The sequence below is a fragment of the Rhodococcus sp. 1168 genome, from assembly GCF_002091955.1.
In the GTDB taxonomy this organism is placed as follows: Bacteria; Actinomycetota; Actinomycetes; order Mycobacteriales; family Mycobacteriaceae; genus Rhodococcoides.
Genome location: NZ_MKKY01000042.1, coordinates 230686 through 288132 on the forward strand (window position 1 = coordinate 230686; position 57447 = coordinate 288132).

Consider the following 57447-nt stretch of genomic DNA (forward strand, 5'->3'; position numbering starts at 1 on the left):
CTTCGCGAGTGAAACAGTGACCAACACTCTGGTGTTCACCAACTTCAACGGATTCGTTCTGTTGGGTGAGGTTGCCTTCATCTACTGGCTGCTCCAGCGAAAAGACTTGTCCGCCGGCGTGGCAATGGGGCTGACACTTGCCATCAAACCGATCCTCGCGCCGCTTCTGATCATTCCGTTGATGACCAAGCAGTGGAAAGTTTTCATCACCGCTGTTGCGATTCCTGTCGTGTTGCTTCTGATCGCATGGCCGCTGTCGGCGGACCCGATGGAATTCATCGACCGCACCCTCCCCTACCTTCTCGAGTCGCGCGATTACTTCAACAGCGCGATTGTCGGCAACGGCCGCTACTACGGATTGCCGGAGTTGCTGATCTACGCAATCCGTGGTGTTCTCGGGGTGATGGTTCTGGTGTCGCTGTGGTTGCTCTATCGCTACTGCCGCGAGGACCGTCTGTTCTTCATAGCGACAACGTCGGGTCTTGTCCTGACGGCACATTGGCTACTCGGGTCACTCGGCCAGATGTACTATTCGATGCTGCTGTTCCCGCTGTTGATGACGGTCGTGCTCAAGAACTCGGTTCTCCGAAACTGGCCGGCGTGGCTCGCAATCTATGGATTCATGAGCTACGACCGCTGGTTGTCGGGCCGATTCCCGACGGGAGGCCGGGCCATGGACTACATGCGTACTACCTTCGGCTGGAGCCTGCTGATCATCGTGATCTTCTCGGTTCTGATCGGACGGTACTTCGCTGCCCGCAGTGACGGACGGCTCGACGACGGAATCGAACCCGAGTACCTCCTCCCGGAGATCTCACCTGCGCAAACAACGAAGCAGCTCGAGAAGTATTAGCGTGGTGTCATGAGTTCAGCGACCGACAAAAATTCTGTTCCCGCCGTTCAGCTCACCGACGCACAATGGCGCGAGAAGCTCACCCCCGAGGAGTACGCAGTCCTGCGGCAGGCGGGCACCGAGCGTCCGTTCGTCGGGGAGTACACCGACACCAAGACCGATGGTGTGTACAGCTGCCGCGCATGCGGGGCCGAACTGTTTCGCAGTACCGAAAAGTTCGAGTCACACTGCGGTTGGCCGTCCTTCTTCGACCCCGCAGACAGTGACGCAGTCATCCTCAACGAGGACACCACGCTCGGGATGCGACGCGTGGAGGTCATCTGCAAGAACTGCCACAGCCACCTCGGCCACGTCTTCGAGGGCGAGGGCTACCCGACGCCCACAGATCAGCGGTATTGCATCAACTCGATTTCTCTCGTTCTCGACCCCTCCTGACCCCGACCGGCCGAGTGCGCAGCGCATAATGTGACGATGCGCACTTTCACCTCAGCACAGCAGATCACTGCGGCCGTCGGCGAGGACCTCGGCACGAGTGACTGGATGCAGATCACCCAAGACCGGGTCAACACATTCGCCGACGCCACTGGTGATCAGCAGTGGATTCATGTCGACGTCGAACGAGCAAAGAAGGAAAGCCCGTTCGGCGGCCCGATTGCGCACGGCTATCTGAGCTTGTCCTTGATCCCGGTACTCACTTGGCAGATCTACACCATCGAGAATGCCAAGCTCGGAATCAACTACGGGTCCAACAAGGTTCGCTTCATCAACCCCGTCGAGGTCGGATCTCACGTCCGGTTGCAGACCACACTGACCTCGGCCGAAGAAGTGTCCGGTGGCGCACTCCAGATCGTGGCCACCAACACACTTCACATCGAGGGCGAAGACAAGCCCGCGTTGATTGCAGAAACGATCAGCCGAGTTCTCTTCTGACCCTCTCTCGTTCTACGAACTGTGGCGGATCGAACGCGGTGATCGGTGGCACTACGCCGTCGAAGCGTTCGATCTGCACCAGCACATGCTGGCCCGTGCACCCGTGTGACAGCGAAGAGGCGCCGACGTCGGCTGTCAGTACATTCGGGTTGCCATGCACGCACATCGATCCGACATCCGCGGGGTCCTCGGGGTCGTACCAGGCACCCGTCGCCAACTGCACCACGGCGGGCATCATGTCCTCGTCCACCACGACACCGGCGAGACAAGCACCACGATCGTTGAAGACCCTGACTACGTCGCCGTCGTGTAGCCCTCGGTCGGTCGCAGCCTTGGGGTGCATCCGGATCGGCTCACGGCCGTGCACCTTCGAAGCCTGACTTCTCGCTCCATGATCGAGTTGACTGTGCAGCCGTGTTCGTGGTTGATTCGCAATCAGATGCAGCGGAAATTGTTGCGCGCGTTCTCCTTTGAGCCACTCCACCGGTTCGTACCATGCTGGGTGCCCAATGCAGTCCTCGTAACCGAACTTCTCGATCACCTCGGAGAATATTTCTATGCGCCCACTCGGGGTTCGAAGCGGGTACTTCTCGGGATCGCCGCGGTAGTCCTCGAGCAGGGTCAGCCCGTCCTCGGTCGTCATCGGCCATGAACCGAGCTGCCAAAATTCTTCGAAATCTGGAGTGTCCACATTCATTCCGCGCAGGTAACCGCGCCACTGATCGTAGAGATGCACCACCCACTCCTCCGTGGTGCGTCCCTCGGTGAATTGCGCACCGACTCCGAGTCTTTCGGCCACCGCGGAGAACGTATCGTAGTCGTCTCGCGCGTCGGCAAATCGGGGCACGGCAGGGTGCATGGCGACCAGCAATGGATCGTTGCGTGTGCAGCTGATGTCACTGCGCTCGAGCGACGTAGTCGACGGTACGACGATGTCGGCGTGCTTGGCCATGGGCGTCCAGTACGGGTCGTGCACCACAACCGTGTCGGGCCGTGCCAGCGCCCGGCGAAGTCGTCCGAGATCCTGATGGTGGTGGAAGGGATTTCCGCCCGCCCAGTGCACCAGCCGAATATCGGGATACGTCAGTCGCAGTCCGTCGAAATCGAATTCCTCGCCGGGGTGGAGCAGCATGTCCGACACGGCAGCCACCGGGATGAAAGCCTGCACCGGATTCGAGCCCTGGGGCAAGGTGGGAAGGGGGTACGGTACCGGCGCCAGCCCGGGCTCGTTCATCGACCCGTAGCCGTGCCCGAATCCCCCACCGGGGATACCGATCTGCCCGAGCATCGACGCCAGTGTCACGCCCATCCACGGTGCTTGCTCGCCCGATTTCGTCCGCTGCAGAGACCACGTGACGGTGATCAAAGTGCGCCGCCTCGCCATCTCGCGCGCGAGGTCGGTGATCTCGGAGGTGGAGACGCCGCAGATGTTCGACGCCCACTCTGCGGTCTTGGGTGTGCCGTCCGCGACTCCGAGCAGATACTCCTCGAAGCGCGCGTATCCGGTACAAAATCGGTCGAGAAATGCTGTGTCGTGCAAGTTTTCGGAAACCAGAACATAGGCGAGTCCGAGCATCATCGCGACATCGGTGCCGGGAATCGGCGTCATCCAGCGAGCCGCACCGTCGAGATCGTTTCGAAGCGGACTGATGGTGACGATCTTTCCGCCACGGGCGCGGAGCGCATCCAGAGCCGACGCCATGGGATGGTCGGAGGTTCCTCCGTGGTTGATGCCGGTATTCTTCAGCGGAATTCCGCCGAACGCGACGATCAGTTCCGTCTTCCGGGCGATCACATCCCAGGAGGTGGAGCGAGAGAACATCTTCCAGTGGGCTCCCAGAACGTGCGGCATGACGACGCCCGTGGCTCCGAGCGAGTAGCTGTGCACCGAGCGCGTATAGCCGCCGATGCAATTGAGGAATCGGTGAACCTGGCTCTGCGCGTGATGGAATCGTCCGGCACTGGCCCACCCGTAGGAGCCGCCGTAGATCGCTTGGTTGCCATGCCTGTCGATCACGCGAGAAAGCTCGGCAGCCAGCAATTCGGTGAGTTCGTCCCAGGAGACCGACACGAACTCGTCGCTGCCGCGCCGATCCGTCGGACCTGGGCCGCGCTCGAGCCAGCCGCGTCGAACGGCAGGGCCTTGCACCCGAGACCGGTGTGTCACCGAGCCGACGAGATTGCCCAGCACGGGCGAGGGATTACGGTCGGTCTCCTGGGGATGCACGGCGGTTACCTCGCCGTCGGCACTTTCGGCTCGAAACATTCCCCAGTGACCCATGTGCTGAGACGTTTCCGGGTACAGCGGTTTCATCGAATCCCGTTGCTCGCCAGTACATCCAACAAGGCGGTGGGACGCTCTCCCGTAGCGATCGGATCGACGAGGGCGAAAGAGCACCCTATTGCCCGTGCGGCCCCGTCGGCCTCTTCACTGTCACCGACCATCAATGTCCGCGCCGGATCCACCCCGAGCGAACGCACCGCAGAAAGGAATATTTCCGGCTGAGGTTTGACGTAACCGACCTCGTACGACAAGACGAACTCGCTGACGTAGTCGCTCACTCCGAGCGTGTCGAATGCCGGGCGGATGTCGAAGGCAATATTGCTCAGCACCGCAACTGGTATCGCTCTGCCGGCGAGCATCGCCAGCACGTGCGCCGTATCCGGGTACGGAGTCCAGCACGATGGGTCGATCACTCGGTCGTACACTGACTCGGACTGAGCGCGGTCGATGACGCCGGATTCACGAAGAACATGCAAATATGCCTGACGGTGCAGCGCCGGATCGAGATCGCGGTTGCGCCAGGCGTGTCTGCTCACTTCGTCGAACTCGACGACCTCCCCCACCGGCGCAGTCATCCGTCGCATCAATTCCGCCGCACGGTGACCGTCGACCGGTGTTCCGTCCGAGTGCGTGACGGTCTCGAACCAACTCTCGTCCTCCTCCAAACGGAACAGCGTTCCGGAGAAGTCGAACACCACTGCCTCGATCGGAGACGCGACGGACTGGTGACGCACAATGCCTGCCCCCAACGCGTGCGTCTCCGACCCCGAGGTCACGGCAGTGACGTGACGAGCGCTTCGACGTCGACGCGTGGCCCGGTGAAGAATGGAGTCTCTTCGCGAACGTGCCTACGTGCCTCGGTTGCGCGTAGATCCCGCATCAGGTCGACGATGCGATCGAGTTCGGGAGCTTCGAAGGCGAGGATCCACTCGTAGTCACCCAACGCGAACGCCGGGACCGTGTTGGCGCGCACGTCCTTGTATCCGCGCGCGGCCTTGCCATGGTCGGAGAGCATCGTGCGTCGCTCTTCGTCGGGGAGCAAGTACCAATCGATGGAACGCACGAACGGGTAGACACAGATGTAGGCACCGGGTTCTTCACCAGCGATGAACGCTGGGACGTGGGACTTGTTGAACTCGGCAGGACGATGCAGCGCGGTGTTGCTCCACACCGGGGTACTGGCCTTGCCGAGCACGGTGGTACGACGAAAATCCGAGTACGTAGCCTGCAGGTCTTCGATCCGCTCCGCGTGTGTCCACACCATGAAGTCGGCGTCGGCTCGCATGCCTGCGATGTCGTACACACCACGTACTGCGACGCCTTTTTCTTCCTGACTCTCGAAGAACACTCGCGCTTGTTCGGCGGCTTCGGCTCGGTCCTCGCCCAGGACGCCGGGTGTGACCTTGAAGACCGAGAACATCAGGTAGCGGAGGGTCGAATTGAGGGTTGTGTAGTCCAAACGTGGCATGGCTCTATCGTGCCACTTCCGCAATGCGTGTGGCTGCTCTGGTGGCCGAAGCGACACAAGCAGGCACTCCGACACCGTGACTCCACGCACCCGCCACGGCCAACCCGTCGACATCGCGCACAGCTGCCTCGATTGCGGCAACTCGGTCCACGTGGCCAGGCGCGTACTGCGCTAGGCCCCCGTGCCATCGCTGCACGAACGAGGACGACGGCGCAGAATCCACGCCGGTCACCCGGTATAGGTCTCGTACGGCCGCTTCGACCAACTTCTCGTCGGACCAGTCGAGCGGGCCTGCGTCACCGAATCGTGCAAGCGACGCACGGACCAGTGAAATACCGCGTTCCGCGAGATGCGACCACTTTTTGCTGGACAACGTGAACGCCTTGACGGCGAGTCCGGCGTCGGTGGCCACGAGTACACCGGAGTTGTCGGGCAGGTCGACGGCGGTGTCGAACGCCATAGCCACCACGACCGACGACGCAAGCTCGATTTCGGCTGCGGCTGCGGCTGCATCCGGAACGACAGAGCCCAGTATCGACGCCAGTGCCGGCGCGGGAACTGCCAGCACCACCGCATCGAACTGCCCGATCGAATCCACCACCCAACCGCTGTTCTCGCGGCGAACGGACGTCACGGCATTGCCAAACAGGGTGCGCGGTGCTGCGGCCGCAACCAGCGCGTCGATCAAGGTGCGATATCCATCACGCAGTGCACCGAAAACCGGCACCGAACTCGGAGCCGGAAGCACGGACGCCACGGCCGCCGACAGACTGGAAGCTCCGGCGTCCAGGGCCGCTGCCAGAGTAGGCAGTGCTGCGCGAACCCCGATCGAATCGGAAAGCCCTGAGTAGACGCCGCCCAGCAACGGGTCGACCGATCGCGCGAGAACCTGTTCACCGAATCGCGAACTGACCAACTCGGCGACGCTGAGGTCGCTGGATCGGTCCCAGGACAACTCGGTATCGCCCTCACCGGCGATTGCGGCCAGCGACCGTGCATCCACGAGGCCCTCCACGGAGGCCGCGTCTGCCGGGATACCCATCAAAGTCCCGGCCGGAAGTGGATGAAGCCTCTCGCCCGAGAAGATGAGAGGACGCAATCCGGCCGGATGGACGAGTTGGGCGCTCAATCCGAGCTCATCCATCAGGGCAGGCACTTCGGGTCTACGGCCGATGAAAGCCTCGGCACCGACATCGAACGGGCCGCCTGCCAACGTGACCGTGCGCAACGTGCCGCCGAGGCGCATCGATTCTTCGACGATGGTGATATCGGCTTCGGGACCCCACCTCTGCCGCAGTCTGAAGGCCGCGACAAGACCGGTTACCCCGCCACCCACCACCACAACGCGAGGCGGCCTCCCGGTCACAGCGAGTGCACCAACTCCACAACCCGGGTCAGCACATCCGGATCGGTATCGGGCAGGACCCCGTGACCGAGGTTGAATACATGCCCCACAGCGCCTCCTTCGACGGCGCGATCGCCCTCCGCGACGATGCGTCGAACCTCACTCTCGACGGCATCCCAACCAGCGAAAAGCACCGCAGGGTCCAGGTTTCCCTGCAACGCCTTGCCCGGGCCGACGCGTCGGGCTGCGACATCGAGGGGAATTCTCCAGTCGACACCGACCATGTCGGCACCGGCCTCTCCCATGGCACCGAGGAGTTCGCCGGTCCCGACACCGAAATGAATCTTCGGTACGCCGGCCGGGGACATTGCATCGAGCACCTTCGTCGAGTGAGGCAGCACGAACTCACGGTAGTCCGCCAGTGAGAGCGCACCTGCCCAGGAGTCGAAGAGCTGGACCGCGTCGACACCAGCCGCCAGCTGCGCCCGCAGGAACGTGATCGTCGTGTCGGCGAGAGTGTCGAGAAGGGTGTGCCACGTGGCCGGATCCGAGCGCATCAGCGCTTTGGTCTTCTCGTGGTTCTTACTCGGTCCACCTTCGACCAGGTAGGAGGCGAGCGTGAACGGTGCCCCAGCGAATCCGATGAGCGGGGTGTCGCCCAGTTCGCGGGTGAGCGTTGTCACCGCATCGGTGACCTGCTCGACCTGCTCGGCGCGCAACTGAGGCAACGCTGCGACGTCAGCTGCCGTACGTACCGGCGACGCCACCACCGGCCCGGTTCCGGCAACGATGTCGAGATCGATACCCGCGGCCTTCAGCGGAACCACGATGTCCGAGAAAAGGATGGCTGCGTCGACGTCATGGCGTCGAACCGGCTGCAGCGTGATCTCGACCACCAGATCGGCAGTGAAGCACGACTCGAGCATGCCGGTACCGACTCTGAGCTTGCGGTACTCGGGCAGCGATCGTCCGGCCTGCCGCATGAACCACACCGGACGACGTGATGTCGCCCGTCCCGCGATGGTGGCCAACAAAGGCGCGTCGGGCAGCTGACGGCGAGGGTACGGCGCGTTTGTGTTCATTGCCATCCATGCTGCCACGAGAACAGAATATTGCCGCCATGCAGGCCTGAGCGCGCCTCATGGCCCCGACGATTCTGCGTCGGTTGTCCTGCAGTCGGTCGCACGTGCGGCGCGCCTCCACCGAACCGAAAGGTGACGAGTCTAACGTCCGGAGGTGTGACCAATCCCGGATCCACTGCCGAACCTGCGCCGTTTCGATCGGCGATCGAGGCGATGCACCGGGCCGTCGTGCACCCATCCATCGAACTCGGACCGATCCGGCCACCTCAACGCCTAGCCCCGTTCAGCTACGCGATGGGCGGTGAAGTCGAACATTCGGCATCCGAAGGTATCGCGGAACAATCCGAAGGCGATGCGTTCGGTCGGTTGATTCTGCTCTACGACCCAGACGGTGACGAAGCCTGGAACGGAACAATGCGTCTGGTCGCCTATATCCAGGCCGACGTAGATGAATCGCTTGCCTCCGACCCCATGTTGCCCGAGGTGGCATGGAGTTGGTTGGTCGATGCCTTGGAGACTCGGTCGGAGCCGCTGAACGCCCTCGGCGGGACGGTGACCTCGACGAGTTCGGTGCGCTATGGCGATATCGCCGGTCCACCGCGAGCCCATCAGCTCGAACTGCGCGCGTCGTGGACCCCCACCACCGGCCAGTTGGCTCCGCATGTCGAGGCCTTCTGCGAGGTGCTTGCCTATGCTGCTGGACTGCCACCCGCCGGAATCACCGAACTTCGCGCACACGGCGGTAGCCGGACCTGAGTTCGTACCGCGTCGCGGGATGAGGCCTTAGAGTCTGCTCTCATGTCAGCGATGAGTTCCAACGATGCCTCGGACGTAACGAACGACGGTGACAACGTCGATGCGCACGCTCCGACACCCCTGTTGGCGCCTGCCGACGGCGTTCCCGCAGTTGTCGACACCGCCGAGGGCGTGGTCGCGGCAGCCGAAATGCTCGCGGGTGGTCACGGCCCGCTTGCGGTAGATGCCGAGCGTGCGTCGGGCTTCCGCTATTCGCAGCGCGCCTACCTACTGCAGTTTCGACGACGCGGGGCAGGCACCATCCTGCTCGACCCGATCCCGGTCACCGGCGCACTCGAACCGCTGGCTTCGGTGATCAATCCTCTCGAATGGGTTTTGCACTCGGCCGACCAGGATTTGCCCGGGCTCGCTGAACTCGGGCTCGTGCCCGCGGCCTTGTACGACACCGAACTGGCCGGACGACTCGCCGGTTTCGAACGAGTCGGGCTCGGCCCGATCGTCGAACGCACGCTCGGCTTGTCGCTTCAGAAGGGACACGGAGCGGCAGATTGGTCGACACGTCCACTCCCCGACAGCTGGCTGAACTACGCCGCGCTCGACGTCGAAGTGCTGCTCGAACTGCATGATGCGATGACCGAGGAACTCGCAGCGAAGAACAAAACCGAGTGGGCACGACAAGAGTTCGCGCACATCCTTGCGCTCGGTCCAGCAAAGCCCAAGCCCGACCGCTGGCGAAAAACGTCGGGAATCCACGCCGTCAAATCGGCGAGGGTATTGGCCTCCGTTCGTGAATTGTGGCGCTCACGCGACGAGATTGCGGCGCACAGAGACATTGCGCCGAGCCGTATTCTGCCCGACTCGGCGATTGTCGCCGCAGCGACGGCAGATCCGAAGACCGAGGGCGAACTACGTGCACTGCCGGTATTCGGTGGTCCGCGTCAGCGACGCTCGACCAAGGTGTGGCTGTCTGCCCTCGAGCGCGCACGACGCTTGCCGACCGAGGAGCTTCCGCCCAAGTCGGCTCCCTTCGACGGCCCTCCTCCGGTGAATCGGTGGGCGCGCCGTGAGCCCGAGGCCGCGGAAAGACTGACGACCGTACGTACGGCGATGACAGCACTGAGCGAAGAGGTCGAGGTGCCGGTGGAGAACCTACTCATGCCGGATTTGCTGCGCCGGCTGGTGTGGGATTGGACACCCGTCGAACGTGATGTCGCGGAGGACATCATCGACAAGAAGCTCACCGAGGGGCGGGCGCGGCCGTGGCAGCGGGACCTGGTCGTACCAGTTCTCGCCGACGCACTGATCTCCGGGCAACAGACTGGGATCCCTGAGCAAACGAGTGGGAACCCTGCTCAAGAGAGTGGCACCCCTGAGCAAGTTACCGGCGGGTAATACCGGCTAGAGTGGATGGCGGTCCGGCGTCAGCCGGGCCGCAATTCCGCATCTTCCCGGGAGGATCGAAGCGTGTCTGTACCCGCGTCCACAAGCTCACAGCGCAATGTCGTGTTCGTAGACGGCATCCGCACACCGTTCGGCAAAGCAGGCCCCAAGGGCATCTACGCCGACACTCGCGCCGACGACCTCGTCGTCAAAGCGATCCGCGAACTACTGCGGAAAAACCCGGCACTGCCCCCCGAGCGCATCGACGAAGTCGCCATTGCGGCGACGACGCAAACCGGTGATCAGGGGCTGACCATCGGACGCACGTCCGCTCTCCTCGCCGGACTCCCCCACAGCGTCCCCGGATTCGCCATCGACCGCATGTGCGCGGGCGCGATGACGTCCGTGACGACGACAGGTTCCGGCATCGGATTCGGTCAGTACGACGTCGTCATCGCCGGTGGCGTCGAGCACATGGGCCGTCACCCGATGGGCGAAGGCGTAGACCCCAATCCGCGCTTCCTCACCGATCGGCTCGTCGACCCGAGCGCACTCGTCATGGGCAACACGGCCGAGAATTTGCACGATCGGTTTCCGAGTATCACCAAGGACCGCACGGACGCCTACGCCGTCGCGAGCCAGAACAAGTACGAGGCCGCCAAGAAGGCCGGTTTCATCGCCGACACTCTCGTACCGGTAGCCACCAAGTCCGCAGCTGGTTGGGGCCTGGCCACCGAGGACGAGCCGCCACGTCCCGGAACAACCATCGACGACCTCGCGAAGCTCAAGACTCCGTTCCGCCCAGCGGGCCGGGTCACAGCAGGAAATGCTGCCGGTCTCAACGACGGTGCCACCGCTGCGATCCTCGCCGGCGAGGACACCGCGCACGAGCTCGGTCTGAACATCGGTATGCGCATGGTCGGCTTCTCGTTTGCAGGCGTCGACCCTGCCGTCATGGGCATCGGACCGGTCCCCGCCACCGAGAAGTTGCTCGGCCGCACCGGTTTGAGCATCTCCGACATCGGATTGTTCGAAATCAACGAGGCGTTCGCAGTGCAGGTTCTCGCGTTCCTCGAGCACTACGGCATCGCCGACGACGATCCCCGTGTCAACCAGTGGGGTGGCGCCATCGCCTGCGGGCACCCACTCGCGTCCTCTGGGGTGCGTCTGATGACTCAGTTGAGCCGCCAGTTCGCTCAGCGCCCCGACGTTCGCTACGGCCTGACGACCATGTGCATCGGTCTCGGCATGGGCGGAACCGTCATTTGGGAAAACCCGATCCACTCCGATTACTCAGGAGCGAAGGCATGAGCGACATCACCACAGCGTTCACGGACGAGGTAGTCACGAACGCGTTCACCAAGATCATCTCCGTACCCGGGCTCGAAGGCAGCATTGCCCTCGTCACCCTGGACAATGGCTACGACCACACCAAGCCGTCGACGTTCGGCCCGGCCGGACTCGCGCGGTTCGATGCCGCGCTCGACGAGGCGTTCGCAGCTGATCCCGTTGCTATCGCGGTGACCGGCAAGCCGTTCATCTTCGCGGTCGGTGCCGACCTCAACGGCGTACCCAACATCAAGACCAAGGACGAGGCGCTCCAGATCGGGCAGCTCGGCCACAAGGTGTTCCGCCGCCTGCGCGAGTCACCCATCCCGACGTTCGCCTTCATCAACGGCGCTGCGCTAGGCGGTGGACTCGAAGTCGGATTGCACTCCCACTACCGCACTGTCGCTGACAACGCCGCAGCGCTCGGGCTCCCCGAGGCATTTCTCGGACTCGTCCCCGGTTGGGGCGGCACTCAGTTGCTGCCCAACATCGTCGGCGCTTCCACCGCAGTGACCGTCATCATCGAGAACTCGCTCAACCAGAACCGCACACTGAAGCCGCAGCAAGCTGTGGACCTCGGCGTCGTCGACGCCATCTTCGGCGGCGCCGACTTCATCGAGCAGTCTCTTGCATGGGCTGTCCGGGTGTTGAACGGCGACGTCGTTCCGAATCGGCCCGAGATCGACCGCGGCCAGGCATGGGACGATGCCATCGCGCGTGCGAAGGGCATCGTGGCCGGCAAGACGGGCAACTTCGCACCTGGCCCAGTAGCTGCGGTAGAACTGCTCGAACTTGCCAGGAACACCGACGTCACCGATTCTGCTTCGCTGGACAAGGCCTTCGCCGCAGAAGACGATGCACTGTCGACGTTGCTGGTCAAGGACGAACTTCGCGCCGGGTTGTACGCGTTCGACCTCACGCAGAAACGCGCGAAGCGTCCCGCCGGCGCACCCGACAAGTCGCTGGCACGCAAGATCACAGGCGTTGGCATCGTCGGTGCCGGGTTGATGGCGAGTCAGCTTGCCTTGCTGTTCGTGCGTCAACTGAAGGTGCCCGTCATCCTGACCGACATCGACCAGGAGCGCATCGACAAGGGCGTCGGTTACGTCCACGGTGAAATCGACAAGCTGCTCGGCAAGAAGCGCCTCTCCCCCGACGCCGCGAACCGACTGAAGGCGCTGGTGTCCGGATCGATCGACAAGGCCGCATTCGCCAAGACCGATTTCGTCATCGAGGCCGTGTTCGAAAACCTCGATGTGAAGAAGAAGGTATTCGCCGAGGTCGAAGAATTCGTCTCCGCTGAAACGATTCTCGCGACGAACACCTCCTCGCTGTCGATCACCAAAATGGCTGCAGATCTGAAGCACCCGGAACGCGTTGTGGGGTTCCACTTCTTCAACCCCGTAGCCGTCCTTCCGCTTCTCGAGGTAGTCAAGGGCGAGAAGACCGACGATGCCACGCTGGCAACAGCATTCGCGACTGCGAAGACACTCAAGAAGTCCGCGGTTCTGTCCGCAGACCTTCCGGGGTTCGTGTTCAACCGCTTGGTGACCCGCGCATCCAACGAGATCATCGGGGCGATCGACGAGGGCACCCCCTTCGACGTCGCCGACGGTGCCGTAGGCGAACTCGGTATGCCGATGAGCCCGTTGACTCTCCTCGCGCTGGTCGGGCCTGCCGTCGCATTGCATACGGCCGAGACGCTTGCAGAGGCCTACCCGGATCGGTTCAAGGACTCCCCCGGATTCCGTGCCCTGGTCGAGGCGAAGAAGCCCGGCGTGTGGACGTACGGACCCGAAGGCCAGGTCGTCGACCCCGAGGTTGCTGCCCTTTGGCCGCAGGGTGACTCACCATCGACTGCAGAGCAGGTGCTCGATCGCACCCGCAATGCAATCGCCGACGAGATCCGAATCATGCTCGACGAAGGCGTCGTTGCAGCACCCGAGGACATCGACCTCTGCCTGCTGCTCGGCGGTGGGTTCGGATTTTGGAACGGCGGTATCACGCCTTACCTCGATCGTAGTGGCGCATCGGAGGCGGCCACCGGACAGCGGTTCCTCGCTCCCGGCGTTGCCAGCGTCTGAGTCGAACCACAGAATCGTCTGATTCGAACACTGGGAGGACGGCCCGCACTTTCGATGTGCGGGTCGTCTTTCGTTTCGACACCCGTCGCCGCCTCTACCACGCACTGTGGTGCCCGATGCATGTGTCAGCTACGGCTGTATGTGGCGGATTCCCAGTGAATTTGGCGGCGTGGCGGCGTGGTGGCGGGGCGGTTGCTGTGTGCGGCGGCGAAAATGTGTCGGTGCTGGGTCAGAGTGAGCAAATTAGTTGCGTCGACGACGATGTCGAGGCGGTGTTTGTCACCAAGAGTGGTGTGGAAAAGCGGGTTTCGCGGGGGCAGCTTCCGAACGTGGTCAATGAGCTCGGGCGGCCGGCGCGATCGTTCTCCTCATATCGAGGGCAGCGAAACTATCCGGGCTGGTACTGGCCTTCGACGTTGGGTCGCAGGAGCGGGGTTCTAGCCCTGGGTGGAGCGGGATCACCTGGTGGCGTTGAATTTCGACGCCTCTGTGGTCGGGGTCGTTTCACAACCGTTTTGGTTGTCTTGGACGCCGGAGAGTGGAAAGCGGCGACGGTAAGCCCTATTCGAAGGGACCACGGGAAGGTAGTCTCTCGCTAAATGGCAAGCAACTTCTCGTGCGGCGTAGACGCACGGAAGTCAGGAGTCCCAATCATGGTCAGCGTGCAGGGTTCCACACCTGAAGGCAATGACGACCATCTCGTGTTTATCGACGACCTACCAGGCCTACGCATCGAGGACGCCCCCAATGTGGTGTGGACCGAAGCCAAAACCTTTTACGGCGAGCGTGCGTTCGGGCTCATGGGTGCGTTCGATGGTACTGGCGGATCTGGGTACAGATTCTCAGCCTCACCTGCGGATAGCTGAGGTTTGGGGGTACCGCCCGCGCAGAAACACGGCCTCCGGTTTCCGATCAGGATTCACCCGCGTGTCAGGCCGGTTTGAGGGCAGCCACCGTACGGTCCTCGGTCGCGGAGCCGTGCGCGCTTCGAACCGCGACATAGCGGGCGATCCCGACAGTCATTCCCAACGCCAGGACTACCGCTGTGATCACGACGGCGAAGACTGTCGAGCTTGTGTTGAAGTTTCTCCACCATGCGATAGCGATACCGGTCCCACTGCACACGATGGCCCCTAGCGGCAGCAGTACGGCTAGCCAGCGGATCGTCGACGAAGCGTGGGGATCGCGGCGAAGCACCACCCACACGGAGAGCAGCGCACACAGGTAAGCAAAAAGACCTGCTGATGCGTACATCGGGAGAACGAACGGCCCGAAATCGATTGTCGGACGGTCGGAGAACGCAGCGAACACTGCGAGCAGGACCACTGCCAATCCAGCCGCAACGCCGAGTAGCGCGACAGGAACAACGACAGTCAGCCTGAGCGCGCGGCCGGAGAGGTCACGTTCGTCCGCCCACTGCCGAAGCGTCAGTGCGCTGTCTTCACCCAGAACTGTTGACGCGCTGTGTCCATCACGGCGTGCACCGTCGAGTTCCGCTTCGAGCTCCGTGAGTAGATCCTTTCGATCGACGCCACGCACGCCAGTTCGACGCCACAGGCGGTTCGCGGTCCGAAAAACATGCTGCAGTGTGCCATTCTCGGCTTCCGTAATTGCGGTGGTGTTCATGCGACGCCCGTTCTGTTGTCGGTCGATGGTTTCGGAGACTGAAGCAACGAGGTGACACTGCTGGAGATTGCAATCCACTCAGCAGTGCCGCTCTTCAGCGCTTCTATTCCAGTTTCACTGAGCGAGTAGTACTTTCGTGGCGGACCTGACAGAGATGGGCGCTTGTCGGAAGTCACCAGTCCGGCCTTCTCTAGGCGCGCCAGTAGCGGATACGCAGACCCACCGGAAACGAGCAAGTCCCGCTCGGCCAGCCGCTCGGTCAATTCGTATCCGTATACCGGTCGCTCTCCGAGGAGAGACAGAAGGCACAGATCCAACACTCCTCGAAGCACCAAGCTCCGCCTTTCGATCACACTCATGCTTAACAAGGTAGCGAGTAGTAGCTTGTTAAGCAAGACACCGTCCGAACAACGGCCTATTGGGCCGACACGTCGAGCTCAGCGTGGCGTGGAGAATTTACGGTGACCGAAGCGCTGGGGGTCCTACAGCTGCATCAACAATCCGCCAGCTCAGATGAGAAGAATCCACCGACGTTGCATCCTGGATTAGTAGCGGGCCGCATGTCCACCCGACGAGCTCCGCCACGTGGTCTGTCGGTGTGGTGGTGAATTCTCATTGAATGTGGCCAGGGTGATGGGTGGCGAAACGACAGGTAGGACAGACAAGGGTCTGCCGGGGATTTCGGAGCGTTGCTCATCACCGAGGGCGGGGCGTGGAGCTGCAGTAGTTACTGCTTGAGGTTGTGGCGAGCTACCGCACGCAATTGCTCAGGTGGACCACAACGCATAGCCAGCAGCAGTTTGACACGATGTGAGTCTGGAATTGGGTCGCAGGCCACCTACGCTGTGCGCGCTCGTGAAGGGTGCGCGTTGTATGGGCGGACTCTCAGCTCCAGCCCGGCTTGACGTCGCGCCGCGCTGGAAGTCCGTTCCATTCTGTGAGTGGGGCCGACTGCCACCACCAATCTGGATCAGAGTGAACGCCGGCGACTACCGTTCTGCCAGTGACAGCCAGAAGTAACTCGGGCGGGCTGCCCAAAGACGTATCGATCCACGGAAACACACGCGACACTGTTCTCGCACAGCTAATTTCGGGAAACCTCAGGAACATCCCCACTGCGCGCGCCGCGTCGGTGCCGTGAACCAGTATTTCTGTAACAGCCATGCCTGCCCAACCCGCAGCGTCGGCTGTTCCGCTGGGGTGGAACGCACGTTGATCTCCAAGGTCGCGGAGCAGTGCTGCGAGCACATGTGCGGCCGAGAGCACGTTGTCGATGTGTTCGGATGCGGGTGCTTCACGACCGTCGCGCAGGACCGGTAATCGGACCTGCGCGCGTCTCGCGACCTGACTGCTGTAGAAGAGCAACGCATCGCTGATGTGCTCGATGGTGTGGAGTGCAGTCCACTGCGTTGGATCCGCAGTGTTCGACCACTGCATCGATGTATCGGGTATCGCAGTGAGCGCGTGCAGAGCTTGCGCTGCATGCACCACGTCCTCAGGTGTCGGTTCGGTCTGTGACGTCATGATGTCCGGATCTGTGGTCGTGTCGGGCCGGAGCCTCGATCTGCAGACTATCCATCAAAAGGTGCAGTTAACAGAGCAAGAGGCGCATCGTGATCACAAATCCGCCAACACGACGAGAATGATCGACTGACGTTGCATCAGGCGTATATGGCGGACCGCAGGTCACAACCGATAAGCGCCGCCACACTGGATGACAAACCACAGCATGCGGTAACTCTTCGGGTGAAGATCCGCCGATTTCCACCACTTTCGAGCGAGTCGGGGCCATGATGGCCTAACCACCATCGCTGCAGGCTCACGACCTCGAAAGCTGGGTTCGTAATGACGCAACCTACAGATCGCTACACCGCGAAAGTAATCGGAGTCACCGTCGCTGCCGCGGTCGGGGGATTTCTTTTCGGTTTCGACAGTTCTGTCGTCAACGGTGCGGTCGATTCGATTCAGGAAAATTTCGGCCTGAGCTCGTTCATCACCGGTTTCACCGTCGCCATTGCGCTACTCGGTTGCGCGGTCGGCGCATGGTTCGCCGGGCGACTCGCCGATAGCTGGGGCCGCAAACGCGTCATGCTCCTCGGCTCGGCACTGTTCACCATCTCTTCGGTCGGTTCAGGTTTCGCCTTCAGTGTTCCGGACCTGATGCTGTGGCGAGTCATCGGTGGACTAGGAATCGGGATCGCTTCGGTCATCGCACCTGCATACATCTCGGAGATCGCCCCGGCAAAGTATCGCGGCGGTCTCGCATCACTTCAGCAGTTGGCGATCACCATCGGCATTTTCGCCGCCTTGCTCTCCGACGCAGTACTGCAGAACGCTGCAGGTGGGCCATCGAACGATCTGTGGTTCGGGATGGAGGCCTGGCGATGGATGTTCCTCGTCGGTGTCGTCCCCGCGCTCGTGTACGGCTTCCTCGCCACGCTCATTCCTGAGTCACCCAGATACCTGGTAGGCAAGAATCTCGACTCGGAAGCTGCGCGTATTCTCGGTGAAATCTCCGGTGAGCTGCATCCGAACGAGCGAGTCAAGGAAATTCGTCTCACACTGAGAGCCGAAGCAAAATCTTCGTTCGCGGACATACGAGGCCCCAAATTCGGACTGCAACCTATCGTCTGGGTCGGTATTACCATGGCGATTCTGCAGCAATTCGTCGGCATCAACGCGATTTTCTATTACTCGACCACCCTCTGGAAATCGGTTGGGTTCAGCGAGAATCAGTCTTTCGTCACCTCAGTGATCACCTCGGTCATCAACGTGAGCATGACCTTCGTGGCGATCTTGTTCGTTGATCGATTCGGTCGAAAGAATCTGTTGCAGATCGGTTCCATCGGAATGTTCGTCGGTCTGGTTCTTGCCGCGGTGTCGTTCACCCAGTCGATCGGGTCGGGGGACAACATCACACTCCCCGACCCCTGGGGTCCGGTCGCCCTCGTCGGTGCCAACCTATTCGTCATCTTCTTCGCAGCAACCTGGGGACCGATCATGTGGGTCATGCTCGGTGAAATGTTCCCCAACCGAATGCGCGCGGTTGCGCTCGGCATCAGTACCGCCGCCAACTGGGTCGCCAACTTCGCAATCACGCTGGCTTTCCCCTCGCTGACCGAGACAATCGGCCTCGGATTCATCTACGCGTTCTTCGCGTTCTTCGCGTTGCTGTCCTTCTTCTTCGTCAAGTTCAAGATTCGCGAAACCAAGGGCATGGAACTCGAAGACATGGTTATCTGAGCCGCTTCTCGAGAGAGTGAGATGTCATGTCCACGTTTGTTGTCGAATATTCCTACACACCTGAATCATCGTCCGGTAGAGACGATCACCGGACGGATCACCGTGCATGGCTCACTGAGATGATCCGACGCGGGATCGTGCGATCTTCCGGACCGTTGGCGGACCACACGGGCGCAAAGTTCATAGTCGAGTCGACGGACTTGGACACGGCAAGTCGATTGTTCACCTACGATCCGTTCGTTCGCGCGCATCTCGTCGAGGACGTACGCGTCGTCGAATGGTCGCCTCCCACTGACGATTCCAGCAACTGAGGTGAACGATCCGATCGACGCGACCCGTGGCGTGGCCGGATGCACCCAGCGAAGGTTCAGGGAGACTTGGACCATCCCACGATTCGCTGTGCAACGTCTTCCGAGGTCAAACCGAGCTCGCTGAAAATCTGCGCACGAGAAGCGTGATCCAGGAATCGCTGTGGCACACCGATGTCGTGGCAGATCGTGTCTACCCCCACTGCGCGGACAGCGGCAGACACGCTCGATCCGATTCCGCCGTGGAGGCCCGAGTCCTCGATCGTGACGACGAGACGGAAATCCTTGGCCATCCCGAGTAGCGACTCCGGCACCGGAAGCACCCAGCGTGGATCGATCACTGTCACCGAAAGACCCTGAGCTGCAAGCTTTTCAGCTGCATCGACCGCCAATGAAGCAAAAGCCCCCACGGCGACAATGAGAACATCACGCTCTCCGGACTCCGGCTCGACAAGGACGTCGACAATACCGTCGAGTCGCCGGAGCGCTGGAACGTCATCCGTCACCGCACCTTTGGGGAACCGCAGCGCGGTGGGACCGTCGTGTACCTCCAACGCTTCGGCGAGCTCCTCTCGAAGGGTTGCGCAGTCACGAGGAGCGGCGACACGGATGCCAGGCACTATCCCCAGCAGCGACATGTCCCACATTCCGTTGTGACTGGCTCCGTCGTTGCCGGTGATACCTGCCCGGTCGAGAACCAAGGTGACCGGCAACTTCAGCAACGCCACATCCATGAGCAACTGATCGAATGCACGATTGAGGAACGTCGAGTACACGGCTACGACTGGATGCATCCCGCCGAGAGCGAGGCCTGCCGCCGAGGTCATGGCATGCTGCTCCGCGATCCCGACATCGAAAAGCCGACCGGGGTACTTCTCGCCGAATGCAGCCAAACCTGTCGGGCCTGCCATCGCCGCGCTGATCGCGACGATGTCCTCGCGGTCAGCCGCGATATCGATGAGTTCGCGAGAGAAGACCGACGTCCAGTCCGGCGCAGCCACCGAACGTGATTGTCCGGTAAGCGGATCGATGACGCCTGTGGCGTGCATCTGATCGGCGACGTTGTTCTCGGCGTGCGCGTACCCCATCCCCTTGCGCGTCACCGCGTGGACGATGACCGGGCCGCCGTAGTCCTTTGCACGTCGAAGTGCCGATTCGAGCGCGGGCTCATCGTGGCCGTCGACGGGTCCGAGGTACTTGATACCGAGATCGGTGAACAGGACCTGAGGACTCAACGCGTCCTTCACTCCGGCCTTCATGCCGTGCAACATCGCGTATGCGGTCTTGCCGACGAACGGAATCTTGCGCACGATGCGTCGACCGTTGTCGAGGACCCGCTCATATCCGGGTTGTAGCCGAAGAGCTGCAAGATGCTCGGCGAGGCCGCCTATCGTCGGCGCGTAGGAACGTCCGTTGTCGTTGACGACGATGACAACCGAGCGGTCCTTGCCTGCAGCGATGTTGTTGAGGGCCTCCCAACACATGCCTCCGGTCAGGGCACCGTCGCCGACGACGGCCACGACATGCCTGTCGGTTTGCCCTTTCAATTCGAAAGCTTTCGCCAACCCGTCTGCATACGACAGCGAAGCCGATGCGTGTGAAGACTCGACCCAGTCGTGCTCACTCTCCGCGCGTGAGGGGTAGCCGGAAAGACCGCCCTGCTTACGCAGCGAATCGAAGGCTCCGGTCCGACCGGTGATCATCTTGTGCACGTAGGCCTGGTGGCCGGTATCCCAAATGATCGGGTCGTGTGGCGAGGAGAAGATACGGTGGATCGCAAGCGTCAATTCGACGACACCGAGATTGGGTCCGAGATGACCTCCCGTCGCCGACACCTTGTCGACCAGGAACTCACGGACCTCCTCTGCCAGGTCTGCCACTTCGGACGGGGCCAGTCGGCGCAAGTCCTCGGGCGTCTGGATTCGAGCTAGGACACCCAACGAGATCGCTCCCTCCGGCCGGAAATCTTCGGTCCTTGCAGTCTTGCCTTGTTCGATGCGAACTGTCTTGTCTCCCCAGTCTACGTAGCGTCCCGTGCAGCGACGCCGAGATAGCTCCTACTGATCGACAATACTGCGGTCCGGCACATGCACCCAACAATCGCGGCGCGTCCATCGTCACATCAGAAAAGGAGCCCGGAGCATAGGGTCACCTCATGACAACTGTCGTGGACCAAATCCTGAAGGACGTGTTCGACGCGTGCCGAGACAACACGTCGGGTGCGGTTGCCGATTACATCCCGGAACTTGCTGCAGTCGCACCCGACGGCTACGGGATAGCCCTCACGACCAGCGATGGTTATGTCTACGAAATTGGCGACACCGCGACTCCCTTCACCATTCAGTCGATCTCGAAGCCGTTCACCTATGCGTTGGCACTGACGGATCGTGGTGAGGCTGCGGTTGCCCGCAAGGTCGATATCGAACCGTCGGGTGAGCCGTTCAACGAGATCAGTTTGGACCCGATCACCGAACGTCCCAGAAACCCGATGATCAACGCCGGCGCTATCACCTCGGCGTCGTTGATCAAAGGACGCACGAGGAAGGAGCGGTTCGAACGGATCAGGTCGGCGTACTCACGTTATGCGGGCCGCGAACTCGACTTCAACGAGAGCGTGTACGCCTCCGAGGCCAGGACCGGAAATCGAAACCGCGCGATCGGATACATGCTGCGGTCCTTCGACATCATCGAGGAGAATCCGGACGCGGCCGTAGACCTTTACTTTCGTCAGTGTTCTATCGACGTGACTGCGGCCGATCTGGCCATGATGGCAGCCACCATGGCCAACAATGGCGTGAACCCACGAACGAGGGAGCGAGCGCTGGCACCCGCCCTCGTCGAACGAGTACTCAGTGTCATGACCACATGCGGTATGTACGACGACGCAGGCGATTGGGTTGCGCGAGTGGGCATGCCGGCCAAGAGCGGAGTCGGAGGTGGACTGCTCGCAGTGTTGCCTGGGCAGATGGGAATTGCGGTGTATTCCCCCCGTCTCGATAAACACGGAAGCAGCGTGCGGGGAGTGGCGACCTGTCGCGAATTGTCCACCAGGCTCGAACTCCACTTCCTACATGTGACCCGCGCAGCCCGTTCGGCAATTCGAGCCCGTTACACGCTCACCGAGGTGCCGTCTCGAAAGCGCAGAAGCGACGTCGAACAAGATGCTCTAGCTGAGTTCGGAACTCGCGCAAGGGTATACGAACTACATGGCGACCTGTTGTTCTCGGGTGCCGAGACAGCGGTACGCGAGATCGGCAACCTCGACGACGAACTCGACGCGTTGGTCATCGACGTCCGTGGGGTCGGCGAGGTCAGTGACGTAGCGCGCAACATGTTCGACGAACTGCACAGACACCTCGCCGAACGTGGGTGTCGAGCCTCGCTGGTCGACCCACAGGGCATCATGGGACACAAGGTTTCCAGTGTCGACCCGAATGCTGTCGCGGGGCGGATTTTCTCCGATGCCGGCTCGGCCATTCGATGGGCGGAAGAACTGCTACTCGACCGCTACTGCGTTGGTCCGCGGCAGCCCGAAACGATCTCGGTGTCCGAACATCCGGTCCTGAGCGGACTGACCCCCGCCCAGCACGAGGAAGTGGAAGCGCTGATCGACATCCGGCACTATCCCCGCGGTCAAGTGATCGTGCGCAGCGGCGACTCGGCGTCGGGGCTGTTCCTGGTGCTCGCAGGTGAAGTCAGCTCGATCTTCGTGGCCGAAGACGGTTCACGTCACCGAATATCCACGCTGTCGCCTGGCATGAGCTTCGGCGAAATGCCACTTTTGGCCGACACGACCTTCATCCTCGACTTCTGCGCGGACACACCGTTGACCATAGGAGTGCTTTCGGTCGAAGACTTCGGTGCACTGACGAAAGACGCACCCGCCGTGAAATTGGAGTTGCTCACCAACCTCGCTACGGGGGCATACCTTCAGATGAACACAGCCATCAAATCACTTGGCCAATTCGAAATGCGGCGCTGATACCGGGCGAAGAACTCGTTGAAGTAAGGGCGCCGGAGGGAATTCCCTTCGGCGCCCTCCGCAACAACAGTTACAGCAGGCAGTGCCGATCAGGCACCCAGGGTCGCCATTGTCAGCACCTCGGTCGGCTGCGGAGAGCCGCCTGCGGGTTCGAGCGAGAATGCGAAGTTGGTCGCGCCTCCCATACCCTCGATGACCGTCGGGCTGCCTTCGGCCAGTTGCGCCGGTGTGACGAGTCCAACCGACCGCGGAGTCCCCTCGACGAACCACATTTGATAGTCCTTGCCCGCCTCCGGTGCCGCCACACCGTCGAGTTCCACCACGGCCGAGTCTGCCTCGCGTGAGTACGAGATCTTCGCCGTACCTCCGCCAGGGAAGCTCGCTGTGGATTCCTGCGTGTCACCGTATGCAATGACCTGCTCGGCCTGCGTCGGGCTTGGATCGTTCCCGATCACCTGCGTCGCGACGACACCTCCACCGACCACAACGACCACTGCCGCCGCAGCAGCCATCAGCGAGGTGCGCAGCCTGGTGCTACGTCGATCACGGTGCCCTTTCAAGCTCGTTACGTTCGACGCGGTCGGCGCGGGCGGGGTCACCTGCGGTGTACGCGGAACTTCGTCGAGAATTCGTGCACGAACCTCTGCCGGGGGCTCGACGGCATCGAGGACCGACGCCAGCGCCAACGTCTCCTGAATCTCCCCGACGAGAATGCCGAACTGGACGCGAGCGGTATCGTCTGCCGACACGAGATCGCGCTGGATCTCTGCTTCTTCTGCTGCGCTGACCGCATGGAGGGCAAAGACCTCCGCGGAATCGAGCAGTCGCTGTCGTATCGCTTCGCTCATGAGGGTGTCACCCCCAAACATGTCTTCAACTTGATCAGCCCATCTCGTATACGCGATTTGATGGTCGGGACCGCTACCTCGAGCCGCTCGGCAACCTCGCGGTAGGTCCAACCGCTGTAATAAGCCATTCGCACAGATTCACGCTGTGTGTCGGTCAGTGTGTCGAGGCACGCGATCACAGCATCGGATTCGAGCCGCTGCGTGACCGCTTCGAGAACCTCGTCGTGCTCGGGTGAATGGCTGATAGCGCCGTATGCCGCCTCACGGTCGGTACCGGATTGCTCCGACCTGACCCGGTCGACAGCCCGCCGATGAGCCAAAGTCATGATCCATGCGAGCGGACTACCCTGCTTCGGATCGTAGTTCGGAGCCGATCGCCAAATTTGGAGAAAGACTTCCTGGGTCGTTTCCTCGCTGTACCCGGGGTCACGAAGTACGCGTAGCACCATGCCGTAGACGCGAGCCGACGTCGCGTCGTACAACTCGGCGAACGCACGTTGGTCACCCTGGGCCACTGCTGCCATCAGACGACGAAGCCGCTCGGTCTCGTCCGCGCGCAGATTACGCAACTGCGCGCTGGGGACTGTGCACGCAGCTCCTTCGGAATCCACCGATTCCGGCGGGTCGTCGAATGAATCGGATGTCTCCAGAAACGGCGAGTCCGAACTCGGGGTGTCGCTCACCGGACCAAGGTCCCAACTGATTCGAATCTGATCGCGTTCATTGATCAAGAGAGTAGTGCTCATATGGCTCTCACACCGAAACCTCCGCGTTTTCCCGCCGCACAAGGTATTCGATACACCGAACGAAAGGGATGGGTGAGCGCGAAAAACGGAGTGCGGGCGAGACGAAAATCGGGCAATCATGGAGGAATGGATACATCGGCGGCAATATCGACTCACGGCATCGTCAACGAGGCGAGTGCCATTCGAAGCATGGTCTCGCTCACCGGCCAATTCGCGTCTCTCGTGCTAGTGACCGTGTGCCGCCTTTCGTGATCGATGTCGCCGCACCGCGTCACGGTTGGAACAGACAGTCCCGCAGTATCGTTGACGGCCCGTTCTGGATACGTCCGCGAACGCGGTGCTGCAATCTTCGGCCGCGCACCGACCCAACCGCGACATTCCGCGCCCAGTGAGATGAAGTGCAGTTCCCACGCTGACCAGGGCCCGAATTACTGACCCCAGGGCGATATTGGGGTCTCGATAGTGGATGTGCCACCCATCTCCGGCGTGGTTGGTCAGACGCGGGTAAGCAGACGCGCGGGTAAGCAGACGGTTGAGGATTTCCGCTCGAGATTCATCTGTGGAGGCGTCGACCACCGTCGACCATTCGGCCAGAAAAGCCATCGTGTCCACCAGGTCGGCGTCATCGGGGACGGTGTCGACAACCAACCCCGCCTCGACGCAGCGCCGTCCGAGTTCCGCGGCCGACTCGGGTGGAGAATTGAGCAAGCCGACTCCCAAATGCACGGCATACGTTCCGTAAGGGTTGATATGCATAAGACCATTACAGCACAGTGGGGTTATGCGTAGCCACGAAAACCTTTCCCATAGCTGGGCAACAGTCTCTCGTCACAACACGAGCGAAGGAGCGATCAGCTACCAGAACTGCGCATGCGGAGCCCAGCGGATTCTCTCATCATGCATCTACGAGCCAGGAATCCTCGCCCTCGTCAGCGCCCGATGAGAGCGCATCTGGTGCGCATTATTCTCCGATTCGGAGCGGTTGCCACCGACCCTGCACTCGGTGGCGCCGGAAGGAATCATCCGCAGCTAGAGTGCGGCATCCGGTCCCCTTCGGCTTACTTCGTGAACAAGCCGATGCACTCCACGTGGTGCGTGAGCGGAAAGGCGTCGAATGCACGCATTGCCTCGAAGGTGTACCCAGCCTCGCGATACAGACCGACATCTCGAGCGAACGACGCTGGATCGCAACCGATGTGAACGATGCGCCGCGGTGAACGTGATGCGACCCTCGAGACGACCTCTTTGCCTGCACCCGCGCGAGGAGGATCGAGCACGACGACGTCGGGAGCATCCAGCAGCTCGACCACTCGTTCCACTCGGCCAGGTTCGAACGCCACTTGCGTCACGTCCTGCAGCGCTGCGGCGCCGTCCGCTGCCGCCCGTCGAGAGAATTCGACACTGACCACCCGGCCGTCGGCGCCGACACTGGGCGCCAGGCTGGCAGCGAACACTCCGACCCCGCCGTACAAGTCCCATGCAACAGATCCTGCATTCGGCAGCGCCCATTCGGCTACGACATCGCTGTACATCTGTGCGGCCCCGCGATGTGCCTGCCAGAAGCCGCTCGCATCCAGTTCCCACTCCCGGCCTGCAACGAATTCGTGTGCCCGTCCGCTACCGACGACGGTGCGCTGCGTCCGCTCCTGCGCCGACGCAGACCGTCGGGCGGACGCACCACGCCTGCCCGGCGAACGTCGCCCCGTTTTCGACACCGCCGCAGGCGCAATCTCGATCACGTGACGTTCGCCTGTACCGTCGACCGCCACTGCAAGCTCCGCGCCCGGACGCCACTTCTCCTCGTTCAATCCGTCCAGAGCACCCGACACCACCTGGGGGCACCCGAGCTCGGTCACGATGGTCGAACTGCGGTAGCGGTGAAAACCCGCGCGTCCGGCAAGGTCCACGGTCAGCCGAACCCGGCTTCTCCACCCGGTTCCATCTCCCGTGAAGGGCAATTCCTCCACCTCGATGTCACGCTCGAGGCCCGCGATACGACGCAATTGCTCGCTCACCACGGCCGCTTTCATGGCCCGGCCCGCAGCCAAGGTCGCGTGCGAGTAGTCACAGCATCCGGATCCCCCTGGACCGGATATCGGGCAGAGAGGCGCGATTCGATCCGGTGATGCGACGATGATCTCCACCGCATCCGCTCGACAGAACGACCCACCGCGGTCCTCTGTCACTGCGGCACGGACGATCTCGCCCGGCAGTCCGTGGCGCACGAACATCACGCGGCCCTCGTGGCGCGCAACGCAAAACCCTCCGTGCCCCGGCGCCCCGAGTGTCACTTCGATGTTCTGGCCTACCCAGTTCTCGCTCATGGTGCTCATTTCGGCGTCGGCGGTTCGTACCCGCGGCGGGACGCACCCGGAGCGTTCTGGATGGACTCGCGTCTCGCCTTCTCCGACGAGTGCAACTGCCACGGGACGCTGGTCACCATCACTCCCGGCTGAAACAGCAAGCGACTCTTCAATCTGAGGGCACTCTGGTTGTGCAGAATCTGCTCCCACCAGTGTCCGACGACGTACTCGGGTATGAACACGGTCACGACGTCGCGCGGCGAATCCCGGCGCACCCTCTTGACGTAGTCGAGGATAGGCCTGGTGATTTCACGGTACGGCGACTCGACGACCTTGAGCGGTACCGTGACGTCGCTCGCTTCCCACCCCCGAACGAGTGCACGTGTGTCCTGTTCATCGACGTTCACGGTGATGGCTTCGAGTGTGTCCGGCCTCGTTGCGCGCGCATATGCCAACGCACGCATCGTGGGCATATGCAGTTTCGACACCAGCACGATCGAGTGTGTCCGACTCGGCAGGACGCCGTCCCACTCTTCGTTCTCGAGCTCGCGTGCCACCGTGTCGTAGTGCTTGCGGATCATCCGCATCAGAACGAATATCGCGATCATGGCCACGATGGCAATCCATGCGCCTGCTGCGAACTTCGTGATCAGCACGATTACCAACACGGTGGCAGTCATGGCCAAACCGATGCTGTTCACGATCCGCGAGCGGAGCATGTGTCGACGTTGATTCGGGTCCTTTTCATTCCGCAGCAAGCGAGTCCAGTGGCGAATCATTCCCGTCTGACTCAGCGTGAACGAGACGAATACTCCGACGATGTAGAGCTGAATAAGCTTCGTCACTTCGGCACCGAACACTACGACGAACGCGATCGCGGCGCCTGACAGAAACAGAATGCCGTTACTGAAGGCGAGGCGATCGCCACGCGTGTGCAGCTGACGCGGAAGGTAGCGGTCTTGAGCGAGAACCGATCCGAGCACCGGGAATCCGTTGAATGCGGTGTTCGCGGCCAGTACGAGGATGAGCGCAGTGACGACGGTGATGAAGAAGAAGCCGATCGGAAAGCCGGAGAAAACGGTTTCGGCCAACTGGGCGATCAACGTTTTCTGCTGATAGCCGTCGGGGGCACCGATCAACTGCTCACCGGGATCCATCGCGTACTTGATGCCGATCTTCTCGGCCAGAATGATGATTCCCATCATCAGAGTGATGCCGATGACGCCGAGCATGAGCAAGGTCGTCGCGGCATTCTTCGACTTCGGTTTGCGGAATGCGGGCACGCCGTTACTGATGGCTTCCACACCGGTCAGCGCAGCACAGCCGGAAGAGAACGCTCGTGCGATGAGGAAGGCGAAGGCGATTCCGTACAAATTCGAGTCCTCGGCTTTCAACTCGAAGACTGCCGAATCCGCTTTCAGATCCTCACCGAACACGTACACCCGGATCAGCCCCCACGCCAGCATCAACACCATGCCGACCATGAATGCATAGGTGGGAACGGCGAACGCCGCGCCGGATTCTCGGATTCCTCGCAGGTTGATCGAGGTGATGAGCACGATCGCCACGACGGCGAACAGCACCTTGTGTTCGGCCACCAGCGGCACAGCCGAGCCGATGTTCGATGCCGCGGCCGATATCGAGACCGCAACGGTCAACACGTAATCGACCATCAGCGCACTGCCTACCGTGAGTCCGGCCGTGGGTCCGAGATTGACCGTCGCAACCTCGTAGTCGCCGCCGCCGGAGGGATAGGCGTGCACGTTCTGCCGGTAGCTAGCGACCACGACAGCCATCACGACACACACGGCAAGGCCGATCCACGGCGTCAACGCATAAGCGGAGATACCGGCGACGGAGAGGACGAGAAATATCTCCTCCGGCGCATAGGCCACCGAGGACATGGCGTCCGAAGCGAAAACGGGAAGCGCGATTCGTTTGGGAAGTAGGGTATGACCGAGCTTGTCGCTGCGGAACGGCCTACCGAGCACTAGCCGCTTGGCGGCGGTCGAAACCTTGGGCACGGTGCAAAGCGTAGGCCGTCCGAATACCGCAACACCACCGGCGCGTCCGAAACCCGCCGTACAAGTCCGGTGGGCATCCACAGCACTCCTGAAATGCCCGAATTTACGTATCGCTGCACCGGCTGGGCTCGATCGTCGACGCGCAGCCGGTTACCTTGTTGTACGAGCACCGAGAGTCACCGGCCCCTGCCGAAAGACGAATCGACGCTATCCGAACGGAGCTGGAGCCTGTGTACGTAGTAGTGATGGGGTGTGGCCGCGTCGGCGCATCGCTGGCCGGTGCGCTTCACCGAATTGGCCACGAGGTGGCGGTCATCGACCGGGACGAGAACGCATTCCTCCGACTGGATCCAAGCTTCGAAGGCCACCGCATCATCGGGATGGGATTCGACAGGGACGTCCTCGTGCGCTCCGGCATCGAGAAGGCCGAAGCATTCGCGGCCGTCTCCTCCGGTGACAACTCCAACATCATCGCCGCACGCGTCGCGCGCGAGACATTCGGCGTCGACAAGGTGGTCGCTCGCATCTACGACGCGAAGCGTGCGGCGGTATACGAGCGGCTGGGGATTCCCACCGTGGCAACGGTCCCCTGGGCTACCGATCGATTCCTTCACAATCTTCTGCGCGACGATCCGACGACCAAATGGCGTGATCCTTCGGGCAACGTCGCGGTTGTTCTACTCGACATTCACGAGGGGTGGATCGGCAAGAAGCTGGCGCTCCTCGAAGAGTCGACTCGTTCACGCGCGGCATTCCTCATCAGATTCGGCACCGGGCTACTACCCGACAAGCGCACGATCATCCAGGCGGACGACGAGATCTATATCGCCGCGGTGTCCGGAACGGTTGCCGAAGCAATCGCGCTGGCAGCCAATCCCCCGCCTTCCGACGACTAGTTCACATCCGCACCGAGACGAACGGGAACCCATGAGAGTCGCAATCGCCGGCGCCGGCGCTGTCGGCAGATCCATTGCCCGAGAACTGATTCGCAGCGAACACAAGGTCATGCTGCTCGAGCGCAAACTCGACCACGTCGAACCCGAGGCGATTCCGGAAGCTGAATGGGTTCTGGCCGACGCCTGCGAGCTCTCACTCCTCGAAGCGTCGAACCTCGAAACCTACGACGTGGTGATCGCAGCAACGGGAGACGACAAAGCGAATTTGGTCCTGAGCCTGTTGGCCAAGACCGAATTCGGTGTCAACCGAGTCGTCGCGCGCGTCAACGATCCTCGGAACGAGTGGCTCTTCGACGGATCGTGGGGCGTAGACGTCGCGGTGTCCACCCCGCGCATGCTTGCCTCGCTGGTCGAGGAGGCCGTCTCGGTTGGCGATCTGGTTCATCTCATGACCTTCCGCAAAGGGCAGGCCAACCTGGTGGAGATCACTCTTCCGGAGAACACTCCCCTGGCCGGCAAGCCTGTTCGAAAGCTCTTGCTCCCCCGTGACGCCGCGCTGGTGACCATTCTTCGTGGCGGCCGTGTCATCGTCCCGCAGCAAGACGATCCACTCGAAGGTGGAGACGAACTGCTGTTCGTAGCTTCCGTCGAAGTCGAGAACGACCTACGCGCCGCGGTCGGCCTGACCAACATCGCGACGGGTTGATCGATCGTCAGTTGGTTCGTTCACTTCGTCGATCGCTCGATCGGCCCGCCGAACCGCCCAGACCGTGACCAGTAGCGCGACGCCAGTCAACGGCCAACCCATGCCGATACGTGCGACGGCCAGCCAACCCGTTTGGTCGGCGTCGTACAACTCGGACTGCACGAGATAGCGCGCGCCGAAGACAAGTGCCCAGGCGAACGTGGCGATGTCGTAGGAGTGAACCGACCGACGGTGCCCACGCCACTCGGTCCCTTTGCCGTTCAGATATCCCCACGCCACCCCGACGAGGGGCCATCGAACGAGCATCGACGCCAGGAACACGGCCCCGTACAGCAGGCTCGTGTAGATACCGAAGAGGAAATAGCCTTTGGCGTCGCCTGTTCGGTACGCGATGAACGCACATATTCCGACACCGAAGAATCCCGAAATTGCCGGCTGAATCGGGTTGTTCCGCACCAATCTCCACACCAACACACCCAGTGCGATTGCGAGGGCCGACCAAATCCCGGCGGCAAGCCCGAACCTGCTGTTGACAGGTACGAACACCACCACAGGAAGAGTCGAGGACACCAAACCGGTCAAACCGCCGAGTTGCTCGAGGACAGTTTGCTTGCTCTCTTCGTCCAGACTCGCCGCAACATCGACGACGTCGGAGTCCGTGCGCTCGACCTGATGGTCTACCGGCGAGCCCGGGTGACCCAGCGAGCTTTGCTCGGGCCCGCTTCCATCGGCGGGAACGTCGAGCTCGGGGCGTATGTTCTGGCCACCCATCGGGCGACTGTCTCTCTCGGTCACATCATCGAGCGTGCCACATCAACGCGGTCAGGAGTCGTCGCGGAGTTCGTAGTACGGGTTGTAGACGATTTTTCGGCCGTTCCGCTCCCCCACCCGGCCTCGGATGAGAACGGTCTTGCCTGGCTCGATTCCGGCGATCTTTCGTCGGCCGATCCACACCAACGTCACCGGATCGGTGCCATCGAAGAACTCGGCTTCGATGTTTGCGTTTGCTGCCTTGGAGCATGCTTCTACGCTGCGCAAACGCCCCAACATCGTGACTTCTTCACCCCTGGAGCAGTCACAGGCACGGCGAGCGCCCGAGGCCTCCGAGGTTTCCGCCATCTCTTCGGCATCGAGCTGATGGATGTCCTCCGTCAACTTACGCGTGAGCCTGCGAAAATATCCTGCGGCAACGGGTGCCATGGTGCGCTCCTGGAAGCATCTGCGACGAGTTACATCGCTGTGAAGACCTGTACCAACGCCACTGTAGCCCCGCGTGAGGCCGACGGCCAACCTCCAGTTCAACTGCGTCCGCGAGGCCGAATCGTCCGGTCGACGGCGCGTGGATGTCACCGGGCACAATCACCGGAATGAACGTGACGAGACCGGCAATTCACGTGGTCGTCCTACCTGGCACCGGATCGGATGCGGAGTTCGCATTCGACGCATTCGCGTCGGCGGTAACGGCAGCAGGAGCCACGATCGAGGCAGTGAGCCCCAAACCCATCGGAATCGTTGCGTCTTACGAGGAAGCGATGTCTGCAGCGGCACACCGACATGGCCGGATCATCGTCGGCGGCATCTCGATAGGCGCAGCCGTGGCACTGTCCTGGGCACGCCGTCACCCACAATCGGTGATCGGAGTTCTGGCAGCCTTGCCGCCCTGGATCGCCAAGCCGGCCGACGCACCGGCGGCACTCAGCGCGAGATACACGAAGGAACAACTCGACGCTTCCGGCCTGGACGCGGTGACCGCGGCGATGGAAGCGACGTCTCCACCATGGCTGGCGTCGACTCTCCGGCGTTCATGGGCCTCGCAATGGCCCGATCTTCCCCGGGCTCTGTCAGAGGCAGCCGCCTACGTGGCGCCCGATCTCGACGAACTACGCAGCACGCTCGTGCCCACCGCAGTGATAGGTGCCATCGACGATCCAGTCCACCCGATCGACGTTGCGCGGACTTGGCACGAACAGATTCCGGACTCACGCCTGTCCACTGTCACCCTTGCCGACATCGGTACCGATCCAGGAGTGCTCGGTCAACGCTCGATGCAGGATCTGACGAGCCTCCTCGACTGACATATAGGCCCGTCGCAACAACTTTGCTCAGTTACCGGGCGGTCAGCGCGAACGAGGTATCAGCCTCCCAGCTGCTGCATTGCCGACCCCGAGGAGCCTCGACGCGGACCTTCTGTGGGTTTTGTCTGGTTCGCAGGCGCGGCGGAGGGCTGCGGTTGAGCCGGCGCCTCCTGTGACTCTGTTCGCGCCTGCTCGGCCTGTTGCTGCTGCGCCGCGGCGAGTTGCGCGGTCAGGACGGCAGGAAGGATCACCGGGAGCGGGGTGCGCACGGGATGAGGCTCGGTACCGCGATCGACCACAGTCTGGGCAAGAACGTCACGCGCGATCTGCACGAGAGGAGAGTTGTTGTCGACCGCGCCCGACGGGCCCGCCAGAACACAACGGACCATCCACCGATAGCCGTCGACTCCGATGAATCGCAGATCCGCGTTCGATGTCACTCCGTGCAGCTCCCGTCCCCAAGGACCGGTCTCCATACTGACTGCGGACTGATCCGAGCGAAGCGAGGTAGCCAAATCGGCAGCAACCTCGCGCCATTGGCCGGGCGACTTCGGTGCGGCGTAGGCCGCGATGGTGATCCGGCCGTGCGCAGTGACGACATGCACTGCCTGCGGTGCGCCGGCCTGGTTCATCTCCACCTGCAACTGGCCTCCGGCTGGCAAGGGCACCAGTACCGACCCCAGGTCCAAACGTGTCTGGGCCAGAGTGTCGCGATCTTCGTCCAATTCGGTGAGGTCGAACGGACCGAGATTGGGGTCCGCGTGCTCACCGACGCTTTCGTCGCGCGCGGCGGTCGCGGCGTCGAGCGAATCGTCCCCGCCTGCCGAGCTCGAGTTGTCGACGGTGTCTTCGTCTCCGAAGAACCCACCGGTCGACACTTCTTCCTGCGCTGCGGTCTTCTTCCGCCGTCCGAACATGATCAGTTCTCTTTCTCTGCGAAATCAGTGCATTCTCTGCGAGTCAGGGTCTTATGTCTGTCGATTGGAAGCGATGCGAAGGCCTGCGTGCCCACCACTCGACCCGTAGCCGCCAGTTCCTCGTACCGTGTCGTCCAGAATCTCGACCTCGACGAAGGACACCAATTCGACCTTCTGCACGAGGAGCTGAGCTATCCGGTCCCCACGGACCAGTTCGATGCTCTCACTGGGGTCGAGGTTGATCAGGCACACTTTGATCTCGCCTCGGTATCCGGCGTCGATAGTTCCCGGTGCATTCACGATCGAGAGCCCGGACTTCGCCGCCAGACCCGAGCGTGGATGAACCAAGCCCACCGTTCCGAACGGAAGAGCCACTGCAATTCCGGTTCCCACCACAAGGCGTTGACCGGGAGCGAGGGACGCATCGGCCGTGATGTGCAGATCTACTCCAGCGTCACCTTCGTGGGCTCGCTTCGGGATCGGGAGGTCCGGGTCGAGTCGTTTCAACGCGACTGTCGGTGGACCGACTTCGCCGATGTCGGCTGAGGCACTGTTGGGATCGTCGCTCACGTGCACCGAGACTACGCTGCCGCGACGCTCGGTCCTTCTCTTCCCTTGACGTACGGCTCTACGTGTTCGACCGAGATGCACGTATCCTGGATAGGTGCCACAGGAACAACATCACGATCTCGAACCCGAAGCCGCCCCGGAATCCGCAAAGGGCACTGTCGTCTATACCGAAAAACTGTGGGTTCCACTGTGGTGGTGGCCGGCAGCGTTGGCTGTCGGTGCACTGCTCGCAGCCGAGGTTCACATGGGCGCGCCGGGAGTGCGGGCATGGCTTCCTTATGTGATTCTGCTTCCGTTCCCGATCTGGGCTTTGTACTGGTCGAGCAGAATGACCGTCGAGGTGGTTCGCGACAACGACGGAGCTGGTGAGCTCCGTGTCGGACGCGCTCACCTACCTCTCGATGTGATCGACAAGTGCGCTGCAATACCGGCGACAGCAAAAAGTGCGGCGCTGGGAAGGCAGCTGGATCCCCTTGCCTTCGTTCAGCACCGCACCTGGGTCAAACAAATGGTGTTGATAATTCTCGACGATCCCGATGACCCCACCCCCTATTGGCTGGTCAGTACTCGGCGTCCGGAAGACCTGTTGGCCGCCTTGGCTCAGCCCACCCCCGAAGACCATTCGTAACGGTCTTGGCTGAGCCACTCGACTGTTCTCGCTCGAGGCCACGTGCCACGGCGAGCTACATCGAACCGAGCTGCTCGTACGTCAGTTGTTCTGCTCGTCGACCGCGTTCTCGTGCTCGGTCATGCAGCGCAGTCTCTACAGACCAGAACGCCGCCCGCGTCACTTGCCAATCGGCTCCGGTGATGGACGAGGAAGCAGCTCGAACATGTGAACTCGTCAGCCTGCTTCGGCACCACGCGAACCGATAGCTCTTCCCCGGACAAGTCCGCGCCCGGAAGTTCGAATGATTCTGCTGTGTCTGATTCGTCCACATCGACCACAGCGGACTGCGCCTCGTTGCGGCGTGCCTTCAGCTCCTCGAGCGAATCCTCGGAGACATCGTCGGATTCTGTTCTTCTCGGTGCGTCGTAGTCGGTTGCCATTGTTCCTCTAACCCCTCGTTCTCTTGCATGTTTCCGGTGGTTGCTGCGGGCGACGTCCTAGCATGATCGCCAGCTGTGATGAGGGCGCTTACGTTGCTCCCACCGTCCTGGTTCTTTTCGGTCCGCACTACTGGACCGTGTTGCCGTTCGAGCTTTGTTCCTGCAACTTCACTTACACTGCGCGACTGCCCGCCAAGCGAGAACTCCGCGAGACGAACTACTCCGCGAGGTGACCGAGTCGAGGCGTCCGAAACTACATCGGTTGATGCCCGAATAGCTGTAATCGAAACCTGATCGACACCTCACCAATCGCTCTTGCAGTCCACCGAATCGGCTTCGTTCTGAAACCACCGGGGCCGCCAGACAATAGCCGAGCGGGGAGAGAATAGCTAGGCCGAATCGCCGTCCTGCCTATTTTCACCTGACCAATCCGCAAGAACAACCCCGAGCGCCAGTACATTCCGCGAGCACTACGAACCGGCGCCGACGGTCGACCGAACAGCCCGAAGACAGCCCGAGTGTGCACCTCCGGGCAGCGGCAGTGCCCTTCGTTTCTCTCGCCAACTACAGTGGGCGTGCGCCGACACTCGTTCGACTCGGCGCAGCTTCGATTCTGCCGACGGAAAGGCTTTCCACACCGTGGTTTCTCTGATCACCGAGGGCCGATCGGCCGACGACCAAGGCCGTCCCTTTCGACGTCGGCGAGCGTTTCCTATTCTGATCGTGCTGCTCGTGCTGGCGCTTTTGGGCGTCGCCACCTGGATCCGGGTGTTCACAGCAGGTGAGGCTGCCACCACAACCGTTGCATGCAATGCGCCATCGACAGCACCTGCGAGCGACGGCACGGTGCCCGCACCGCTCGGCGAACGCGTCGACCCATCGACCCTGCTGGAAGTGGAACCGGCACCGGTCGCGAATACGAAGGTTCGGGTGTTCAACGCCAACGGCGAACGCGGACAAGCGGCAACGGTGGCCGCCGAGCTCAGCGACTACGGATTCGCGAGCGCGCCGGACGTTCAGGTGGGTAACGATCCCGTCTATCTGGATCAGAACATGCAGTGTCAAGGTCAGATCCGGTTCGGCTCGGCTGGGACAGCTGCTGCGAGCACGATGTGGCTTGCTGCCCCCTGCGCCGAACTGATCCAGGACGGACGCCCCGATGACACCGTCGACTTGGCCCTGGGAACGTACTTCAAGGATTTGCAGCCGAACCCGGACGCACAGTCGGTCCTGCAGTCGCTGGCAGGAGTGAGCCCCGGTGCTGCCCCTGCTCCGCTCGATATCGACCTACTCGCGGCCGCGCGCAAAGCTCCCTGCTGACCTGGGATCGGCCGTGGGACTCGTTCAATCGGCCGGAATCGGATCCAGCGCACCCAGACTCCGCAACGTTTCGATGAACTCAGCTGCGATACCGGGTGCGACCGCGACGGTGACCGCGCCACCCGAGCTCGTGGAGTTGGGATGGGGCACGAGCACTGTCGCACCTGCCTCCTCGGCGATGAGCGAACCCGCGGCCCAATCCCACGGGCTCAGTCCGTGTTCGAAATGGGCATCCACCGAGCCGGACGCCACCATGCACAAGTCCAGCGCTGCGGATCCGATCCGCCTGATATCGCGAACCAACGGAAGCAATTCGCCGATGATGCGGCCTTGGACGGTTCGCAGAGCCGATCCGTATCCGAAGCCGGTTGCGACCAGGGCAAGAGACACCTCGACCACCGGATTGCACACCAATTTCGTTGTGAAACCGTCGGACTGGGTCACAGTTGCGCCATGCCCGCGCACCGCCGTATAGATCTGTTCCCGTGCCACATCGACCACGACTCCGACGAGGCTGACACCGTCGACCTGCGCAGCTACCGAAATCGCATAGGCGGGTATGCCGTACAGAAAATTCACTGTTCCGTCGATCGGGTCGAGCACCCAACGGACTCCGTCCACCGAATCGGTGGCTCCCCCGCCCTCCTCGCCCAGGATCGGGTCACCGGGTCGACGCTCTGCCAGCATTACTCGAAGCAAGTCCTCTGTTTCGGTGTCGACGACTGTCACCGGATCCGTCGGAGTGCTCTTGGTCTGCACCGATTCGTCGCTCTCCCCTACCGCTACGGCTGAAGCACCGGGACCGAACACCTCGGGCCGCCTCGTACGCACATGGGCAGCGGCAGCAACGGCAATTTCGCGTGCAACCTCCATCAACTCCTTTGTGAGAGTGGAGCTCGAATTCGACGACGACAAGTCCTGCGGTACACGTGGGTTCGACACCCGACCATCGCATCACACCGCTCGGGGCAACACCACTCGGCGAGATTCGCGAAGGCCGTCCAATTGTCGAGCCGCCGACACATCGTCCACCGGATTGGACATCGAGGATCTATTCTCGGTGGTACAACAGTCTTCGAATACGCAAATTCCAATACATGAATTCACTGCACGATCCTCGACAACAGGAGTACGCGGCACATGACAGAGGCAGGTTCGGTACCGATCACAACCGACAGTGCACATCGGCACGGCTTCGGTGTCGACGTCGGCGGCAGTGGAATCAAGGGTGGGATCGTAGACCTGGTCACCGGGGAGTTGGTCGGTGACCGGTACAAGATCGAGACTCCACAACCCGCGACCCCGGACGCCATTGCGGGCGTCGTCGCGCAGATCGTGCAGCACTTCGGCTGGACGGGATCGATCGGCGTGACTCTTCCCGCCGTCGTTACCGGCGGTGTTGCGCGCTCGGCAGCAAATATCGACGAATCGTGGATCGACACCGATGCAAGGGCGCTGTTCGCCAAGGCGATCGGCAACGACAACATCACCGTTCTCAACGATGCCGACGCTGCAGGAGTGGCAGAAGACCGCTTCGGTGGAGGCAAGGACAAAACCGGTGTCGTCGTGCTACTCACCTTCGGCACCGGAATCGGGTCCGCGGTTCTTCACAACGGGGTGTTGCTTCCCAATACCGAGTTGGGACATCTGGAGGTCGACGGTAAAGAGGCGGAACACCGTGCCGCATCGTCGGTGAAGGAGTCCGAGGATTTGTCCTACAAGGAGTGGGCCAAGGAAGTATCGAAGGTCCTCGCGACGTTCGAGGCACTGCTATGGCCCGATCTTTTCATTGCAGGCGGGGGAATAAGTCGCAAGAGCGAGAAGTGGATCCCGCACTTGACCAACAGAACACCAGTGGTGGCAGCCACTTTGTTGAACACCGCAGGCATCGTCGGTGCGGCTCTAGCAGCCGACACAGCGAGCGATACAGCCATCGACCGGTAACAAAGTTCCTGTGGGTCGTTACAATGGGGGAAGCCGGTCTGCACGCCGGCACATTCGACAAGACCTCTCCGCCGGAAACCACTCTGGCGTGACGCCGCACGACACCGTCACGAAAGGGCGTACGTGGCAGCCACCGATATTCGTCAGACCGTAGATTCAGCATCGGAGTCTGCGTCCACTGCACCTGCTGCGGAAGCACCGACCGGCACGACCCTGGAGGTCGGAGCTGCACCAGCGGCAAAGGTCGCGTCAGCACCGGCCAAGAAAGCCGCCGCCAAAAAAGCTCCCGCCAAACGCGCAGCAGCCAAGAAAGCACCCGCGAAGAAAGCACCCGCGAAGAAGTCCACCGCAGATACGACCTCCGCAGATACGACCTCCGACGCTGATGCTCCCGGCATCGATGAGATCGACATCTCCGAAGGAGATCTCGCCGAGGCAGCCAACGACGTCGTCGAGGTTGTTGCAGTGGGCGCAGACACCGAAGAAGAGACGACCACAGAACCCACTGCAGAGGACAAAGCGTCCGGAGACTTCGTCTGGGACGAAGAGGAGTCGGAGGCACTTCGTCAGGCCCGTAAGGACGCCGAACTCACCGCTTCGGCCGATTCGGTCCGCGCGTATCTGAAGCAGATCGGCAAAGTTGCACTTCTCAACGCCGAAGAAGAAGTCGAGCTCGCCAAGCGAATCGAAGCAGGCCTCTTCGCCACCGAGAAGATGCGCGAGTTCGCCGAAAAAGGCGAGAAGCTACCCGTGGCCGCGCGACGCGACTACACCTGGATCTGCCGCGACGGTAACCGCGCAAAGAATCATCTTCTCGAGGCGAACCTCCGACTTGTCGTATCACTGGCCAAGCGGTACACCGGCCGCGGGATGGCCTTCCTGGATCTCATCCAAGAAGGAAACCTGGGACTGATTCGTGCCGTCGAGAAGTTCGACTACACCAAGGGTTACAAGTTCTCCACTTACGCCACGTGGTGGATCCGTCAGGCCATCACCAGGGCCATGGCCGATCAGGCACGTACGATCCGCATCCCGGTGCATATGGTCGAGGTCATCAACAAGCTCGGCCGTATCCAGCGCGAGCTCCTTCAGGACTTGGGCCGTGAACCCACCCCCGAAGAGCTCGCCAAGGAAATGGACATCACGCCTGAAAAGGTTCTCGAGATTCAGCAATACGCTCGTGAGCCGATCTCGCTCGACCAGACGATCGGCGACGAGGGCGACAGCCAGCTCGGCGATTTCATCGAGGACTCCGAAGCTGTCGTCGCGGTGGACGCCGTGTCGTTCACGCTGCTTCAGGATCAACTCCAGTCGGTACTCGAGACACTGTCCGAACGAGAGGCAGGTGTCGTACGTCTCCGCTTCGGTCTGACCGATGGTCAGCCTCGCACTCTGGACGAGATCGGTCAGGTCTACGGCGTGACACGCGAGCGTATTCGACAGATCGAGTCGAAGACGATGTCCAAGCTTCGGCACCCATCCCGTTCGCAGGTACTTCGCGACTACCTGGACTGATTTTCTACCGTCAGCGCAGGAGGCCGTCGTCCACACAGTGGGCGGCGGCTTTTCGCGTATCTGTCGGCAAACCTCGGTGCGTCATCGGTTCGGCAGGGACAGGGAGTAGTCGGTCAGAGCTTCGGAGGCCCGAATTTCCCATCTGCGTTGGGGGCATAGTCGACGACTCCGACTATTGCGGACGTGGGCAGCGGCCCGTACAGATGTGGAAAGTGCATCGCTTCCGGATCTCCCGGCACTCCGGGCTCCCAGCGCACGATCGATCCGAGACGATCGGGGTCCACGACAAGCAGGACAATATCGGAACGTCCCGCAAACAGTCTGTTGGCGGGTAGCTGGACCTGCTCCGCTGTGGACAGGTGCACGAACCCGATGTCGTCGAAACCGGGCGGCCGGATCTCGTTCGAAGCGCGCACCGACAGCCATTCTTCGATGCTGCACATGTGAAGCAGAACGAGCGAGGTGTCGGTCACGTCGTCATCGTACGAGACAGGTACGCCGACACGACTCGTGGACAATCGTTCACATCGCACGTCCGGCGATGTGGTGGCCGAAACGCCGGTCGTCCACGAAATGGAATCAGCTGTAAGCGAACGCAATTTTCGGCAAACCCCAACTGCCAGGGGCTTTCCGCTCGGTTCTTGTTAGTGACAACACAAAGAAACACCCACGGGAACAACGCGTGACTGCCAAACGTCTGAGAGAGTGTACGGACCGCGCCATACCGACGCGGCGGACCGGCCCCAGGCGATCGCTTGATACCGAAAGCCAGTACGGAGGAGTCATGCCCGGAACATTGACCAGCCCACAATTGACAGCGACCGACCGGTGCGACCGGTGCGGCGCAGGGGCTCGTGCACGCGTTGTGCTCTCGACCGGTGGAGAACTCCTGTTCTGCGGCCATCATGCCAAGGAACACGAGGACCGACTGCGTGAAGTGAACGCAACAGTGATGACCGAATCGGACTCCGCAGTGTAACCGGCTCGCTCGTATCGGACGGCGCATGCGCCGACGAATCGACAGTCATTTCGAAACCATAACGGGTGGCCACGAGAAGTCGTGGCCACCCGTTCTGCGTTTCGCCCGGAATCCAGCTTTTGGGCGTCACATCTTGCGTAATTGAACGATCCGCTCGCTCAGCTGATCCGCGGTGGCCATAGCGGTCGGTGGCCCGCCACAGATGCGCCGTAAGTCCCCGTGAATGATCCCGTGAGGCTTTCCGGTGCGATGGTGGTACACAGCAACCAAACTGTTGAGTTCACGACGAAGCCCGGCCAGCTGGCCGGCCGAGGACGCACGTTCGGACACCGCTATCGGAGCGGGGACGGATAGCCCAGGTGCTGTCGGCTTGTCGATCTGTTCCTGCTGGCGTTGACGAAGCAGATCTCGCATCTGCTTGGCATCCAACAGCCCGGGAAGACCGAGGTAGTCGGCTTCCTCGTCGCTTCCCGAGAACGTCGCGGTCCCGAAAGACGATCCGTCGTAGATCACCTGATCGAGCTCCGCGTCCGCACCCAGCGAGGTGTACGCCTTCTCTTCCTCGCCTAGTTCGTCTTTCTGCTTGTTGGCATCGGCGAGCAACTCGTCGTCGAACCCGTCCTTTTCGCGGTGGGGCTTACCCAAGACGTGGTCGCGCTGCGCCTCGAGCTGACTTGCCAAGTCCAACAGGACCGGCACCGACGGCAGAAAAACGCTCGCGGTCTCCCCCTTGCGGCGTGATCGAACGAAACGACCGATGGCCTGAGCGAAATAGAGCGGCGTCGATGCGCTCGTCGCGTACACACCCACTGCCAATCGCGGAACGTCGACCCCCTCGGACACCATGCGGACCGCAACCATCCACTGCTGGGTGCTTTTCCCGAACTCGGCGATCCGCGCCGACGACGTCGGGTCATCGGACAGGACGATCGACGGCGATTCCCCGGTGATCACCTCGAGCAGCTTGGCGTACGCGCGCGCAACGGTTTGGTCGGTTGCGATCACGAGTCCGCCTGCGTCCGGCATGCCTCCGGCCCTCAGTTGCCCGAGTCTGGTGTGTGCAGCCAACAGCACAGCAGGCATCCAGTCGCCCTGCGGGTCGAGAGCTGTGCGCCAGGCGCGTGCGGTCTGCTCGGCACTCAGGGGCTCACCCAGACGTGCGGTGAACTCTTCACCGGCGTTGTCACGCCACCGCGCCTCACCCGAATACGCGAGGAACACGACCGGCCGTACGACGCCGTCGGCCAAAGCCTCCGAATAGCCGTACGAGTGGTCGGCGCGTGAACGCATCAAACCCTCGTCGTCCGGTTCGTAGTTGATGAACGGAATCGGGCTGTCGTCGCTGCGGAAAGGCGTACCGGTCAGAGCCAATCTGCGCGTTGCGTCACCGAAGGCCTCGCGGATGCCCTCGCCCCAACTCTTTGCGTCACCACCGTGATGGATCTCGTCGAGGATGACAAGAGTGCGCCGAGCCTCGGTGCGCACCCGATGGCGGAACGGGTGTGAAGCGATTTGGGCATAGGTGACGACCACACCGTGGTAGTCACTCGAAGTCTGACCGGTCGAGTTGGAGAAGCGAGAGTCGAGCGCAATTCCCACGCGAGCAGCAGATTCCGCCCACTGGTGCTTCAAGTGCTCGGTCGGGGCGACGACGGTGATCTGATCGACGGTTCGGTGCGCCAACAACTCCGATGCGACGCGCAAGGCGAAAGTGGTCTTACCTGCTCCCGGCGTCGCGACCGCGAGAAAGTCCTTGGGTGAGCTCACCAGATATCGGGTGAGTGCGCGCCTTTGCCATGCGCGCAGCGGCGCACCACCTGCCGAACTCTCGGTGGGTGCGGTTCTCTGGTCTTTTGATTCGGCTTCGGTCATGTCAGCGCTCACTGGCCCGCCGGTTCCTGGCATTCGATCGAATTCCTCGCGCTCTCGGTTGCCCTGCAGTTCCCGCCGTGGAGCCTATCGCTCTGCACCGACCGATCTCGCATCGGAAGGAGCACCCGAGGGGGCCGCTCGTTCGACTCCTTCAGCGACACGAGGGGTGTAAACGGGCACTCCGAGCCTCGTTCAGGAATGCTGGAGAGACCATGAGTGATTCTGCAGGCGAAACACCACCAAGCGGGCAGTTGTCCAAGAGACGGCCGCTTCGATCCATGTGGGTTGTGACGCTACGCACACTGGGCAAGTCCTGGGACGACTCGATCTTCAGTAAAGCTGCAACTGCGGCGTTCTGGCAGACGCTCTCGCTTCCGCCGTTGTTGCTCGGAGTACTCGGCAGTCTCGGGTTCGTCGCCGGCTGGTTCGGTCCCAACACCATCGACATCATCGAGTCGAAGATCATCACGTTCAGCCGCACGGTGTTCAGCGACAGCGTCGTCGACGGCATCATCACTCCGACAGTGCAGGACATACTCCAGCAAGGGCGAGGCGAGGTCGTGTCCGCCGGCTTCGTCCTGTCGCTGTGGGCTGGATCGTCGGCGATTTCCACGTTCGTCGATTCGATAGTCGAAGCGCACGGCCAGCAAGATGCACGTCACCCGATTTGGCAGCGAGTGTTCGCACTGCTGCTCTACATGGCGTTTCTGATCGCAGCAGTATTCGTGCTGCCGCTGGTTGCGCTGGGCCCTACGTACGTGAAGCAGATCCTCCCGGGTTCATGGTTCGAGATCGGGAGCGAACTGATCGACTTCTTCTACTACCCCGCCGTCGGATTGCTTCTCATCGCCGGATTGACCACGCTCTACAAGGTGGCGCTGCACACTTCGCTGCCGTGGCACCGACTCCTCGGGGGAGCATTACTGGCGGGAGTGTTCTTCATGATCGCCAGCGCGGTGCTTCGCCGCTATCTGACCTGGATCACCGGAACCGGTTACACCTACGGCGCGCTCGCAACTCCCATCGCGTTTCTGTTGTTCACATTCTTCCTGGGCTTCGCAGTCGTTCTCGGCGCAGAGTTCAACGCAACCATCCAAGAGTTCTTCCCTGCGCGGGCGACCAGGATCGACCAAATGAAGGGATGGCTCGCCGCGCAGGCAGATTCCGAGGAGTCGGGGCCGGTGACAGCGGTCGCGTGGAGGTTGGCCACAGGCCCCATCCGGGTGGGACAGGACAGGGGCCGATCGAACAGATCCAAGGAAACGACGGCAATTCCCGCCTCGCCCGACACCTCGGCCGAACCCGACGGCCCACCGCAGCCGGGTCCTACTCCGAAGGTGCCGCCGTCCGGCGATCACCTGTCGGATCCGGCGTGCGGTCAGTCGCCCTTCTTCAATCCCTCGTAGACCTTCTTGCAGTCGGGGCACACCGGCGAGCCGGGCTTCGCCGATTTGGTCACCGGAAAAACCTCACCGCACAGCGCGACGACGTGTGTGCCCATCACGGCACTTTCGGTGATCTTGTTCTTCTTCACGTAGTGAAAGAACTTCGGTCGGTCGTCTTCCGTGGTTTCGTCCGGCGCGATTTCGGGGCGGTCTTTCGTCTGAGTGCTCATGATTCGATTATTCCGCATCCGTCGTGATGAGACGAACGACGCCGCTGAGTGCATTCCGGGTGAGGTAGTGCCACAGTGGAGGGATGACGAGAACCCAGGGGTTTTCCGGCCCGGCCGAGAGTGGATCGGCCCGTAACCCCGCATTGATCACCGAGGCGCAGCAATCGGTCGAAGATCAGCACAAAGCTCGAGTGCGGAAATACATGTTCATCATGTCTTTCCGTATCCCCGCGCTGGTTCTCGCCGCCGTGTCGTACAGCATGTGGACCAATCCTTGGATTGCGATGGCGATCGTCGGGGTCTCCATTCCGCTCCCCTGGATGGCGGTTCTCATCGCCAACGATCGCCCACCGCGCACCAGGAGCGAAGTGAGCCGCTACGACGGCCGACACGTCGAGTCGACACAGATCGAGGCACGCGCCCATCGCGTCATCGATGCAAGCGAAGACTGACCGGCACGACGGGTGGACACACCGGTGCTCGCTGCCTGAAAGACTGTGCCGGTGACTGCGACACTGCTTTCTGCATGCCCATCTCTCCGACAAGCTTTCGAATCGAGTTCCTACGACGCCGACAGTCTTCTCGAAGCACTTGGCGATGACGCCCACGCCGCCCTCATGCGTAGCGAACCTGTTCCCGTGCGACGCGAGAGCCAAGATCGTGGGCGCCTGGGTGTTCTGATTCGCCTGTTCCTACTCGTCGACGACATCGAAGAGTTCGACGCTGCCGAAGCTCTGTCCCCGCTTTCGCTCGACGACGCTGTCGCAACGGGAATCGTCGAGCGGGTCGAACCTGATCGCGTGCGTGCATTGCTCGATATTCGACCACTCGATGCCGGATACGGCACCCGCTGGATCCTCTCCGATCTCGACGGCAGTATGCGCCGAACTCCGACCGCCACCGATCACGTCCTGGGTGTCGGTCAAGCATCGCTCTCGCTACTTCGCGGAACTCCGACCACCCAGGTAGGCGACGTCCTCGATGTCGGTACCGGATGTGGAGTGCAGGCGATCCACGCGGCCCAATACGCCCACACCGTGACCGGTACCGACATCAGTGAGCGCGCGATGCTTCTCGCCGAGGCAACGTGCGCTCTCAACGGCATGAACATCGAACTGCTGCGTGGATCGTGGTTCGAGCCCGTCGAGGGTAGGACCTTCGATCGGATCGTTGCCAACCCGCCGTTCGTCGTCGGGCGCGGAACGATCGAACACAGCTACCGCGATTCGGGGATCGATCTCGACGGGGCGAGCAGACTGATGATCGAACAGGCACCGAACTACCTGAAGCTTGGTGGTACTGCCGTCATTCTGGCGTCCTGGATCCACGTCAGCGGCGAGGACTGGCGCGCGCGTGTTGCATCGTGGATTCCCGATCACGGTGTGGATGCGTGGATTGTGCAACGCGACGTTGCCGACCCGGCACTGTACGTCGGTACGTGGTTGCGAGACGGAGGGGTCGATCAACGGGACGTCGCAGGTGGGGTTCTGGCAGAGTCCTGGCTCGAGCACTTCGCCGAGGCCGAGGTCGAGGGCATCGGATTCGGATTCGTCTATCTGCGCAAGACCGACCTGCCGAGCGATGTTCTGGCCGAGGACCTTCACCACGCATTCGAAGATCCCCTGGGTGACGAAGCGATCGCCTATTTCGACAGAGTCGCCTGGCTTCGTGAAAACGATCTCGCTGGCGCCGTGTTCAGGCTCGATCCTGCGACTGCCCTCGAACGTGTCTATCTGCCGGGCGAGGATGGGTGGAACGAGGAGGTCGTCCGTGTGTACCGGGGAAACGGCCCGAACTGGCAGCACGAGATCGATGAGTTGGGCGCACGCTTGCTCGCGGGAATGCGACCGAACGGTCTGGCGCTACGCGAACTGGTCGCGCTGCTGGCCTCAGCGAACGATCTCGACGAGACCGACCTACTGGTGGGTTCCGTCAAGCTGATCACCGGCCTGTTCCGTCATGGACTCCTCGCGCCCGAGGGTGGAGAGGACTGAGTTCCAAGACTGAACCTTCTCAGCAACTTCTCAGGACGTGTACGCGATAGACCCTGGTCAAGCGGGTATCAGCGGGTGGAGCGTGGGAACTTTTCGGGGACACCCGGACGTTGATCCCTAAGAGACACCACCGATCAGGAGGCAAGTCATGACCAGCCCCAGCACTACGACCCGCCCACGTCCGACCGACGCCGATCTCGACGCACAGAGCCCGGCTGCGGATCTCGTTCGCGTCTATCTCAACGGCATCGGTCGCACCGCGCTGTTGACTGCGGAAGAGGAAGTGGATCTCGCCAAGCGTATCGAAGCTGGCTTGTATGCGAAGAATGTGCTGGAGAACACCAAGCGCTTGACGGCGGCCAAAAAGCGCAAGCTGGCGATCATCGTTCGTGACGGGAGTGCTGCTCGAAGCCATCTACTCGAGGCGAACCTACGTCTCGTGGTGTCCCTTGCGAAGCGATACACCGGACGTGGCATGCCGCTGCTCGATCTGATTCAGGAGGGGAACCTCGGTCTGATTCGCGCTATGGAGAAGTTCGACTACGCCAAGGGCTTCAAGTTCTCCACCTACGCGACCTGGTGGATCCGGCAGGCCATCACTCGCGGAATGGCAGATCAGAGCCGGACCATTCGGCTACCAGTACATCTGGTCGAGCAGGTGAACAAGCTGGCCCGGATCAAGCGTGAACTTCACCAGCAACTCGGTCGCGAGGCCACCGACGACGAACTGTCCAGCGAATCGGGAATTCCCGCCGCGAAGATCGCCGATCTTCTCGATCACAGTCGCGACCCGGTCAGCCTCGATATGCCCGTCGGAAGCGATGAGGAAGCCCCACTCGGCGACTTCATCGAAGACTCCGAAGCTACTTCCGCTGAGAACGCAGTGATCGCCGGACTTCTTCACAGCGACGTCCGCACAGTGCTCTCCACGCTGGACGAGCGCGAACAACAGGTCATTCGCCTGAGGTTCGGCTTGGATGACGGGCAACCCCGCACGCTCGACCAGATCGGCAAATTGTTCGGACTCTCGCGCGAGCGCGTTCGTCAGATCGAGCGCGAGGTAATGGTCAAGCTTCGGCAGGGTGATCGAGCGGAGAAGCTGCGGTCCTACGCAAGCTGAAGTCTGTCCGACCGCACCACTTCAAGACTGCACCGACGACTGGCGCACCGTGAAAACTCCCGCTGCCACCACCCCAGATGTGGGTGGCCGAGTCGACTTCCTTCCCCCTCAAGGAATGCCGACTCGGCCACCGCTTTCCGCAGAACGAGAAGCCATTCGCGCCCGTAACACTCAGCGCAAGCGTCGCGGGCCGAGGTCGTTCTTACTCGGCTGGGGTCCGAGACGTACGCGTGCATCGGTGATCTGAGCACCGTGCGCCGACGCCAGAACCGGTTCGCATGCCAGTTCTCTGATCTCGGGGATATCGTCGGCCATGGCAGACACTCGCTGAACAAGGTCCACGAGCGCGCTCTTGTCAACCGGGACTGCATTGCGGTACCCGGACAACAATGGAGCTGCCTTCGGTGCGTCGATCAACTGCACCGCTTCGTCCTCGGTCAACGGCAGCACGCGATATGCCCTGTCTCCCAGAAGATCGGATATCACTCCGGCCAATCCGAACGAGATCAGCGAACCGAAAGACGGATCGTCCTGAACCCGCACCACACACCCGATGCCTTTTGCTGCCATCTTCTGGACGTGGAGCAGCGGCTCGCCAGAATCGGCCGCGAGCGCGCGATAAGCAAGACGTGTGGCCTCGGGGCCGGTGAGATCCAGCCGAACCCCACCGAGGTCCGGTCGATGCCTCCACTGCGCTCCTGTCGCTTTGACCGCGACGGGATAGCCCAATCCCTCACCGGCAGCGACGGCTTCGTCCTCATCTATCACCGAACGAAACTCCGTTATCTCTATCCCATAGCACCTGAGAAGCTCGGCGGTCTCGAAGTCCGAAAGCCATCGAGTGTGTTCCTGAGCCGACCAGTCACGAACCAATGACTGTGCACGTTCGGAATCGATACCGCCCGGCCGCAGGGGTGTCGACACAGGCCTGCTCCGCCATGCCGCGTACCGCCAGGCCTTCGCAAGTGCCGTCACCGCACGCTCCGGGCTCGAATACGAAGGCACCGATCCGCGGATCGGCTGTCCGAATTCCCCGCGCACGGCCAATACGTCCGGTATCCCCTCGGTCGCGAGGAACGTCGTCAGGACGGGTTTGTCGGCACCGAGAACTGCATCGCCGAGAGCTTTGGCGAACGGCTCGACCGTGACCGCCACCGGTGGCACGAAGACGACGATGACCGAATCGACGTCGCCGGCGGCGAGGGCACCCGCCACCGCGGCCGCGAATTCTTCCGGGCCGGCCTGTGGACCTACGTCGATCGGCACTCCCGCGTGCAATCCATCGGCACGCGCAGCGTCCACGGCGAGAACTCCGAGGGCAGTCGAGTTGCCGACGACGGCGACGCGTGGCCCGGAAGGCAGTGGTTGGTAGCCGAACAGAATTGCGCAATCGAACAACTGCGCAATGGTGTCGACTTGGATCACGCCTGCCTGCTCGAACAACGCCTTGACGATGGAATCATCGATTGCAGGTCCTGTTGCCAATGCCGGCGGCACAGCGCCTCGGCCGCTTTTGACCGCGATGATGGGCTTGTTACGGGCAACGCGGCGTGCGATGCGGGTGAATTTGCGTGGGTTGCCGAAACTTTCGAGGTACAGCAGAACGACCTCTGTTTCAGGGTCCGAATCCCAGTACTGCAGAAGATCGTTGCCCGACACGTCCGCGCGGTTTCCCGCCGAGACGAATGTCGACAGACCCAATCTGCGTTTTGCTGCCTGGTCGAGAATTGCGATACCGAGGGCTCCCGACTGACAGAAGAACCCGACGCGCCCAGGCATCGGAAGGCGCGGAGCGAGGGTTGCGTTGAGGGCGAAGGCCGGGTCGGTGTTGGCGACGCCCAGCGCGTTGGGTCCGACGAGTCTCATACCGTGCGCCCGCGCTGCGTGAACCAATCGGCGCTCGTTCTCCTGGCCCGCTTCACCGGTCTCACCGAATCCACCCGACACGACGACGAGAGCTTTGACGCCTTTGTCGAGACAATCGTCGAGGACGTCGTCGATCGCATCGGCAGGAACGGCTGCGATGGCCAGATCCACTGAATCCGGAATGTCGTGCACCGACGGGTAGGCGCGAACCCCACGCACCGACTTGTGATCGGCATTGACCGGGTACACCGGTCCGGTGAAGCCGCCGGCAAGGAGGTTGGCCAACACCGCATTTCCTACCTTGGAACTGTCGGTCGAGGCGCCGATCACTGCGACGGAGGTCGGACTCAACACGTTTCGGACACTGCGTGCCTCGGCAGCTCGCTCGCGCGAATTGCGCACCGACAGCAGCGCCTCACTCGGGTCGATGGCGAACTCCAGACGCAGCACGCCCCCTTCGTAGCTTCGGCTGACCTGATATCCGGCTTCGCGGAAGACGCTGACCATGTTTCGGTTCTCGGCCAGCACCTCGGCGACGAACATCCGGACGCCGTTCTCTGCCGCAGCACCTGCGAGGTGTTCGAGCAGGATAGGGCCGAGCCCGCGGCCTTGATGCGAGTCGGCGACGACGAATGCGACCTCCGCAGAGTTGCCATCCCCCTCCGGCAGACGTTCGTAGCGACCGACCGCGATGATGTCGTCGCCGAGTATTGCCACGAACGCGACCCTGGAGTGATGGTCGACCGTAGTGAAGTTGAGGACGTCGCGCTGCGGCATGGTGGGGTACGGGCCGAAGTAACGCAAATATCGAGTGCGCTCGGACAGCCCACTGTGGAACTCGATCAGCGCCTTCGCGTCGGACGGCACGATCGGGCGCAGATGCACCACTCCCCCGTCCGAGGCCAGTACGTCTACGACCCAGTGCTTCGGAAAGGTCGTTTCCGAGCGCACACGGTCCTGCTCTTTCGCCGTGTCGGCGTCTTGGGTGGTCGGCTCAGTCACGAGGATCCTCCGGGTCGAGTCCGAGGAGCGGGAAGCTCGCTCTGCGAGTGGCGATGATCGCCGAATCCACCCTTTCGAGTGCACGATCGGCTGCTTCGAGCGATCCCTGGACAGCACCTCCTGGGCCGTCCCACGCGGGATAGTCCACGTCTCCACCGTCGCCCATCGCCTGTGGCAGGTCGACGCTGGGCGCCAGGTGCCGAACCCGATCACGCCAAAGATCGGGCAGAGGCATCGCAGGGTCTATCGGGCGGCCGAGGGCCGCGGCGAGCAGATAGGTCCACGCTCTGGGTACCACTCGAACCAGTCCGTAACCACCACCGCCGACTGCCAGCCATCGCCCCTCCGAATGCTCGTCCGCGAGGTCACGCATCGCGAGAAATGCGGCGTTCTGGCCGTCGACCGTGAGCGCGAGGTCCGCGAGCGGATCTTCTCGGTGACTGTCGACTCCACATTGACTCACGATGATCTGAGGGCGGAACGCCGAAATTGCTCCCGGTACGATCGCATGGAAGGCGCGTAACCACAGTCGATCACCGGTGCCGGGCAGTAGTGGAACGTTGATTGCCGTGCCCTCCGCAGCGCCGGAACCGACTTCGCTCGACCACCCGGTGTTGGGCCACAAGGTCGCCGGATGTTGGTGCAAAGACACCGTCAGGACCCTCGGATCATCGATGAAGGCATGCTGCACCCCGTCACCGTGGTGAGCATCGACATCGATATACGCAATTCGATCGAACCCGTTGTCCAGCAACCACGAAATAGCGATTGCGGCATCGTTGTACACGCAGAAACCAGATGCCCAGTCCGCCATGGCGTGGTGCATCCCACCGCCGATGCTGACAGCTCGCCGAGCCCGTCCGGACGCAATCTCCCGGGCTGCTGCCAGAGAACCGCCGGTCAGCATCGCGCTCGCTTCGTGCATGCGTTGGAAGATCGGATTGTCGTCCCCGCCGAGCCCGTGTTCGGGCTCCTCCGAATGGCCGGCCGATGCCAGTTTCTCCGAAGCGGCAAGTTTCTCAGGGGCACGCTTGACCGCTTCGATGTAGGCCGGAGTGTGAATCCTCAGCAGCTCCGAATCCGGTGCGGCGATCGGCTCCACGAGTTCGATGCCGTCGAGCACGCCGATCTGCCGCGCCAGCGACATGGTCAGATCAAGTCGAGTCGGGTTCATGGGGTGGTCATCGCTCCACCGATACGAGAGGTACTCCGCGCTCCACACGACGATGTCTTCGGCGGCTGCCGAATTCTGGAACGGTGATCGAGCCACCTGGTCTGCCATGACGGACACGCTACGTGCTGCAAGGGCACTGGGCGAGCAACGGCACTGTGCGAGCAACGCCGAACATTGCCTCCGTTGCGAGTCTCGGCACCGTCCGGCTCGCCAGCGGAACGGCCTGGAACACCTATACGCGCCGATCAACGGTAGAATCGGCCGAGACGAAGGGGTTGAGTGTGAAGGATCTGGTCGACACCACGGAGATGTACCTCCGCACGATTTACGATTTGGAGGAAGAGGGTGTGGTGCCTTTGCGGGCACGTATCGCCGAACGCCTCGAACAAAGTGGTCCTACCGTCAGTCAGACTGTGGCCAGGATGGAACGTGACGGGCTGCTTTCCGTTGCGGGCGACCGCCATCTGGAGCTGACCGAGAAGGGACGCGGACTCGCCGTGTCGGTGATGCGCAAGCATCGACTCGCCGAGCGACTGCTGGTCGACATCATCGGTCTTCGCTGGGAAGACGTCCATGCCGAGGCATGCCGGTGGGAACACGTGATGAGCGAAGAGGTGGAGCGTCGTCTCGTCGCTGTACTGAACAATCCGACGACCTCGCCCTACGGCAACCCGATACCAGGTTTGGATGAGCTGGGTCTCGGCCAGCCGGCGGCGGTCCACGAAGATCTGATTCGACTGACGGACGTCTCCCACGGCCACCCGACGGCGGTGGTAGTGCGTCGACTCGCAGAGCACGTCCAGTCCGATCCGGAGGTCATCGCACAGTTGCGTGATGCGGGTGTCGTGCCGGACGCCCGGGTTACAGTCGAGGCCAAGCCAGGCACGGTCACCATTACCGTTCCAGGTCACGAGGGAATAGATATTTCGGAAGAAATGGCTCACGCCGTTCAGGTGAAGTTGGTCTAGTTCATCGCGTCGAGGCGCGGAGGCCTGCATACATCGATCGGCCTTCGGCCCTACGAGGAGATGAAGTAGTGAGACTTTTGGTGACCGGCGGTGCCGGCTACGTGGGCAGCGTCTGCGCGGCGGTACTTGTCGATCGAGGACATGACGTCGTCGTCGTCGACAATTTGTCCACCGGAAACAGCGAGGCCGTCCCGGCGAACGCGACGTTCGTCGAAGCCGACATCAAGGATGTTGCGGCCTCGCTGTTGTCCCAAACGAAATTCGATGGGGTATTGCATTTCGCCGCCCAGTCACTTGTCGGTGAATCGGTTGTCGCGCCGGCAAAGTACTGGTCCGGCAACGTCGTGACCACGCTCGCGTTGCTCGATGCGATTCGCGAGTCGAACACCCCTCGGCTGGTGTTCTCGTCGACCGCGGCCACCTACGGTGAGCCGCAGAAGACACCGATCACCGAGGATGCACCGACAGCGCCGACCAATCCTTACGGTGCAACCAAATTGGCGATCGATCACGCGATCACGTCGTATTCAGCGGCATATGGTTTGGCTGCCACCAGCCTGCGATATTTCAACGTTGCTGGTGCCTACAAAGAGTTCGGCGAGAATCGGGTTGTCGAGACACATCTGATTCCGCTCGTGCTGCAAACGGCTCTGGGCCAACGCGAGAAGATTTCGGTATTCGGTTCCGACTATCCGACACCGGATGGAACTGCGGTACGCGACTACATCCATGTCGCGGACCTGGCCGAGGCTCATATCCTCGCTCTGGAAGCATCGACACCGAGCAGTCATCGGATTTACAACCTCGGCAGCGGTACCGGATTCTCCGTACGTGAGGTCATCGACGCGTGCACACGTGTGACAGGCCTTCCCATCACCGTCGAGGATGCACCCCGTCGCGCAGGTGACCCTGCTGTGCTGATCGCTTCGAGCGATCGTGCCATCTCGGAGTTGGGGTGGACTCCGCGGTTCACCGATCTCGATGTCATCGTCGGGGATGCTTGGACGTTCCTGCAGAATCTCGGAGACCGATCTCACGCGGTACAGGTCACTGCGCGCTCGTAGGTGGCGACAAACGGACACCACACAGCTCGGCGACTGCGTAGCCACTGAGCGCGACTTCTCTGATCATCTCCGGACGGGCGCCAGCGTTCAAGGCGGAGTCGAGAAGACGTGCGAGTGAGTAGTCGGGGTCGGCGGCCAACGCTAGTTCGATCGCAACCCCTGCCATTACTCCGTCACCGCGTGCGTAAGCGCTGAACCCGAGCAACGTTGCCGGGCACGCCCGCTCGGGTGCCGGCAAGGTACGCGACAAATGCGACCACAATTGCTCGGCAGTGGCGGCGCTGTCGTGAAGGACCAGTGCGAGCATGCTGTCGCGAACCATCAAGCGCGTCAAGGCAACCCCGAACTCGGCGATCTGCGCCGCCGAAATTTCGAGCGATCTCGGGTGATCGAGTGGCGATTGTTCCCACCGACCGATCTCTTGGAGGATTCGTTCGATGGAGGTTCGTTCCGAGGGCATGCCCGCTTCTCGGGCCACGCCTATGCACGCGCGCACCTGCCTGCTCATTTCGGTATCCAAGGGCTGCAACAACTCTGCGAGCGCTTCTCTGGACTCCAGCATTGCTCTCCCCCCGAGCACGTACGCGAGCGTCACGGCCGAAGACCGCGGATCCGATACGGTGCCCCTCTCCCGCGGCTCGGTCAGGGAGATCCATGCACATCCTTGCGCGATGTTCTCGGTCAGGAACGTATCGAGCAGGTTGGTACCCCGCGTCCGGAGTCGGTCCTCGAGCCTGCTTCCGAGAGCCTGGTAACGGGTGTCTCTGCGGCCTGCTTTCGCTGAGGTCTTCGTTCCGTCGTCGACGATGACAGCGATGGCCGCGCGAACCTCGTCCCGCATGCAGACGGTCGCGAAGCGGTCGATCACATCGGCCATCTCCATGCTTACCGAGCGCAGTGTCACGTCGGGGTCCGGAAAGCTCAGATCGTGACGCATCACTGTGCCAATAGTGAGGTTTTCGCCGATCCGGCCGGTAAGGCAGATGAGCAGGAGAGAGCGCCAAGGGGTGAAGCCGAGTATTGCCGGGATGGCTGCAATCAGGTCACCGGTAGCCGACACCGTGGCCAGCATCGGTGGAGTGGGTCGATTCTCAGGGAAGGTCGTCATGGCGAGAACAATGACGTGTCGACATTCGACTACCGATCAGCTGACCTGGGACGAAGAAGGCCTGTGGACAGCGCAACGCCCTGTGGAAGAACACGGCTTACATGTTCGAGATTTGACGCTTCCCGTCGGACATTCGTGCTATCCGGCGTTCACCTTCTGGACCGCAGCGGTGAACAACTCGTCCAACACGGCCGCATCAGGTGCGGAGTTGTCGAACGACATGAACGTTGCTGCTATTCGGACGTCGTCGACCTGAGCCATCAACGTGAGCATCGACTGCGTCACCGAGTCCGCGCCGGTGCCAGAATTCACGGTCTGCTTCACCGCGAGGGTCTCGTCGGCATTGATCGGAGGCGCCGGGGAGATGGTCGACCGGATGACGGAGGTCGCACCGGATTTGGTTGCCTCGACCTCGCCGCACTGCTGAAGTTGCTCCTCGCGTGCCGACAGCGGCTCGTCGACCACAGTCAGTTCGATCGAAATCGTCGCCCGGTTGGCGTTATCGGTTCCGACGATCAACGCAGCGCTACCCGCCGCCGAACTTGGTTCCGTGGGCTTGCATCCCGCTGGCGACACCTCGGCGCCGGCGGGAATTCCGGTGAGGTCCGGCGACGCCTGTGCAATTGCCTGAGGAGGGAGCACTATGGCCTCGTACGGAGCTGGAAACTGGGATGGATCGATCAGAAGCGCTCCGAGATCCCGCCCGTCTGCAGGTGTAGTCGCCCCGTCTCGAGATGTAATCGACGTCGACCCCTGGCCGCCGGCTTCAGCGGTGCCGGTCACAGCGGACGAACATCCAGCGAGCGCGAGGAAAGTAGTCGCCCCGAGCGCGATCAGAAGCGGGCGAGATCTCGATACGGAACGGCACAGCACGGAAGGTCCTCCAGTATTCGCAGACGAATCTGTTTCGGGCATCGCGTCGGCGCCTGCGGATAACCGGCTCCCGCCCGGTTCCACCTTCTCACTCGAGTGGTGAACAAGGCGGGAGACAGGCCGAACTTCTACCGCGATTGCCGGTGATCCGGGCGACTCACGACCCGCGCTTGATCCATTCCTCCAGATGCGGAGACTCGTCGCCGATGCTGGTGCCGTCACCATGACCGGTCTTGACGCGCGTCTCCGCCGGAAGGGCGAACAGCTTGTCCCGGATGGAACCGATGATCGTCGGGAAGTCCGAATACGAACGTCCCGTTGCTCCCGGCCCGCCGGAGAACAAGGTGTCTCCGCTGAACAACTCTCCAGCTTCGGGTACGTACAGGCAGGTGGAGCCTGGTGAATGACCGGGCGTGTGGATAGCGACGATGTCGGTTCCCGCTATCGAAATCCGGTCACCGTCCTCGATGGTCCGATGTGCAACACCCGGATGAGTCTGCTCCCACAGCATGTCGTCCGCCGGGTGAAGCAGCACCGGGGCATCGAGCGCCTGCGAGAGCTGCGGGGCGACCGTCACGTGGTCGTTGTGGCCATGCGTGCAGACGATGGCCTTGACGGTTCGGCTACCGACCGCGTCCAGGATCGGTTGCTGCTGGTGCGCTGCATCGACTATCACCACCTCGGTGTCGTCACCGATCAACCAGATGTTGTTCTCGACGTCCCAGGTACCGCCGTCGAGACTGAAGGTCCCTGACGTCACCACCCTCTGGATGCGCAATTTTCCGCTCATAGGATGACTACCGAACGCAGCACCTTGCCGTCGTGCATCGCAGTGAACGCGGCTTCGACGTCGTCGATACCGATTCGTTCGGTGACGAATTTCTCCAGTGGCAATCGACCTTGCTCGTAGAGATCGACGAGCATCGGGAAATCCCGCTCCGGGAGGCAGTCGCCGTACCAAGAGGACTTGAGCGAGCCACCACGTGAGAAGAAATCGACCAGAGGCATCTCGAGTGTCATGTCCGGCGTCGGAACACCCACCAGAACAACTGTGCCGGCCAGATCGCGAGCGTAGAACGCCTGCTTCCACGTCTCCGGTCGACCGACAGCATCGATTACGACGTCGGCACCGAACCCACCGGTCAATTCCTGGATGGCTTCGACCGGGTCGACCGCGGACGCGTCCACCGTGTGGGTTGCGCCCAAGTCCTTCGCCCACTCGAGTTTTCCCTTGTCCCGATCGACAGCGATGATCTTCGTCGCGCCTGCAAGCTTTGCTCCGGCGATGGCCGCGTCGCCGACGCCACCGCAACCGATGACTGCGACCGAGTCACCGCGCGAAACGTTGCCGGTGTTCATTGCAGCGCCGATACCTGCCATGACGCCGCAGCCGATCAGCCCGACAACCGCCGGGTCCGAGCCCGGAGCAACCTTGGTGCACTGCAGCTCGTGGACGAGAGTCTTGTCTGCGAACGCGCCGATACCGAGCGCAGGCGTGAGTTCGGTGCCATCTGCCAGCGTCATCTTCTGCGAGGCATTGTGAGTGTCGAAGCAGTACCAGGGCGTGCCCTTCTTGCATGCCCGACACTCGCCACACACTGCGCGCCAGTTCAAGACCACGAAGTCACCGACCTCGACGTGCGTCACCGCGTCGCCGACAGTTTCCACGGTTCCTGCGGCCTCGTGCCCGAGCATGAAGGGGTACTCGTCATTGATTCCGCCATCACGGTAGGCCAGATCCGTGTGGCAGACGCCGCACGCGTCGATCTTCACTACGACGTCGCTGGGGCCCGGATCCGGAATCGTAATCGTCTCGATCGACACCTCTTCGCCCTTGGCCTTGGCGACGACGGCACGCACTTGCTGCGGCATAAGCACTCCTTCGACGTTCGACTTGTGATCTCTGCAGACCAGACTCCCACAACGTGTGCACACGACCAGCGACGCCTGCGGGAATGAACTCGGTGTTTCGCGGCGTTCTCCCTAGGAAGTAGCCGTACTCACGGCAGTACGATCGTCACGCCGAACCGACGGGTATTCTCCACGCGAGGTCGGTTACGGCCGTGGTGCTGGCCCCGAGTGGGCACGAAGAAACGGAAAGGGGTTCGGCCATGGACGAACAATCGAATATGTACGAGCTGGAATTTCCGGCGCCGCAAACGATGTCCGGTGACGGTGTCGGTCCGGTGTTGGTGCATGGACTCGAAGGCTTCTCCGATGCAGGTCAC

Annotated in this window: 55 protein-coding genes (2 of these 55 cut by a window edge); 26 read left to right on the forward strand and 29 right to left on the reverse strand. The window is 61.9% G+C overall.

The window, feature by feature from the left end:
• The 3 genes in view from BJI47_RS08170 to BJI47_RS08180 are tightly spaced (at most 36 nt apart) and all read left to right on the forward strand, a layout consistent with a single transcriptional unit that may run on beyond the window.
• Positions 1–853, forward strand: the 3' portion of a protein-coding gene (locus BJI47_RS08170) for a glycosyltransferase family 87 protein (RefSeq protein WP_088943308.1). Its footprint begins 404 nt before the window's first position; 853 of the gene's 1257 nt are visible here — the last part of the coding sequence; the start codon falls outside the window, past its left edge; it ends in the stop codon at positions 851–853.
• Positions 854–862: 9 nt separating this feature from the next.
• Positions 863–1288 (forward strand): peptide-methionine (R)-S-oxide reductase MsrB, encoded by a 426-nt coding sequence (msrB, locus tag BJI47_RS08175; RefSeq protein WP_088943225.1) that lies wholly within the window; start codon positions 863–865, stop codon positions 1286–1288.
• A gap of 36 nt (positions 1289–1324) precedes the next feature.
• Complete coding sequence (locus BJI47_RS08180) at positions 1325–1783, forward strand: MaoC family dehydratase (RefSeq protein WP_176224731.1); 459 nt, start codon at positions 1325–1327, stop codon at positions 1781–1783.
• Here the strand turns inward: BJI47_RS08180 and BJI47_RS08185 are convergent.
• Genes BJI47_RS08185 through hemE form a run of 5 tightly spaced genes read right to left on the reverse strand, consistent with a single transcriptional unit; the run spans position 1764 to position 7962 of the window.
• A complete protein-coding gene (locus BJI47_RS08185) occupies positions 1764–4097 on the reverse strand; it encodes a molybdopterin-dependent oxidoreductase (protein WP_176224732.1) in 2334 nt (777 codons plus the stop codon). The genes BJI47_RS08180 and BJI47_RS08185 overlap by 20 nt on opposite strands.
• Positions 4094–4801: an HAD family hydrolase gene (locus BJI47_RS08190; RefSeq protein WP_176224743.1), complete on the reverse strand. Its 708-nt coding sequence runs from the start codon at positions 4799–4801 to the stop codon at positions 4094–4096. Before BJI47_RS08190 ends, BJI47_RS08185 begins: the two co-directional genes overlap by 4 nt.
• A gap of 38 nt (positions 4802–4839) precedes the next feature.
• Positions 4840–5535, reverse strand: coding sequence for a hydrogen peroxide-dependent heme synthase (hemQ, locus tag BJI47_RS08195; RefSeq protein ID WP_088943226.1), 696 nt, complete (start codon positions 5533–5535; stop codon positions 4840–4842).
• Positions 5536–5539: 4 nt separating this feature from the next.
• The gene (locus tag BJI47_RS08200; protein WP_088943227.1) at positions 5540–6901 is read right to left on the reverse strand and encodes a protoporphyrinogen oxidase; all 1362 of its coding nucleotides are present in this window, start codon (positions 6899–6901) and stop codon (positions 5540–5542) included.
• Positions 6898–7962: a uroporphyrinogen decarboxylase gene (hemE, locus tag BJI47_RS08205; protein WP_088943228.1), complete on the reverse strand. Its 1065-nt coding sequence runs from the start codon at positions 7960–7962 to the stop codon at positions 6898–6900. The genes BJI47_RS08200 and hemE overlap by 4 nt, the downstream gene beginning before the upstream one ends.
• Before the next feature lie 156 nt (positions 7963–8118).
• On the opposite strand from hemE, the gene BJI47_RS08210 reads away from it, so the two are divergent.
• The 5 genes from BJI47_RS08210 (at position 8119) to BJI47_RS08230 (ending at position 14377) form a co-directional block, all read left to right on the forward strand.
• Positions 8119–8718, forward strand: coding sequence for a DUF3000 domain-containing protein (locus BJI47_RS08210; protein WP_088943229.1), 600 nt, complete (start codon positions 8119–8121; stop codon positions 8716–8718).
• 42 nt (positions 8719–8760) lie between these two features.
• On the forward strand, positions 8761–10110 hold the full coding sequence (locus BJI47_RS08215; protein ID WP_088943230.1) for a ribonuclease D: 1350 nt from the start codon (positions 8761–8763) through the stop codon (positions 10108–10110).
• A gap of 72 nt (positions 10111–10182) precedes the next feature.
• Positions 10183–11409, forward strand: coding sequence for an acetyl-CoA C-acyltransferase (locus BJI47_RS08220; protein WP_084348754.1), 1227 nt, complete (start codon positions 10183–10185; stop codon positions 11407–11409).
• Complete coding sequence (locus BJI47_RS08225) at positions 11406–13511, forward strand: 3-hydroxyacyl-CoA dehydrogenase NAD-binding domain-containing protein (protein WP_088943231.1); 2106 nt, start codon at positions 11406–11408, stop codon at positions 13509–13511. Before BJI47_RS08220 ends, BJI47_RS08225 begins: the two co-directional genes overlap by 4 nt.
• A gap of 653 nt (positions 13512–14164) precedes the next feature.
• Positions 14165–14377: a hypothetical protein gene (locus tag BJI47_RS08230; protein WP_125458673.1), complete on the forward strand. Its 213-nt coding sequence runs from the start codon at positions 14165–14167 to the stop codon at positions 14375–14377.
• 64 nt (positions 14378–14441) lie between these two features.
• Here BJI47_RS08230 and BJI47_RS08235 read toward each other — a convergent pair whose 3' ends face one another.
• From BJI47_RS08235 to BJI47_RS08245, 3 genes are all read right to left on the reverse strand, one after another.
• Positions 14442–15137 carry a hypothetical protein gene (locus BJI47_RS08235; RefSeq protein ID WP_088943233.1) on the reverse strand — a complete coding sequence of 232 codons (696 nt, stop codon included), beginning with the start codon at positions 15135–15137 and terminating at the stop codon, positions 14442–14444.
• Positions 15134–15496: a PadR family transcriptional regulator gene (locus BJI47_RS08240; RefSeq protein WP_088943234.1), complete on the reverse strand. Its 363-nt coding sequence runs from the start codon at positions 15494–15496 to the stop codon at positions 15134–15136. The genes BJI47_RS08235 and BJI47_RS08240 overlap by 4 nt, the downstream gene beginning before the upstream one ends.
• 526 nt (positions 15497–16022) lie before the next feature.
• Positions 16023–16661, reverse strand: coding sequence for a hypothetical protein (locus BJI47_RS08245; protein WP_088943235.1), 639 nt, complete (start codon positions 16659–16661; stop codon positions 16023–16025).
• A gap of 321 nt (positions 16662–16982) precedes the next feature.
• Between BJI47_RS08245 and BJI47_RS08250 the strand changes: the two genes are divergently transcribed.
• Positions 16983–18380: a sugar porter family MFS transporter gene (locus BJI47_RS08250; RefSeq protein ID WP_088943236.1), complete on the forward strand. Its 1398-nt coding sequence runs from the start codon at positions 16983–16985 to the stop codon at positions 18378–18380.
• Positions 18381–18406: 26 nt separating this feature from the next.
• Positions 18407–18691 (forward strand): YciI family protein, encoded by a 285-nt coding sequence (locus tag BJI47_RS08255; RefSeq protein ID WP_088943237.1) that lies wholly within the window; start codon positions 18407–18409, stop codon positions 18689–18691.
• 56 nt (positions 18692–18747) lie between these two features.
• Here BJI47_RS08255 and dxs read toward each other — a convergent pair whose 3' ends face one another.
• Positions 18748–20628 carry a 1-deoxy-D-xylulose-5-phosphate synthase gene (gene dxs, locus BJI47_RS08260; protein ID WP_088943238.1) on the reverse strand — a complete coding sequence of 627 codons (1881 nt, stop codon included), beginning with the start codon at positions 20626–20628 and terminating at the stop codon, positions 18748–18750.
• A 215-nt stretch (positions 20629–20843) separates the two neighbouring features.
• Between dxs and glsA the strand changes: the two genes are divergently transcribed.
• On the forward strand, positions 20844–22670 hold the full coding sequence (gene glsA / locus BJI47_RS08265) for a glutaminase A (RefSeq protein WP_088943239.1): 1827 nt from the start codon (positions 20844–20846) through the stop codon (positions 22668–22670).
• Positions 22671–22759: 89 nt separating this feature from the next.
• Here glsA and BJI47_RS08270 read toward each other — a convergent pair whose 3' ends face one another.
• The 5 genes from BJI47_RS08270 to BJI47_RS08295 all read right to left on the reverse strand — a co-directional run bounded on the left by BJI47_RS08270 (position 22760) and on the right by BJI47_RS08295 (position 28591).
• Positions 22760–23518 (reverse strand): anti-sigma factor, encoded by a 759-nt coding sequence (locus tag BJI47_RS08270; protein WP_088943240.1) that lies wholly within the window; start codon positions 23516–23518, stop codon positions 22760–22762.
• Positions 23515–24087, reverse strand: a complete 573-nt coding sequence (locus BJI47_RS08275) for a sigma-70 family RNA polymerase sigma factor (RefSeq protein WP_354559729.1) — start codon at positions 24085–24087, stop codon at positions 23515–23517. The genes BJI47_RS08270 and BJI47_RS08275 overlap by 4 nt, the downstream gene beginning before the upstream one ends.
• Positions 24088–24489: 402 nt before the next feature.
• A complete protein-coding gene (locus BJI47_RS08285; protein WP_176224733.1) occupies positions 24490–25020 on the reverse strand; it encodes a CGNR zinc finger domain-containing protein in 531 nt (176 codons plus the stop codon).
• 302 nt (positions 25021–25322) lie between these two features.
• Positions 25323–26588 carry a class I SAM-dependent RNA methyltransferase gene (locus tag BJI47_RS08290; protein WP_088943313.1) on the reverse strand — a complete coding sequence of 422 codons (1266 nt, stop codon included), beginning with the start codon at positions 26586–26588 and terminating at the stop codon, positions 25323–25325.
• Between the two features lie 5 nt (positions 26589–26593).
• Entirely contained in the window at positions 26594–28591 is a 1998-nt protein-coding gene (locus BJI47_RS08295) for an APC family permease (RefSeq protein ID WP_088943243.1), read from the reverse strand.
• Between the two features lie 230 nt (positions 28592–28821).
• Here BJI47_RS08295 and BJI47_RS08300 point away from each other — a divergent pair, with 230 nt between their 5' ends.
• Together BJI47_RS08300 and BJI47_RS08305 are read left to right on the forward strand one after the other, a co-directional pair.
• The gene (locus tag BJI47_RS08300; protein ID WP_176224734.1) at positions 28822–29487 is read left to right on the forward strand and encodes a TrkA family potassium uptake protein; all 666 of its coding nucleotides are present in this window, start codon (positions 28822–28824) and stop codon (positions 29485–29487) included.
• A gap of 31 nt (positions 29488–29518) precedes the next feature.
• Positions 29519–30193, forward strand: a complete 675-nt coding sequence (locus tag BJI47_RS08305; RefSeq protein WP_084348742.1) for a TrkA family potassium uptake protein — start codon at positions 29519–29521, stop codon at positions 30191–30193.
• Here BJI47_RS08305 and BJI47_RS08310 read toward each other — a convergent pair.
• The gene (locus BJI47_RS08310; RefSeq protein WP_176224744.1) at positions 30152–30820 is read right to left on the reverse strand and encodes a DUF3159 domain-containing protein; all 669 of its coding nucleotides are present in this window, start codon (positions 30818–30820) and stop codon (positions 30152–30154) included. The two genes, BJI47_RS08305 and BJI47_RS08310, sit on opposite strands and share 42 nt — an antisense overlap.
• A gap of 195 nt (positions 30821–31015) precedes the next feature.
• Entirely contained in the window at positions 31016–31393 is a 378-nt protein-coding gene (locus BJI47_RS08315; protein ID WP_084348979.1) for an OB-fold nucleic acid binding domain-containing protein, read from the reverse strand.
• 167 nt (positions 31394–31560) lie between these two features.
• On the opposite strand from BJI47_RS08315, the gene BJI47_RS08320 reads away from it, so the two are divergent.
• Positions 31561–32268: an alpha/beta fold hydrolase gene (locus BJI47_RS08320; RefSeq protein ID WP_088943314.1), complete on the forward strand. Its 708-nt coding sequence runs from the start codon at positions 31561–31563 to the stop codon at positions 32266–32268.
• A 59-nt stretch (positions 32269–32327) separates the two neighbouring features.
• Here BJI47_RS08320 and BJI47_RS08325 read toward each other — a convergent pair whose 3' ends face one another.
• Positions 32328–33185, reverse strand: a complete 858-nt coding sequence (locus tag BJI47_RS08325) for a DUF3710 domain-containing protein (RefSeq protein ID WP_088943246.1) — start codon at positions 33183–33185, stop codon at positions 32328–32330.
• A gap of 51 nt (positions 33186–33236) precedes the next feature.
• Positions 33237–33722 (reverse strand): dUTP diphosphatase, encoded by a 486-nt coding sequence (gene dut / locus BJI47_RS08330; protein WP_088943315.1) that lies wholly within the window; start codon positions 33720–33722, stop codon positions 33237–33239.
• A gap of 208 nt (positions 33723–33930) precedes the next feature.
• Here dut and BJI47_RS08335 point away from each other — a divergent pair, with 208 nt between their 5' ends.
• Positions 33931–34383 (forward strand): DUF3093 domain-containing protein, encoded by a 453-nt coding sequence (locus tag BJI47_RS08335; protein ID WP_254900462.1) that lies wholly within the window; start codon positions 33931–33933, stop codon positions 34381–34383.
• 119 nt (positions 34384–34502) lie between these two features.
• Here the strand turns inward: BJI47_RS08335 and BJI47_RS08340 are convergent, their stop codons facing one another.
• Positions 34503–34805 carry a DUF4193 domain-containing protein gene (locus BJI47_RS08340; RefSeq protein WP_084348736.1) on the reverse strand — a complete coding sequence of 101 codons (303 nt, stop codon included), beginning with the start codon at positions 34803–34805 and terminating at the stop codon, positions 34503–34505.
• A 639-nt stretch (positions 34806–35444) separates the two neighbouring features.
• On the opposite strand from BJI47_RS08340, the gene cei reads away from it, so the two are divergent.
• Positions 35445–36125, forward strand: a complete 681-nt coding sequence (gene cei / locus BJI47_RS08345) for an envelope integrity protein Cei (protein WP_088943248.1) — start codon at positions 35445–35447, stop codon at positions 36123–36125.
• 24 nt (positions 36126–36149) lie between these two features.
• Here cei and BJI47_RS08350 read toward each other — a convergent pair whose 3' ends face one another.
• On the reverse strand, positions 36150–36998 hold the full coding sequence (locus BJI47_RS08350; RefSeq protein ID WP_088943249.1) for an inositol monophosphatase family protein: 849 nt from the start codon (positions 36996–36998) through the stop codon (positions 36150–36152).
• Positions 36999–37265: 267 nt separating this feature from the next.
• On the opposite strand from BJI47_RS08350, the gene ppgK reads away from it, so the two are divergent.
• Positions 37266–38069 carry a polyphosphate--glucose phosphotransferase gene (gene ppgK / locus BJI47_RS08360; protein WP_088943251.1) on the forward strand — a complete coding sequence of 268 codons (804 nt, stop codon included), beginning with the start codon at positions 37266–37268 and terminating at the stop codon, positions 38067–38069.
• Between the two features lie 123 nt (positions 38070–38192).
• A complete protein-coding gene (locus BJI47_RS08365) occupies positions 38193–39584 on the forward strand; it encodes an RNA polymerase sigma factor (RefSeq protein WP_088943252.1) in 1392 nt (463 codons plus the stop codon).
• Positions 39585–39697: 113 nt separating this feature from the next.
• Here the strand turns inward: BJI47_RS08365 and BJI47_RS08370 are convergent, their stop codons facing one another.
• Positions 39698–40027, reverse strand: a complete 330-nt coding sequence (locus BJI47_RS08370) for a DUF952 domain-containing protein (RefSeq protein ID WP_088943316.1) — start codon at positions 40025–40027, stop codon at positions 39698–39700.
• A gap of 341 nt (positions 40028–40368) precedes the next feature.
• On the opposite strand from BJI47_RS08370, the gene BJI47_RS08375 reads away from it, so the two are divergent.
• Entirely contained in the window at positions 40369–40563 is a 195-nt protein-coding gene (locus BJI47_RS08375; protein WP_084348730.1) for a hypothetical protein, read from the forward strand.
• A gap of 126 nt (positions 40564–40689) precedes the next feature.
• On the opposite strand, the gene BJI47_RS08380 is transcribed toward BJI47_RS08375, so the two are convergent.
• Positions 40690–42435 (reverse strand): DEAD/DEAH box helicase, encoded by a 1746-nt coding sequence (locus BJI47_RS08380; RefSeq protein ID WP_088943253.1) that lies wholly within the window; start codon positions 42433–42435, stop codon positions 40690–40692.
• A gap of 212 nt (positions 42436–42647) precedes the next feature.
• Here BJI47_RS08380 and BJI47_RS08385 point away from each other — a divergent pair, with 212 nt between their 5' ends.
• A complete protein-coding gene (locus tag BJI47_RS08385) occupies positions 42648–43841 on the forward strand; it encodes a YihY/virulence factor BrkB family protein (protein ID WP_088943254.1) in 1194 nt (397 codons plus the stop codon).
• On the opposite strand, the gene BJI47_RS08390 is transcribed toward BJI47_RS08385, so the two are convergent.
• Positions 43814–44050, reverse strand: a complete 237-nt coding sequence (locus BJI47_RS08390; protein ID WP_084348727.1) for a DUF3039 domain-containing protein — start codon at positions 44048–44050, stop codon at positions 43814–43816. The two genes, BJI47_RS08385 and BJI47_RS08390, sit on opposite strands and share 28 nt — an antisense overlap.
• 83 nt (positions 44051–44133) lie before the next feature.
• On the opposite strand from BJI47_RS08390, the gene BJI47_RS08395 reads away from it, so the two are divergent.
• The 3 genes from BJI47_RS08395 (at position 44134) to BJI47_RS08405 (ending at position 47164) form a co-directional block, all read left to right on the forward strand.
• Positions 44134–44502 carry a DUF3099 domain-containing protein gene (locus BJI47_RS08395; RefSeq protein ID WP_088943255.1) on the forward strand — a complete coding sequence of 123 codons (369 nt, stop codon included), beginning with the start codon at positions 44134–44136 and terminating at the stop codon, positions 44500–44502.
• Positions 44503–44553: 51 nt separating this feature from the next.
• Positions 44554–46044 (forward strand): class I SAM-dependent methyltransferase, encoded by a 1491-nt coding sequence (locus BJI47_RS08400; RefSeq protein ID WP_088943256.1) that lies wholly within the window; start codon positions 44554–44556, stop codon positions 46042–46044.
• Positions 46045–46192: 148 nt separating this feature from the next.
• Positions 46193–47164: a sigma-70 family RNA polymerase sigma factor gene (locus BJI47_RS08405; protein WP_088943257.1), complete on the forward strand. Its 972-nt coding sequence runs from the start codon at positions 46193–46195 to the stop codon at positions 47162–47164.
• Between the two features lie 171 nt (positions 47165–47335).
• Here BJI47_RS08405 and BJI47_RS08410 read toward each other — a convergent pair whose 3' ends face one another.
• A complete protein-coding gene (locus tag BJI47_RS08410) occupies positions 47336–49981 on the reverse strand; it encodes a bifunctional GNAT family N-acetyltransferase/acetate--CoA ligase family protein (RefSeq protein ID WP_254900463.1) in 2646 nt (881 codons plus the stop codon).
• A gap of 43 nt (positions 49982–50024) precedes the next feature.
• Positions 50025–51314 (reverse strand): acetoin utilization protein AcuC, encoded by a 1290-nt coding sequence (locus BJI47_RS08415; RefSeq protein ID WP_088943259.1) that lies wholly within the window; start codon positions 51312–51314, stop codon positions 50025–50027.
• A 173-nt stretch (positions 51315–51487) separates the two neighbouring features.
• Between BJI47_RS08415 and BJI47_RS08420 the strand changes: the two genes are divergently transcribed.
• Positions 51488–52174, forward strand: a complete 687-nt coding sequence (locus tag BJI47_RS08420; protein WP_088943317.1) for a metal-dependent transcriptional regulator — start codon at positions 51488–51490, stop codon at positions 52172–52174.
• A 68-nt stretch (positions 52175–52242) separates the two neighbouring features.
• Positions 52243–53238, forward strand: a complete 996-nt coding sequence (gene galE, locus BJI47_RS08425) for a UDP-glucose 4-epimerase GalE (RefSeq protein WP_088943260.1) — start codon at positions 52243–52245, stop codon at positions 53236–53238.
• Here galE and BJI47_RS08430 read toward each other — a convergent pair.
• From BJI47_RS08430 to BJI47_RS08445, 4 genes are all read right to left on the reverse strand, one after another.
• Positions 53222–54346, reverse strand: a complete 1125-nt coding sequence (locus tag BJI47_RS08430; RefSeq protein ID WP_088943261.1) for a DUF4192 domain-containing protein — start codon at positions 54344–54346, stop codon at positions 53222–53224. The two genes, galE and BJI47_RS08430, sit on opposite strands and share 17 nt — an antisense overlap.
• A 138-nt stretch (positions 54347–54484) precedes the next feature.
• Positions 54485–55129 (reverse strand): sensor domain-containing protein, encoded by a 645-nt coding sequence (locus tag BJI47_RS08435; RefSeq protein WP_254900456.1) that lies wholly within the window; start codon positions 55127–55129, stop codon positions 54485–54487.
• A 247-nt stretch (positions 55130–55376) separates the two neighbouring features.
• Positions 55377–56009, reverse strand: coding sequence for an MBL fold metallo-hydrolase (locus BJI47_RS08440; RefSeq protein WP_088943262.1), 633 nt, complete (start codon positions 56007–56009; stop codon positions 55377–55379).
• A complete protein-coding gene (locus BJI47_RS08445; protein WP_088943263.1) occupies positions 56006–57091 on the reverse strand; it encodes an S-(hydroxymethyl)mycothiol dehydrogenase in 1086 nt (361 codons plus the stop codon). Before BJI47_RS08445 ends, BJI47_RS08440 begins: the two co-directional genes overlap by 4 nt.
• Before the next feature lie 239 nt (positions 57092–57330).
• Between BJI47_RS08445 and BJI47_RS08450 the strand changes: the two genes are divergently transcribed.
• Positions 57331–57447 carry the 5' end (the start) of a proteasome assembly chaperone family protein gene (locus BJI47_RS08450; RefSeq protein ID WP_088943264.1) on the forward strand. 864 nt of this gene lie beyond the right edge of the window, so only the first 117 of its 981 coding nucleotides appear in the window; the start codon lies at positions 57331–57333; its stop codon lies off the right edge, out of view.

Excerpts from the sequence above, each read along its gene's own strand:
- BJI47_RS08180 (WP_176224731.1), top strand. The coding sequence starts at position 1,325 with ATGCGCACTTTCACCTCAGCACAGCAGATCACTGCGGCCGTCGGCGAG.
- hemQ (WP_088943226.1), bottom strand. The coding sequence starts at position 5,535 with ATGCCACGTTTGGACTACACAACCCTCAATTCGACCCTCCGCTACCTG.
- BJI47_RS08390 (WP_084348727.1), bottom strand. The coding sequence starts at position 44,050 with ATGAGCACTCAGACGAAAGACCGCCCCGAAATCGCGCCGGACGAAACC.
- glsA (WP_088943239.1), top strand. The coding sequence starts at position 20,844 with ATGACAACTGTCGTGGACCAAATCCTGAAGGACGTGTTCGACGCGTGC.
- BJI47_RS08250 (WP_088943236.1), top strand. The coding sequence starts at position 16,983 with ATGACGCAACCTACAGATCGCTACACCGCGAAAGTAATCGGAGTCACC.
- BJI47_RS08415 (WP_088943259.1), bottom strand. The coding sequence starts at position 51,314 with ATGGCAGACCAGGTGGCTCGATCACCGTTCCAGAATTCGGCAGCCGCC.
- BJI47_RS08290 (WP_088943313.1), bottom strand. The coding sequence starts at position 26,588 with ATGAGCGAGAACTGGGTAGGCCAGAACATCGAAGTGACACTCGGGGCG.
- BJI47_RS08320 (WP_088943314.1), top strand. The coding sequence starts at position 31,561 with ATGAACGTGACGAGACCGGCAATTCACGTGGTCGTCCTACCTGGCACC.
- BJI47_RS08350 (WP_088943249.1), bottom strand. The coding sequence starts at position 36,998 with ATGGAGGTTGCACGCGAAATTGCCGTTGCTGCCGCTGCCCATGTGCGT.
- BJI47_RS08215 (WP_088943230.1), top strand. The coding sequence starts at position 8,761 with ATGTCAGCGATGAGTTCCAACGATGCCTCGGACGTAACGAACGACGGT.
- BJI47_RS08375 (WP_084348730.1), top strand. The coding sequence starts at position 40,369 with ATGCCCGGAACATTGACCAGCCCACAATTGACAGCGACCGACCGGTGC.
- BJI47_RS08380 (WP_088943253.1), bottom strand. The coding sequence starts at position 42,435 with ATGACCGAAGCCGAATCAAAAGACCAGAGAACCGCACCCACCGAGAGT.
- BJI47_RS08225 (WP_088943231.1), top strand. The coding sequence starts at position 11,406 with ATGAGCGACATCACCACAGCGTTCACGGACGAGGTAGTCACGAACGCG.
- BJI47_RS08445 (WP_088943263.1), bottom strand. The coding sequence starts at position 57,091 with ATGCCGCAGCAAGTGCGTGCCGTCGTCGCCAAGGCCAAGGGCGAAGAG.
- BJI47_RS08235 (WP_088943233.1), bottom strand. The coding sequence starts at position 15,137 with ATGAACACCACCGCAATTACGGAAGCCGAGAATGGCACACTGCAGCAT.
- BJI47_RS08395 (WP_088943255.1), top strand. The coding sequence starts at position 44,134 with ATGACGAGAACCCAGGGGTTTTCCGGCCCGGCCGAGAGTGGATCGGCC.
- BJI47_RS08405 (WP_088943257.1), top strand. The coding sequence starts at position 46,193 with ATGACCAGCCCCAGCACTACGACCCGCCCACGTCCGACCGACGCCGAT.
- ppgK (WP_088943251.1), top strand. The coding sequence starts at position 37,266 with ATGACAGAGGCAGGTTCGGTACCGATCACAACCGACAGTGCACATCGG.
- BJI47_RS08370 (WP_088943316.1), bottom strand. The coding sequence starts at position 40,027 with ATGTGCAGCATCGAAGAATGGCTGTCGGTGCGCGCTTCGAACGAGATC.
- BJI47_RS08255 (WP_088943237.1), top strand. The coding sequence starts at position 18,407 with ATGTCCACGTTTGTTGTCGAATATTCCTACACACCTGAATCATCGTCC.
- BJI47_RS08340 (WP_084348736.1), bottom strand. The coding sequence starts at position 34,805 with ATGGCAACCGACTACGACGCACCGAGAAGAACAGAATCCGACGATGTC.
- BJI47_RS08285 (WP_176224733.1), bottom strand. The coding sequence starts at position 25,020 with ATGCATATCAACCCTTACGGAACGTATGCCGTGCATTTGGGAGTCGGC.
- BJI47_RS08440 (WP_088943262.1), bottom strand. The coding sequence starts at position 56,009 with ATGAGCGGAAAATTGCGCATCCAGAGGGTGGTGACGTCAGGGACCTTC.
- msrB (WP_088943225.1), top strand. The coding sequence starts at position 863 with ATGAGTTCAGCGACCGACAAAAATTCTGTTCCCGCCGTTCAGCTCACC.
- BJI47_RS08430 (WP_088943261.1), bottom strand. The coding sequence starts at position 54,346 with ATGACGACCTTCCCTGAGAATCGACCCACTCCACCGATGCTGGCCACG.
- BJI47_RS08245 (WP_088943235.1), bottom strand. The coding sequence starts at position 16,661 with ATGACGTCACAGACCGAACCGACACCTGAGGACGTGGTGCATGCAGCG.
- BJI47_RS08305 (WP_084348742.1), top strand. The coding sequence starts at position 29,519 with ATGAGAGTCGCAATCGCCGGCGCCGGCGCTGTCGGCAGATCCATTGCC.
- BJI47_RS08325 (WP_088943246.1), bottom strand. The coding sequence starts at position 33,185 with ATGTTCGGACGGCGGAAGAAGACCGCAGCGCAGGAAGAAGTGTCGACC.
- BJI47_RS08230 (WP_125458673.1), top strand. The coding sequence starts at position 14,165 with ATGGTCAGCGTGCAGGGTTCCACACCTGAAGGCAATGACGACCATCTC.
- BJI47_RS08270 (WP_088943240.1), bottom strand. The coding sequence starts at position 23,518 with ATGAGCGAAGCGATACGACAGCGACTGCTCGATTCCGCGGAGGTCTTT.
- BJI47_RS08315 (WP_084348979.1), bottom strand. The coding sequence starts at position 31,393 with ATGGCACCCGTTGCCGCAGGATATTTTCGCAGGCTCACGCGTAAGTTG.
- BJI47_RS08385 (WP_088943254.1), top strand. The coding sequence starts at position 42,648 with ATGAGTGATTCTGCAGGCGAAACACCACCAAGCGGGCAGTTGTCCAAG.
- BJI47_RS08240 (WP_088943234.1), bottom strand. The coding sequence starts at position 15,496 with ATGAGTGTGATCGAAAGGCGGAGCTTGGTGCTTCGAGGAGTGTTGGAT.
- hemE (WP_088943228.1), bottom strand. The coding sequence starts at position 7,962 with ATGAACACAAACGCGCCGTACCCTCGCCGTCAGCTGCCCGACGCGCCT.
- BJI47_RS08185 (WP_176224732.1), bottom strand. The coding sequence starts at position 4,097 with ATGAAACCGCTGTACCCGGAAACGTCTCAGCACATGGGTCACTGGGGA.